This is a genomic window from Paractinoplanes durhamensis (assembly GCF_016862175.1).
In the GTDB taxonomy this organism is placed as follows: Bacteria; Actinomycetota; Actinomycetes; order Mycobacteriales; family Micromonosporaceae; genus Actinoplanes; species Actinoplanes durhamensis.
In genome coordinates this window covers 1-57,671 of the sequence record NZ_BOML01000084.1, presented here as the reverse complement: position 1 = coordinate 57,671, position 57,671 = coordinate 1, and the positions used below count along the sequence as shown (strand labels likewise).

At 69.9% G+C, this 57,671-nt stretch carries 44 protein-coding genes; 31 read left to right on the top strand and 13 right to left on the bottom strand.

All coding sequences use genetic code 11. The features are described from left to right. The first annotated feature begins 87 nt into the window (after positions 1-87). A complete protein-coding gene (locus tag Adu01nite_RS44280; protein WP_307836677.1) occupies positions 88-1,509 on the top strand; it encodes a ferredoxin reductase family protein in 1,422 nt (473 codons plus the stop codon). 18 nt (positions 1,510-1,527) lie between these two features. On the opposite strand, the gene Adu01nite_RS44275 is transcribed toward Adu01nite_RS44280, so the two are convergent. Further along, positions 1,528-3,036, bottom strand: a complete 1,509-nt coding sequence (locus tag Adu01nite_RS44275; RefSeq protein WP_203735399.1) for a serine/threonine-protein kinase — start codon at positions 3,034-3,036, stop codon at positions 1,528-1,530. Between the two features lie 196 nt (positions 3,037-3,232). On the opposite strand from Adu01nite_RS44275, the gene Adu01nite_RS44270 reads away from it, so the two are divergent. From Adu01nite_RS44270 to Adu01nite_RS44260, 3 genes are all read left to right on the top strand, one after another. Further along, positions 3,233-5,533, top strand: coding sequence for a GAF domain-containing protein (locus tag Adu01nite_RS44270; protein WP_203735398.1), 2,301 nt, complete (start codon positions 3,233-3,235; stop codon positions 5,531-5,533). Further along, positions 5,506-6,405 carry a PAS domain-containing sensor histidine kinase gene (locus tag Adu01nite_RS44265; protein WP_203735397.1) on the top strand — a complete coding sequence of 300 codons (900 nt, stop codon included), beginning with the start codon at positions 5,506-5,508 and terminating at the stop codon, positions 6,403-6,405. Before Adu01nite_RS44270 ends, Adu01nite_RS44265 begins: the two co-directional genes overlap by 28 nt. 80 nt (positions 6,406-6,485) lie before the next feature. Further along, positions 6,486-7,718 (top strand): FAD-dependent oxidoreductase, encoded by a 1,233-nt coding sequence (locus Adu01nite_RS44260; RefSeq protein WP_239133179.1) that lies wholly within the window; start codon positions 6,486-6,488, stop codon positions 7,716-7,718. Positions 7,719-7,754: 36 nt separating this feature from the next. On the opposite strand, the gene folE is transcribed toward Adu01nite_RS44260, so the two are convergent. From folE to Adu01nite_RS44230, 6 genes are all read right to left on the bottom strand, one after another. After that, on the bottom strand, positions 7,755-8,345 hold the full coding sequence (gene folE, locus Adu01nite_RS44255; protein ID WP_203735395.1) for a GTP cyclohydrolase I FolE: 591 nt from the start codon (positions 8,343-8,345) through the stop codon (positions 7,755-7,757). Further along, complete coding sequence (gene pabB, locus Adu01nite_RS44250; protein WP_203735394.1) at positions 8,311-9,447, bottom strand: aminodeoxychorismate synthase component I; 1,137 nt, start codon at positions 9,445-9,447, stop codon at positions 8,311-8,313. The genes folE and pabB overlap by 35 nt, the downstream gene beginning before the upstream one ends. Further along, complete coding sequence (locus Adu01nite_RS44245; protein ID WP_203735393.1) at positions 9,444-10,271, bottom strand: bifunctional 5,10-methylenetetrahydrofolate dehydrogenase/5,10-methenyltetrahydrofolate cyclohydrolase; 828 nt, start codon at positions 10,269-10,271, stop codon at positions 9,444-9,446. The genes pabB and Adu01nite_RS44245 overlap by 4 nt, the downstream gene beginning before the upstream one ends. Further along, positions 10,271-11,176, bottom strand: coding sequence for a formyltetrahydrofolate deformylase (gene purU / locus Adu01nite_RS44240; protein WP_203735392.1), 906 nt, complete (start codon positions 11,174-11,176; stop codon positions 10,271-10,273). Before purU ends, Adu01nite_RS44245 begins: the two co-directional genes overlap by 1 nt. Position 11,177: 1 nt before the next feature. After that, positions 11,178-12,035, bottom strand: a complete 858-nt coding sequence (locus Adu01nite_RS44235) for a methylenetetrahydrofolate reductase (protein ID WP_203735391.1) — start codon at positions 12,033-12,035, stop codon at positions 11,178-11,180. A 66-nt stretch (positions 12,036-12,101) separates the two neighbouring features. Beyond that, positions 12,102-13,433, bottom strand: a complete 1,332-nt coding sequence (locus tag Adu01nite_RS44230) for an aminomethyl transferase family protein (RefSeq protein ID WP_239133178.1) — start codon at positions 13,431-13,433, stop codon at positions 12,102-12,104. Positions 13,434-13,604: 171 nt separating this feature from the next. On the opposite strand from Adu01nite_RS44230, the gene Adu01nite_RS44225 reads away from it, so the two are divergent. Together Adu01nite_RS44225 and Adu01nite_RS44220 are read left to right on the top strand one after the other, a co-directional pair. Next, entirely contained in the window at positions 13,605-14,501 is an 897-nt protein-coding gene (locus Adu01nite_RS44225; protein WP_203735390.1) for a LacI family DNA-binding transcriptional regulator, read from the top strand. Positions 14,502-14,526: 25 nt separating this feature from the next. Next, positions 14,527-15,126: a TetR/AcrR family transcriptional regulator gene (locus Adu01nite_RS44220; protein WP_203735389.1), complete on the top strand. Its 600-nt coding sequence runs from the start codon at positions 14,527-14,529 to the stop codon at positions 15,124-15,126. A 3-nt stretch (positions 15,127-15,129) separates the two neighbouring features. Here the strand turns inward: Adu01nite_RS44220 and Adu01nite_RS44215 are convergent, their stop codons facing one another. Further along, positions 15,130-16,473: an aminomethyl transferase family protein gene (locus Adu01nite_RS44215; protein WP_203735388.1), complete on the bottom strand. Its 1,344-nt coding sequence runs from the start codon at positions 16,471-16,473 to the stop codon at positions 15,130-15,132. A gap of 175 nt (positions 16,474-16,648) precedes the next feature. Between Adu01nite_RS44215 and Adu01nite_RS44210 the strand changes: the two genes are divergently transcribed. The 3 genes from Adu01nite_RS44210 (at position 16,649) to Adu01nite_RS44200 (ending at position 20,874) form a co-directional block, all read left to right on the top strand. Further along, positions 16,649-17,422, top strand: a complete 774-nt coding sequence (locus tag Adu01nite_RS44210) for a hypothetical protein (RefSeq protein WP_203735387.1) — start codon at positions 16,649-16,651, stop codon at positions 17,420-17,422. A gap of 171 nt (positions 17,423-17,593) precedes the next feature. Beyond that, the gene (locus Adu01nite_RS48695; RefSeq protein WP_203735386.1) at positions 17,594-18,661 is read left to right on the top strand and encodes a methyl-accepting chemotaxis protein; all 1,068 of its coding nucleotides are present in this window, start codon (positions 17,594-17,596) and stop codon (positions 18,659-18,661) included. Positions 18,662-18,885: 224 nt separating this feature from the next. Then, entirely contained in the window at positions 18,886-20,874 is a 1,989-nt protein-coding gene (locus tag Adu01nite_RS44200) for a hybrid sensor histidine kinase/response regulator (RefSeq protein WP_203735385.1), read from the top strand. A gap of 32 nt (positions 20,875-20,906) precedes the next feature. Here Adu01nite_RS44200 and Adu01nite_RS44195 read toward each other — a convergent pair whose 3' ends face one another. Together Adu01nite_RS44195 and Adu01nite_RS44190 are read right to left on the bottom strand one after the other, a co-directional pair. Further along, on the bottom strand, positions 20,907-21,641 hold the full coding sequence (locus tag Adu01nite_RS44195; RefSeq protein ID WP_203735384.1) for a VIT1/CCC1 transporter family protein: 735 nt from the start codon (positions 21,639-21,641) through the stop codon (positions 20,907-20,909). 153 nt (positions 21,642-21,794) lie between these two features. Beyond that, positions 21,795-22,166, bottom strand: coding sequence for an STAS domain-containing protein (locus Adu01nite_RS44190; protein WP_203735383.1), 372 nt, complete (start codon positions 22,164-22,166; stop codon positions 21,795-21,797). A gap of 475 nt (positions 22,167-22,641) precedes the next feature. Here Adu01nite_RS44190 and Adu01nite_RS44185 point away from each other — a divergent pair, with 475 nt between their 5' ends. The 7 genes from Adu01nite_RS44185 to Adu01nite_RS44155 all read left to right on the top strand — a co-directional run bounded on the left by Adu01nite_RS44185 (position 22,642) and on the right by Adu01nite_RS44155 (position 32,220). Then, a complete protein-coding gene (locus tag Adu01nite_RS44185; protein ID WP_203735382.1) occupies positions 22,642-24,594 on the top strand; it encodes a putative bifunctional diguanylate cyclase/phosphodiesterase in 1,953 nt (650 codons plus the stop codon). Positions 24,595-24,661: 67 nt separating this feature from the next. Further along, on the top strand, positions 24,662-25,111 hold the full coding sequence (locus tag Adu01nite_RS44180; protein ID WP_203735381.1) for an ATP-binding protein: 450 nt from the start codon (positions 24,662-24,664) through the stop codon (positions 25,109-25,111). A 31-nt stretch (positions 25,112-25,142) separates the two neighbouring features. Further along, positions 25,143-25,475 (top strand): STAS domain-containing protein, encoded by a 333-nt coding sequence (locus Adu01nite_RS44175; protein ID WP_203735380.1) that lies wholly within the window; start codon positions 25,143-25,145, stop codon positions 25,473-25,475. A gap of 155 nt (positions 25,476-25,630) precedes the next feature. Then, positions 25,631-26,941 carry a Rieske 2Fe-2S domain-containing protein gene (locus tag Adu01nite_RS44170; protein WP_203735379.1) on the top strand — a complete coding sequence of 437 codons (1,311 nt, stop codon included), beginning with the start codon at positions 25,631-25,633 and terminating at the stop codon, positions 26,939-26,941. 1 nt (position 26,942) lies between these two features. After that, positions 26,943-28,448, top strand: coding sequence for a glutamine synthetase family protein (locus Adu01nite_RS44165; protein WP_203735378.1), 1,506 nt, complete (start codon positions 26,943-26,945; stop codon positions 28,446-28,448). Between the two features lie 11 nt (positions 28,449-28,459). Next, positions 28,460-29,875: an aldehyde dehydrogenase family protein gene (locus Adu01nite_RS44160; protein ID WP_203735377.1), complete on the top strand. Its 1,416-nt coding sequence runs from the start codon at positions 28,460-28,462 to the stop codon at positions 29,873-29,875. Next, the gene (locus Adu01nite_RS44155) at positions 29,872-32,220 is read left to right on the top strand and encodes an FAD-dependent oxidoreductase (RefSeq protein WP_203735376.1); all 2,349 of its coding nucleotides are present in this window, start codon (positions 29,872-29,874) and stop codon (positions 32,218-32,220) included. Before Adu01nite_RS44160 ends, Adu01nite_RS44155 begins: the two co-directional genes overlap by 4 nt. Before the next feature lies 1 nt (position 32,221). Here the strand turns inward: Adu01nite_RS44155 and Adu01nite_RS44150 are convergent, their stop codons facing one another. Further along, positions 32,222-32,908 carry a GntR family transcriptional regulator gene (locus Adu01nite_RS44150; protein WP_203735375.1) on the bottom strand — a complete coding sequence of 229 codons (687 nt, stop codon included), beginning with the start codon at positions 32,906-32,908 and terminating at the stop codon, positions 32,222-32,224. A 162-nt stretch (positions 32,909-33,070) separates the two neighbouring features. Between Adu01nite_RS44150 and Adu01nite_RS44145 the strand changes: the two genes are divergently transcribed. From Adu01nite_RS44145 to Adu01nite_RS44085, 13 genes are all read left to right on the top strand, one after another. Continuing rightward, positions 33,071-34,954, top strand: coding sequence for a primary-amine oxidase (locus Adu01nite_RS44145; protein ID WP_203735374.1), 1,884 nt, complete (start codon positions 33,071-33,073; stop codon positions 34,952-34,954). A gap of 128 nt (positions 34,955-35,082) precedes the next feature. Continuing rightward, on the top strand, positions 35,083-36,714 hold the full coding sequence (locus Adu01nite_RS44140) for an ABC transporter substrate-binding protein (protein ID WP_203735373.1): 1,632 nt from the start codon (positions 35,083-35,085) through the stop codon (positions 36,712-36,714). Then, positions 36,707-37,570: an ABC transporter permease gene (locus Adu01nite_RS44135; protein WP_203735372.1), complete on the top strand. Its 864-nt coding sequence runs from the start codon at positions 36,707-36,709 to the stop codon at positions 37,568-37,570. The genes Adu01nite_RS44140 and Adu01nite_RS44135 overlap by 8 nt, the downstream gene beginning before the upstream one ends. After that, positions 37,567-38,592, top strand: coding sequence for an ABC transporter permease (locus Adu01nite_RS44130; RefSeq protein ID WP_203735371.1), 1,026 nt, complete (start codon positions 37,567-37,569; stop codon positions 38,590-38,592). Before Adu01nite_RS44135 ends, Adu01nite_RS44130 begins: the two co-directional genes overlap by 4 nt. Before the next feature lies 1 nt (position 38,593). Then, positions 38,594-39,265, top strand: a complete 672-nt coding sequence (locus Adu01nite_RS44125) for an alpha/beta fold hydrolase (protein WP_203735370.1) — start codon at positions 38,594-38,596, stop codon at positions 39,263-39,265. After that, positions 39,262-40,266: an ABC transporter ATP-binding protein gene (locus Adu01nite_RS44120; protein ID WP_203735369.1), complete on the top strand. Its 1,005-nt coding sequence runs from the start codon at positions 39,262-39,264 to the stop codon at positions 40,264-40,266. Before Adu01nite_RS44125 ends, Adu01nite_RS44120 begins: the two co-directional genes overlap by 4 nt. Further along, on the top strand, positions 40,263-41,237 hold the full coding sequence (locus Adu01nite_RS44115; protein ID WP_239133177.1) for an ABC transporter ATP-binding protein: 975 nt from the start codon (positions 40,263-40,265) through the stop codon (positions 41,235-41,237). The genes Adu01nite_RS44120 and Adu01nite_RS44115 overlap by 4 nt, the downstream gene beginning before the upstream one ends. Next, the gene (locus Adu01nite_RS44110) at positions 41,234-41,998 is read left to right on the top strand and encodes an amidohydrolase family protein (RefSeq protein WP_203735368.1); all 765 of its coding nucleotides are present in this window, start codon (positions 41,234-41,236) and stop codon (positions 41,996-41,998) included. The genes Adu01nite_RS44115 and Adu01nite_RS44110 overlap by 4 nt, the downstream gene beginning before the upstream one ends. Beyond that, on the top strand, positions 41,995-42,438 hold the full coding sequence (locus Adu01nite_RS44105) for a cytidine/deoxycytidylate deaminase family protein (RefSeq protein WP_203735367.1): 444 nt from the start codon (positions 41,995-41,997) through the stop codon (positions 42,436-42,438). Before Adu01nite_RS44110 ends, Adu01nite_RS44105 begins: the two co-directional genes overlap by 4 nt. A gap of 20 nt (positions 42,439-42,458) precedes the next feature. After that, positions 42,459-43,232, top strand: coding sequence for a creatininase family protein (locus tag Adu01nite_RS44100; protein WP_203735366.1), 774 nt, complete (start codon positions 42,459-42,461; stop codon positions 43,230-43,232). Positions 43,233-43,243: 11 nt separating this feature from the next. Then, a complete protein-coding gene (locus tag Adu01nite_RS44095) occupies positions 43,244-43,879 on the top strand; it encodes a cyclase family protein (protein ID WP_203735365.1) in 636 nt (211 codons plus the stop codon). Beyond that, entirely contained in the window at positions 43,879-45,405 is a 1,527-nt protein-coding gene (locus Adu01nite_RS44090) for a gamma-glutamyltransferase (protein WP_203735364.1), read from the top strand. Before Adu01nite_RS44095 ends, Adu01nite_RS44090 begins: the two co-directional genes overlap by 1 nt. Before the next feature lie 70 nt (positions 45,406-45,475). Next, a complete protein-coding gene (locus tag Adu01nite_RS44085) occupies positions 45,476-46,243 on the top strand; it encodes a sulfite exporter TauE/SafE family protein (RefSeq protein ID WP_203735363.1) in 768 nt (255 codons plus the stop codon). Positions 46,244-46,271: 28 nt separating this feature from the next. Here the strand turns inward: Adu01nite_RS44085 and Adu01nite_RS44080 are convergent, their stop codons facing one another. Further along, positions 46,272-47,078, bottom strand: coding sequence for an N-acyl homoserine lactonase family protein (locus Adu01nite_RS44080; protein WP_203735362.1), 807 nt, complete (start codon positions 47,076-47,078; stop codon positions 46,272-46,274). Between the two features lie 208 nt (positions 47,079-47,286). On the opposite strand from Adu01nite_RS44080, the gene Adu01nite_RS44075 reads away from it, so the two are divergent. Both Adu01nite_RS44075 and Adu01nite_RS44070 read left to right on the top strand, forming a co-directional pair. After that, positions 47,287-48,471: a macrolide family glycosyltransferase gene (locus Adu01nite_RS44075; RefSeq protein ID WP_203735361.1), complete on the top strand. Its 1,185-nt coding sequence runs from the start codon at positions 47,287-47,289 to the stop codon at positions 48,469-48,471. A 319-nt stretch (positions 48,472-48,790) separates the two neighbouring features. Then, positions 48,791-51,478, top strand: a complete 2,688-nt coding sequence (locus Adu01nite_RS44070) for an AAA family ATPase (protein WP_203735360.1) — start codon at positions 48,791-48,793, stop codon at positions 51,476-51,478. Positions 51,479-51,570: 92 nt separating this feature from the next. Here the strand turns inward: Adu01nite_RS44070 and Adu01nite_RS44065 are convergent, their stop codons facing one another. After that, positions 51,571-57,654, bottom strand: a complete 6,084-nt coding sequence (locus tag Adu01nite_RS44065) for a non-ribosomal peptide synthetase (RefSeq protein ID WP_275414780.1) — start codon at positions 57,652-57,654, stop codon at positions 51,571-51,573. Positions 57,655-57,671: the final 17 nt, after the last annotated feature.

Genomic DNA, 57,671 nt, shown 5'->3' with positions numbered 1-57,671 from the left:
CCACTTCGGGCGCAAACCGTTTACCACCCGAAAGCGTAGGGACTCGATTCTTCGAGTTCTCCCATTTCCACGAGCCACGCTGGCGCAGTGAGCATCACGAGCAAAGGTGTGTCGGGCCGGGTCCGGTTGGCCGGGTCGCACCATCGCATCCCGCCACCGCACGCGCCGCGCCGCTGGTGGCGTGATGCCGCCGGCTCGGCCGCCATCCTGAGTGTGGTAGCCGTGGTGGCGCTGTGGCTGGCGAACGGCGGGATCGGCAACGTGCAAGGTCTCGGTGAGCCGGCGACCACGATCGGCCGGCTGACCGGCCTGGTCGCCTCCGATCTGCTGCTGTTGCAGGTGCTGCTGATGGCCCGGATCCCGTGGGTCGAACGCGCATACGGCCAGGACCTGCTGGCCCGGCGGCACCGGGTGATCGGCTTCGCGTCGTTCTGGCTGATGATGGCCCACGTCCTGCTCACCACGATCGGCTACGCGCAGTCCGGGCGGGCCGGGGTGCTCGCGGAGGGCTGGCACCTCACGGTCACGTTCCCGGGCATGCTGTTGGCGGCCGCGGGCACGCTGCTGCTGATCCTGGTGGTGCTCCTCTCGGTCCGTGCCGCGCGCCGCCGGCAGCGCTACGAGACCTGGCACCTGCTGCACCTGTACGCCTACCTCGGGGTCGGGCTGGCCCTGCCGCACCAGCTCTGGACCGGGGCCGATTTCACCGCCGGGCCCGTCGCCCGCGTGTACTGGTGGGGGCTGTACGGTTCGGCCCTGGCGGCGGTGCTTGTCTTCCGGGTCGCGCTGCCGATCTGGCGTTCGGCGTACCACCGCCTGCGGGTCGACACAGTGGTCGCCGAGGCTCCCGGCGTGGTCTCGGTCTACCTGCGCGGACATCGGCTCGACCGGCTACCGGCCCGCGCCGGCCAGTTTTTCCTGTGGCGCTTCCTCGACGGCCCGGGGTGGTCGCGGGCGCATCCCTACACGCTGTCGGCGGGGCCGAGCCAAGATCTACTACGCATCACCGTCAAGGACCTCGGGGACGGCAGCGGCCGGGTCGGCGGCTTGCGCCCGGGAACCCGGGTCCTTGTCGAAGGGCCCTACGGGGCGCTGACCGCGGAACGGTCGCGCGGCCGCCGGGCATTGCTGATCGCCGCCGGAGTCGGCATCACCACGATGCGCGCTCTGCTCGATGACCTCGGCCCGGCCGGAACCGGCACCACGCTGCTCTACCGGGTCCGCACGCACACCGAGGCGGTCTTCCGCGCCGAACTGGGCGACCTCAGCCGCAGCTACGGCGTCCGCGTCCTCTACCTCGAGGGCGGCCGCGGGCGTCACCGGTCCTGGCTGCCGGCGGGCTACAGCCAGGGCGACGACACGGCGGCGCTGAGGTGGCTGGTTCCCGACGTCGCCGAGCGCGAGGCCTATGTGTGCGGGCCACCGGCCTGGATGGCCGCCGTACGCACCAGCCTGCGCGACGCCGGCCTGCCCGATCATCGGATCCACGCCGAGGAGTTCGCATGGTGAGGAAAGCATGGGTCAGCATCACGATGCACTGTTGACCATCGAAGGCTCGCTCCCGGCACAGCTCACCATCATCGTGACGTAGGTGTTTCCGTGCCGGAACGTGACCGACGGCCCGTCCGATGGTCCAACATCGGTGTCGTCGACCTTGTAGGGCTTGGTCGTGGCCCAGGAGAGGATCTCGGCGGTCGACGGTTCCGGGCAGATCGCGCGGATCGATCCGGCCTCCGAAGTGAAGGTGCGCTCCTCAGGGGCAGCGGAGATGGTCGGTTCGGCGCTCGCGGTCGTGGGGGGCGCCGCCGGCCCGTCCAGGCCCCCGCCAGGAGGAGACGTTGTCGCCCGGGCCGCCGCAGTAGTGGCTGTCGCGCCGCGGGTCGCGGCTCCCGCGGCCGCCTTGGAGGCCCGGAGGGTGGGTGCCGTGGCGGCCGGCGTGGACCGCACCGCCGAGGGCGACGCCTCCGGGACGGTGGCCGGCTCGTCCCGCTGCAACAGCCACGCCGCGCCGGCGGCGAGGAGAAGCGCGACGGCGCTCCCGGCGATCAGACGCCGCCGGCGCCCGACCGGCGTGGCGGTCTTCGCCGCCCGGGCAGCGGTGGCCCGGGCGGAGTCGGATGGGACCAGTCGCGAGAGTTCGGCAGCGACCAACGCGGACGCCGGTGCGGGTTCGCGGTCCTCGGTCGCGGTGTTCCGGCCTGCGCCCTGGGCCAGCAGTGCGGCCGCCTCCCGCGCGCTCGGCCGCGCCGACGGTTCCGCCTGCAAGCACCGGTTGCCCAGCTTGATGACGTAGCCGGGGACGCCGGGCACGGACGGCAGCGGCGGCGGCTCGAAGTAGGTGTGCTTCGACAGCATCGTGGTGGTGTCCTCGATGGTCCACGGCGAGCGGCCGACCAGCATCAGGTGGAGCAGCAGCCCGAGCGCGTACACGTCGGAGGCGGGCTCGACGGCGTCGTCGCGGAGACGTTCCGGGGCCAGATAGGCCGTGGTCCCGAAGATCATCTCGCCGTCGGTGCCGAACCCGGAGGGTGCGATCGCGGCCGCGATGCCGAAGTCGACCACCTTGGCCCCGGTCGCCGACAGCATCACGTTCGCGGGCTTGACGTCGCGGTGCACGAGACCCCCGGCGTGGGCGGCGGCGAGCGCGGCCGCGACCTCCGCAGCGACCCGCATGGCGAACCGGGGTTGCGGCAGGCCCTGGCCGAGACGCCGCAGCAGGGTTCCGCCGGGCACGAACTCCATCACGACGTACGGCACCTCGTTGGCCTCGCCGTAGTCGTGCACCTGAGCGATGTTCGGGTGGGTGATCGCGGCCGCCGCCTGCGCCTCGAACCGGACCCGTTCCCGGAATTCCGGATCGCCGGCCCACTCGGGCGCCAGCACCTTCACCGCGACGGTACGGGCAAGCACCTCGTCGTGGGCCTCCCAGACGACGGCCATGCCGCCCTCACCGGCCACCCGGACCAGGCGGTAGCGCCGGCCGAGAAGGTCGCCTTCGGCGGGTGTCCAGGTCGGATGGCCGGGTTCTGCGTTCACCCCGGCAGTTTGCCGCCATCGGCGAAGGTGCGCATCCCCGGTAACGGACAAATGAGAACATTCCCAGCTTCACTTCACCCGAATCATCAAGTGTGACCGCTCCCCTTTTGCTCCTCAGCCGCAATGAAGACTGTTCGGATTAGGCCCGTGTACTGCCGATGAGAGGTGCACCTACGGTCGAGGAGAGCAGGGGCACATGGATGCTGTCGAGTCCGCCCGGCTGGCGGCACTGCGGGATTACGGACTGCCCGACCCCACGCTCGACGAGCAGGTGCACGCGGTGGTACGGATGGCCTCCGCAGCGATACAGGTGCCGTACGCGGCGGTCAACGTCATCGACGAACACCTGCAATGCCAGCTGACCACGGTGGGGTTCGAAGGAAGCGACACCTCGCGTACGGATTCGATGTGCGCGCTGCACTTCCGGGACGGCGACATCGTCTGGACCGCGGATGCCAGTACGCACTCCGAGTACGCGCTCAACCCGTGGGTGGACGGAACCCTGGGAAAGGTCCGCTTCTACGCCTCCGCGCCTCTGGTCACGCCTGACGGTCATGCTCTCGGTTCCTTCTGCGTCTTCGACACGTCCGCCAGGGACATCGGCGCCGCCGAACTGGCGCTGCTCAAGGACAGCGCCGACGTGCTGATGGCGCTGTTCGACCGCCGCCGCCAGGCGCGGGTCTTCAGCTCACTCGCCCTGCGGGCAGAACAACAAAGCATCCAGCTCGCTGAGGCGCTGCGCGAGGCAGAACTGCGCGAGGCGTTCACCGACGCCGTCCTGGAGTCCGCCGACGTCGGCATCGTCGCTTGCGACGCCGCCGGCCATCTCACGCTGTTCAACCGGACGGCGCGCAACGCGCACGGCATCGACGCCGACCCCGACCTGACACCGGCGGAGCACGCCGCTCGCTACAGCCTCTTCCGGCCGGACGGGGTGACCCCACTGGCAGCACACGAGGTTCCACTGGCGCGGGCCCTGAACGACGGCGGCGTGACCGAGGCCGAGTTCGTCATCGCCCCGGTCGGCTGTCGCCCGATCCGCCTGGTGGCGTCCGGGCGGGCTCTGGTCAACGGCGACGGCGAGCGACTCGGTGCCGTCGTCGTCCAGCGTGACGTGACCGACGAGCGGGACCGCGTGGCCGCATCGGCACAACGAGCAGCCCGGGAAGCTGATCGCTTACGGACCACGATCGCGGTGCAGCGCGAGCTGACAACCGCCGCCACCGATCAGGACCGATTGCTGTCGCTGGTGGCGGAGCAGATGCACGAGGTATTCCGCAACTGCGGGGACGTCATCGTCGGCCTGCTTGAGCAGAACGTGCTCACGGCCAGGGCGGTAACCCCGGGCCTGCGCCATCTGCTCGGCACCGAACTGGGCACCGATGGAACCTCCCTGTCCGGTGAGGCAGTCCGGACCGGAACCACACTGCGCACCGGTGACGCCGGCACGGACCCCCGCGCCGACCGCACGATCTGTGCCGCCGCCGGAATCGTGTCGATGATGGCAGCGCCGTTGTTCGCCGGTGACGAGGTCATCGGAGCTGTCACCGTCGTCGCCGCGGTCGCCGATGCGTTCGACGAGCACGACGAGCAGCAGCTGACGTTGCTGGCCGGCGCCCTCAGCGGCGCGCTGCGCCAGGCCGAGGACGCCGCCCGCAAGACGAAGGCTCTGGCTGCTCTGGAGCAGAGCGAGACGCGGTTCCGGCTCGGGTTCGACCGCTCGCCGCTCGGTATGGTCCTGACCGGTCTGCAGGGAGCCGAGCAGGGCGTCTTCCTGCAGGCCAACCCGGCTTTGGCCGCGATCACCGGGCACACCATCGAACGTCTGGTCGGGATGAACGTACGGGAGCTGCAACACCCGGACGACGTGCCCGGCACCGTTGCGGCTCTGCAGTCGCTCGCTGCCGGCCGGCAGGAACAGGTCACCTACGACAAGCGGTATCGGCATGCCGACGGTCACTACATCTGGGTGCGAGTGCACGCGGCCGTGGTCCGCGACGACACCGGCACCCCGGCCTACCTTGTCACCCAGATCGAGGACATCGACGCCCAGCGCAACGCCGCCGCACAGTTGGCCGAGCGGGCCCAGCTGCTGGATCTGACCCAGGACGCGGTGATCGTCCACTCCCTCGACGGCGGGATCCGCTACTGGAACCCGGCCGCCGAGCACATCTACGGATGGCAGGCACAGGTTGCCACCGGACACGACCTCCATCGGCTGCTGGCCACGACCTGGCCGGACGAGACCAACGCCGCTTTCGTCGAGCAGACCCTGCGCGAACACGGCCGGTGGACCGGCGAGCTCGAACATCGGCGGGCCGACGGCAAGCGAGTCGTCCTGCTCAGCCGGATGGCCCTGCAACGCGACACCGACGGGAATCCGATAGCCGTCCTCGCCATCAACACCGACATCACCGCACGGCGTACGGTCGAACGCGCGCTGACGACCGCCAGCGGGCGCTGGCAGCGATGTTCGCCGGCGAGATCGACTCGGTGAGCGCGGAAGGGCATCTGGTCCGGGCCGACGGCTCGCCGCTCGACGTACACCTCAATATCGCCGCGGTCCGCGACGACAACGGCGAGCCCCAACGATTCGTCGGCATCTTTCAGGACATCACCGACCGCAAGACCGCCGAGCGGGAACGCGACACCGCCATGACCACGCTCGCCGCCAAGAACACCCAGCTCGAAGACGCCAACCAGCTCAAACTCGACCTCATCGGCATGCTCGGCCACGAGATCAACAACCCGCTGACCGCCATCCTCGGCTTCGCCGACCAGTCCCTGACGAACGGGGACACCATCTCTCCCGCCAAATATCGTGACGTCCTGACCGTGATCGACCGCAACGCCCATCGTCTCGCCGGAGTCGTGCGCGAGGTTCTCGCCATGGTCAGTCTCGAGGCCGGTCGGCTCACCGCGAACCCGGAACTGGCGGACGCCCGCGCCCGGGTGCTCGCCGCGGTAGCAGCCACCCGCGAGACGTGCGACATCATCTGCCCCGGCGACGCCATCGCACTCGTCCAGCCGGGGCACCTCGACCAAATCCTCACCAACCTGCTGTCCAACGCCGCGAAGTACGGCGGTGGCGCCACCGCCGTCCGGATAGCGAGCCAGGACAACCACCTACGGGTCAGCGTTGAGGATCAGGGACCGGGAGTACCCGAACCCTTCCGCGAGCACCTGTTCGAACGGTTCTCGCGCAGCGACACCACCGCCGGACGGATCAGCGGAACCGGACTCGGGCTCTATATCGTCCGGGAGCTCGCCCGCGCCAACCGCGGTGATGTCACCTATCAGCCCAACCCGATGGGTGGATCCATCTTCACCCTCCACCTGCCGCTGCCGGATTCCACGCGCCTGCATTGAGCGCTCTCGACGAGCCGCCGGAAGGCCGACGGCCTGCGCAACCTCCTTGTCCGACGACAGGGCCCCGGTGTGTTCCGAGAATGCGACTACGCACTGGGAGCACTGTGTCCAAGACACGCATCGCCATCGCTGGGGCCGGTTTGTCCGGCTTGACCCTGGCCCACTATCTGCATCGCCACGGCCATACCGTGTCCGTCTACGAGCGCGACACCGGCCTGTCCGCCCGCGAAGCCGGCTATCGGGTACACATCAACTCGACCGGGACCTCGGCTCTGCACGCCGCGCTGGAACCACGGTTGTGGGAGTTGTTCCTCGCGACCTGCGGCATGCCCGACGAGGACATGCTGCTCTTCGACGAGCACCTCACCCCGCGCCCGGCCCGGGACAAGGCCGCCATGACCGGGATCGGGGTGCCCACCGAAATTCCGGAACACCTCGCCGTGTGCCGTTCCACCCTGCGCCGGATCCTCTACCTCGGCCTGCAGGACCTCGTGCACTTCGGCGCACAGGTCACCGGTTACCGCACCAACCCCGACTCGACGATCACGGTGCTGCTGGCCGATGGCAGCACGACCGACGCCGACGTTCTCATCGCCGCTGACGGCATCAACTCCGCCGTCCGCGCGCAGCGCCTGCCCCAGGTCCGAGTCGCCGACCTCGGGGCCCGGTCGATCGCCGCGAAGATCCCCCTGACTCCGCAGAACAAGGCGAAGCTCCCGGCGCAGCTGTTCAACGCGTTCTCCATGGCGTACGACAGTGATTACACCGGCCTGACCCTCGCCCCGCTGGAACGCACCGACCCCCGGTCGGCCCTGGTCCTGGAGCAGGACGCGGAGTTTCAGCTGGAGGCCCAGGAGAACTACGCGCTGAGCATCTTCAACTCGACGGCGGATCGCATGATCCCGGATGACGAACTGTTCAGCGCCGGACCGGGCGAACTGAAGGATTATGCGCTGCACCGACTGGCCGGCTGGCATCCGGATCTGCTGGAGATCGTCCGGCTCTGGGACACCGCCACCGTGCAGGCGCTCGCGATCCGCAGCTGCATCCCGGTGCCGGCCTGGGAACCGTCGACGGTGACCGTCATGGGTGACGCCGTCCACGCGATGAGTCCGGCCCTGGGCATCGGTGCCAATACCGCCCTGCGCGACGCGCACGTCCTGGGCGATCAGCTCTTGGCCGCGGCCAGGGGTGAGAAAACGCTGATCAGCGGCATCGGCACCTACGAGGAGACCATGCGGGACTACGCCTACGAGGCCATCCACAAGTCGGGGTTCGTCGGCCAGAAGGTGATCGGCCACCGCACCGTTTAGGTCTGAACGGCCCAGGGCGCGGCATCTGGGCAGAAGTCATCCGCGGGCCACGGCGAGAAATTCCTGCCGGGTACGGACGTCGGTGCGCAGCCGGCCGAGCATGGCGGAGGTGACCGTCGTGGCCCCGATGGCTTGGACTCCCCGCAGAGTCATGCAGGTGTGTTCCGCCTCGATGAGCACACCGACGCCCTTGGGCTGCAGGCGATCGGCAATCCAGTCGGCCACCTGTTTGGTGAGTCTTTCCTGGACCTGGGGGCGCAGCGCGAAGTGCTCGACGATGCGGGCAAGTTTGGAGAGGCCGAGGATTCGCGTGTCGGGTAGATAGCCGACCGCGGCGGTACCGAAGAACGGCAGCAGGTGATGCTCGCACACCGACCGGAAGGGTATGGCGCGGGCGAGTACCAGCTCGTCGTAGCTGCCGTCGTTCGGGAAGGTGGTCAGCTCGAACGGGCGTGGGGTGAAGAACTCCGCGTACGCCTTGGCCATCCGCCGTGGGGTTTCGCGCATCGTTTCGCCGTCGGTGGCGATGTTCAAGGCGTTCAGGAAGTTCCGGGCGGCCAGTTCGGCGGCGTCCAGGTCGATGGCCTGACGGTCAGCGACGACACGCGTCGTGGTGGGTGTTGACATGGCGGTCTTCTCCGATGGTCAGGACGGCGGCTTTGGCGAGGAGTTCAGCGTGTTCGGCGACGGGGTCGGAGCCCCAGGTGATGCCACCGCCGGCGCCGTAGACGGCGCGGCCGGTCTGCCGATCGACGACGGCGGTCCGGATGGCGACGCTGAAACGCGCCCGGAACTGCGCAGTCGATGGGGCGACCACGCCGATGGCGCCGCAGTAGACGCCGCGAGGGCCGCTTTCGATGTCGCGGATGATCGCCATGCTGCTCGCCTTCGGTGCGCCGGTGATGGATCCGCAGGGGAACAGCGCCGCGAAGATGTCGGCGAGTCCGGTGCCCGGCCGCAGCCGGGCAGTGATCTCGGAGGTCATCTGCCAGACGGTCGGGTACGGCTCGAGCGCGAACAGGTCGGTGACCTCGACCGTGCCGAGTTCGGCTATCCGGGCCAGGTCGTTGCGGAGCAGGTCGACGATCATCACGTTCTCGGCCTGCTCCTTCGCACTGATGCGCAGCCGCCGAGCCTGCTCCCGGTCGTGCACGGCGTCGTGTCCGCGCTCGGCCGTGCCTTTCATCGGCCGGGTCCGGATCTTGTTGCCGGTCTGTTCGAAGAACAGTTCGGGGCTGGCGCTGGCGATGACGTACCGGCCGAGGTCGAGGTAGGCGTTGTAGGCGCCTCGCTGGGCGGTGGCGAGCTGGGCGTACAGCGCGAATGGGTCGCCGGTGAAGTCGGTCTCCAGGCGGTCGGTGAGGTTGCACTGATACGTGTCGCCGGCCGCTATCCGCTCCCGTACCGCATCGACCGCCCGCGCGTGCTCGGCGGCGCTCCATCCCGGCACCCACCGGGTCGGCCCGGCGGCGCCGGGTCGCGGCGGTGTCACCGGCGCTACGTCAACCGGTGGCGCGGTGATCCCGAACCAGGCCGGCGGCGGTGAGCCGGGCGCTACGTCGTACGCGACATAGCCGTAGGCCCAGTCGCCGCCGGCCGTTGCCCGCTCGACCTCGGCCAGCACCTGGGGGACCTCGTCGGCGCGGTCCGTGCTCACCACCCGCCGTGGGGGCGGAAAGGCGAGGGCATGACCGGCCGTCAGGTCGTCGAACCGGGCGAGGCTGTTCATCCGCAGGCGGCACGGAGCGTGTTCGCCATCAACATGGCGATGGTCATCGGGCCGACGCCGCCCGGGACCGGTGTGACCTGCGCGGCGATGCCCCGCAGCTCGGCGGTGCGGACGTCACCGGTCAGGCCGTGCGGGGTGCGGTGGATCCCGACGTCGATGACGGCCGCACCCGGCTTGACGTGTTCGGCGCCGATGAGGCCGGGCACGCCCGCCGCGACCACCAGGATGTCTGCCTCGCGGGTGAGCGCGGCCAGGTCGGCGGTGTGTTTGTGGGCGATGCTGACGGTGGCATCGTGGTGCAGCAGCATCTCGGCCATCGGGTGGCCGACCAGCGAGGAGCGGCCTACCACGACGGCGTGGGCGCCGCGCATCTTGACTCCTTCGGAAGCGAGCAACTCGATGACGCCGCTCGGGGTGCATGGTCGCAGGCCGTTCTCGCCGCGGGCCAGCAGGCCGGCGCTGCGGGTGGTGAGGCCGTCGACGTCCTTGCCGGCCGGGATCCGATCGATCAGCGCGCCGGGGTCGAGGTGCGCCGGAAGCGGCAGCTGCAGCAGGATGCCGTCGCAGCCGGGATCGGCGGCGAGTTCGTCGATCATCGCGGCGACCTGGCCCTGGGGCACCGTGGCGGGCAGCGAACGGTGCAGGTCACGCATGCCTGCCTCGCGGACCGCCTTGCGCTTGCCGGCCACGTAGACGGCGCTGGCCGGATCGTCGCCGACCAGGATCGTGGCCAGTCCCGGCTTGCGGCCGAGGGTTGCCACCTCGGCGGTTACCTGGGCCCCGACCCGCAGCGCGACGGCCTTGCCGTCGATGAAGGTGGTCATCAGGCGAAGACGATCGTGTGGTTGTCGTGGCGGATGACCCGGTCCTCGCTGTGCCACTGCACGGCCCGCGACAGCACCGCGCGTTCCACGTCGGCGCCGCGGCGTTGCAGGTCGACGACCGAGTCGGCGTGGCTGACCCGGACCACGTCCTGCTCGATGATCGGGCCTTCGTCGAGGTCTTCGGTCACGTAGTGCGCGGTGGCGCCGACCAGCTTGACGCCGCGTTCCTTGGCTTTCGTGTATGGGCCGGCGCCGATGAAGGCGGGCAGGAAGCTGTGGTGGATGTTGATGATCGGTACGCCGAGCCGGGCGATGAATTCGCCGGAGAGAATCTGCATGTAGCGGGCGAGCACGACGAAGTCGACGTTGCCGCGCAGCAGGCGCAGGTGCTCGGCCTCGGCGGCGGACTTGTCCGGTCCGGCCGACGGCACGTGGAAGAACGGGATGCCGAAGGCGCGTACCTCGTCGGCGGTGTCGGGGTGGTTGGAGATCACCATGGCGATGCTGACCGGCAGGTCGCCGCGCCGGTGCCGCCAGAGCAGGTCGAGCAGGCAATGGTCGGCCTTGGACGCGAAGATGGCCACTCGTTGCGGGATGGACAGGTCGCGCAGCCGGTATTCGAGGTCGAATCCCTTGGCCAGCGCGGTCTTGAGGTCCCGGTCGATCTGCGGGAGCGCGGCCTTGAGGTTGTTCAGGCTGAAGACCGTACGCTGGAAGAACGCTCCGCCGAGCGGGTCGTCGGAGTACTGGTCGAGCGACACGATGTTGGCCTGGTGTTTGCCGAGCACCGCGCCGACCGCTGCGACGATGCCGGTGCGGTCGCTGCCATGCACGATCAGTGAGGCTTGGTGGTGGGTTGGTGTGCGCGACGGCGCATGCAGGGGCGCCTGCTGGACGATGGTCATGTCAGCCCTCCTTCTGGAAATTGGTGATCCACTCGGCGGTGGCTCGTAGCCCGCCGAACGTGTAGAAGTGCAGCTTCACCTCGCCGTGCCGGGCGGGGTGGTAGTCGCCGGCGAGGGTGCGCAGGAAGCGGTCGGGTCCGGCGGTTCCCATCAGGTTGGTCAGCGACAGGCCGTATTTCTTGGCGATCGACGCGCCGGTGCCGACGCCGAACCGGGTGGCGAAGCGCAGCAGCCGTCGCACGCCCGCCGGGCCGGGCACGCCGATGCGGATCGGGCTGGTGATGTCGTGCTCACGCACCTGCTCGATCCAGTCCAATACCGGGTCGGCGTCGAACCCGAACTGGGTGATCACGTCACCGGTCAGGTTCTTCTCGCGCAGGGCCGCGTGTTTGTCGATCAGCGCCGGCCAGAGCACCTGATCGGGGATGCCGGGGTGCCCTTCCGGGTAGCCGGTGATGCTGACCCGCCGGACGCCGTGCTTCTCGAGCAGACCCGACCGGATCACCGAGAGGGCATCGGCGTACGGGCCGTGCGGTTGGCTCGGGTCCCCGCCGACCACGAAGATCTCGTCCACGGCGGCCTCGGCCCGCAGGGCCGAGAGGAATTCGGCGAGCATCGGCTCGGAGGTCAGGCGGCGGGCTGAAACATGCGGTACGGGTATCCAGCCCCGCCGCTTGACGGCGCGGGCCGCGGCCACCCGCATCGCGAGGTCCTCGTTGCCGAGGAAGGTGACGTTGATCCGGGTGCCGGCCGGAATGTCGGCGGACTCGAGCTCGTCGATGTCCTTGCCGGTCATCTCGACGGAGAAGCCGCGCAACAGCTCGGTGAGCCGCTGCGACCTCAGGGGTGTGGACGTCATGGGTCTCCTCATGGGCAGGAGTCATCGCCGCCGCGCTCGCGCGGCGGGGCAGGCAGTGCGGGAGGGTCAGTTCCGGCGGTACGCGGTGCGGGCGTGCTCGTTGTACGGCGTGGGCTGCACGGAGGCGCGGATGCGCGGCAGGTCGACGCTCTCCCCGGTGCCGGGGTCGTCGCCCCAGACGACCTCGACCGTCGTGCCCGCGGTGGTGTGCCCGGGGTCGATCAGCGAGAGGGCCAAGATCGCGTCGTAGGGGTGCAGAGATGCGGTGTGGTAGGTGCTACCGATCAGGTCGCCGCCGGTCGTCTCGATGCGGTGCCGGCCGTAGCTGAGGACGAAACCCGGATCCGTCCCGTCGCCGATCACCCGTCGCACGTCATCGTTGTCGAAGACCAGGGTCACCTTGGTGAAGCGGGCGTTGTCCTTGGCCTTGACCAGCGCGTCACGGCCGATGAAGTCATGGTCGAGATGGACGAGCCGGCCGTAGCCCAACTCGTACGGGGTGACGTAGTAGTCCTCGATGTTCGCCGAGAAGTGGCTGCCGTGCAGTGGACGCTGGCCTTCGATGCCGAACAGCGGCAGCCAGCGGCGGTAGCTGTCCAGTTCCGGGTCCGTGTAGATCGCCGGGGTGGGGGACGGGATCCAGCCGCTCTCGACCGAGGCGGTGGTGTAGGCGAGCGCGCCGACGTGCACGATGCCGAGCGGTTCACCGGCTTTGCGAAGGGCCTCCTTGACGTACGCGCCGTCGGCCCAGTCGCCGATGAACTCGTACCCGGCCTGCCCGGCCATGCCGTGCCGCAGGGCGCGGAAGCGCCGCCCGGCCAGGGTCACCTCGGCGGTGTGGAAGAACTTGGTCGGCGGCAGTGGCCCGCCGAACACGCTCTCCACCACCTGCTGGGCGAGCGGCCCCTGAACCTGGAAGCGGAACAGCGCGGGGCCGCCCCCTCCGGGCCGGTACGCCGAGGACGGGTCGGTGGTGAACGAGACGTCGTAGCCGCCCTGCTCGCCGTGCCACTGCACCCAGTGCTGCGAGGCGGGGATGCCGCTGAGGGTGTATTTCTGCTCGCCGAGCCGGGCGAGGATGCCGTCGGTGACGATGTAGCCGTCGCGGGTGACCGGGACGATCTGCTTGGCCTGGCCGATCGCGAACTTCTCGTAGTTGTTGGCGCTGACCGCCGCCAGCAGTTTGGTGGCGTCGGGGCCGTCGATGAACAGGTCGTACATGTGGTGGGAGAGGTCGGAGAGCGCGACGCCCTCGTGCCAGGCCGTCTGCTCCGGCCGCCAGCCGGCGTACTCCTTCTCGACGACCTCGGGCGTCCACGGCGCGGCGCCGGGCTTCCACAGCATCTTCACCGGCGAGCCGGCCTTGGTGATGCCGTCCTGAAGACTAAGCGGTCCCATTCAGGGGTTCCTTCCAGGTTTTCCCTGATCACAGGGTTGGATGTTGCATCACTAAATCGAGCTAGTTACGGAAGCTACCTCGCTGTTTCGCGCTGTGGCAAGGACCACTTCGCTCGACGGCCTCGGTACGGTCGTGGGATGGCAGATGCGCGGCGGGCGACGCTCAAGGACGTGGCGGCGGCGAGCGGGGTGTCGCGGGCGACGGTCAGCTTCGTCCTCAACGCCACCCCGAACCAGACGATCTCGCCGGCCACCCGGGCGCGTGTCCTGCAGGCGGTGCGCGACCTCGACTACAAGCCGCACACCATCGCCAGGGCGCTGCGCGAGGGCGCTTCCCGGGTGGTGCTCATGCACATCGACATCGGCCTGGAGGGCAACTACTCGCGCAGCTATATCCGCGGTCTCGACCAGGAGCTCGCGCTGCACGACCACGTTCTGCTGGTACGACATGGTCCGGCCACCGCCGAAGCCACTCGCCAGGCGCTCGACACCATCAATCCGCGCGCGATCCTCGAGTTCGGTGAGCCGTACCTGACCGGACACGAACTTGACGACTACGGTGGCGGCCGGCTCGACGGCCTGGCCGCGCACGCCGCCATCCAGATCGGCCATCTCGCCGACCAAGGGCATCGCCACGTCGCGCTGGCTATCGGCGAGCAGGCGCCGCTGGTCAAGACGCGGCTCCGCTTCACGCGGGACGCCCTGCTGGCACACGGGCTCGCCCCGCTCATCGAACTCGTCGTGCCCCGTCCGCGGGAAGCGGGAGCCGCCGCGGTCGCTACCTTCCGCGAAGCGCATCCGGAGGTCACCGCGATTGCCGGCTACGACGACGACGTCGCCTTGCGGACTCTGACCGCCCTGGCCGACCTGGCGGTCGCGGTGCCGGGCGAGGTAGCGGTCATCGGCTTCGACGACACCGAATACGGCGCCCTGTTCAACCCGGCGCTGACCACCGTCCACATCGATGCCGAAGCGCACGGCCGGCGCACCGCCCGCTCCATTCTCGGCCTCGACATGACGGATCTGACGTCGAATCCGGCCAGCGTGATCGTCCGCGCATCGGCATAAAAGCGGCACACTATACTCACCGTTCGTGAACAGCGAAGAGCGGCGGGAACGAATCCTGCGCGAGGCCGCCGCCCTGTTCACGGTGCACGGATACGCCGGCGTCAGCATGAACGACGTACTCGTCGCCGTCGGTGGTTCGAAAGGCACGCTGTACCGGTATTTCACCGACAAGACCGACCTGTTCCGGTCGACGGTGGAGATGCTGATCGATGAGCGCAACAAACCACTGAGGTCCTTCCATCCGAGCGACTCCGACCCGGCGGAGGCGCTGCGCGAATTCGGCCGGCATTCCGCCGCTGTCGTTCTCGAACCCGGGGCGATCGCCCTGCACCGACTGATCACGGCCGAGGCGGTCCGAGTCGAGGGCCTCGGCCAGACGTTCTTCCAGCACGGCCCGGCCGTCGGATACACCGCCCTGGCCCACTACCTCGACACACTCGCCGCATCGGGCCTGGTCGGGATCGACGACACGATGCTTGCCGCCGCGCAGCTCTATCACGCGATGGTCGGGGCGTTGCAGATGCGACTGCTGATCAACGCCGACGACCGGCCCACCGCGGCCGAGATCGAGGCGAGCATCTCCGCTGCGGTGGACACGTTCCTCAACGGCGTCGGCCGCCGATAGTCGTCAGCTCCGGCCGATCGGAAATGGTCGTTCGACGACGGTCGCGCCGATGGTCGTCTGGACGTGCCGTTCCACGGCCGGGTTGGCGGAGCCGCCGTTCGGCTCGCCCCACACGAGCTCCACCCGGTCGCCGTAGCCGACCTGTCCATCGAGCATGCAGACCGAGATCCAGCCTCGGACGTTCGCCGTGTAGCTGCACAGCGTCGAGACGCCGATCAGCTCGCCGTCGCGCTCCACCCGATCGAACTGCGAGGCCGCGTAGAAGGCAGCCGGCGTGTCGATGTACTTGAACCGTCTCTCCCCCGGCTCGTACATGCCGGCGAAGATCCGGGCGACGTCGTCACGGTCCCACGCGAGCCACGCCTTGCGGCGATGCGGCCGGTCGCGCATCCCCTCCAGAGCGTCTCGGCCGATGAAGTCGTGGTCGAACTTCAGGATGTGCCCGTATCCGAGGTCCCAGGGGGTGACGTAGTAGTCGCGGACGTCGTCGGAGACGAAGCTGCCGCCCAGCGACAGGTTCGCCTCGAAGCTGCGCGCGTTCAGCCATTCCCGGTAGGTCTTGAGGCTGTCGCCGGTGTACACGGCGGGAACCGTGCTGGCGATCCAGCCGGACTCGGTCGCCACCGAGGCGTAGGCGCGGGCGCCGACCTGCCGGATGCCGAATTCCGCGCCCGCCTCCAGCACCGCGTCGCGCACCGCGTCGAGATCGGCGTAGGGGCCGAAGAACTCCAGTCCGGGGAAGCCGGACATGCGGTGGTTGAGCCCGGTGACCTGCCGTCCTCCGATGGCGAAGCGACCCATGGTGAAGAACGGGATGGCCGGCATCGGGCCGCCGTTGACCTTTTCGAAGATCTGCGCTGCGTACGGCCCCTGCAGTTGCAGCCGGTAGTACTCGCGGCCGTGCGGGTTCTGCGCGGTCCGCTCGTCGCGGCGCCAGGTGACGTCGTAGCCGCCGGTCTCGGCGTGGAACTGTACCCAGTTCAAGGCCGGTGGCCGCCCGACGATGCGCACCGAGTTGTCGTCGAGGCAGAACAGGATGCAGTCACCGATCATGTAACCGTCGTGGTTGACCGCTACCAGCTGTTTGGCCTTCAGCGGCCCGAACCCGGTGAAGCTGTTGGCCCCGACGTCGGAGAGCAGCCGGTAGCAGTCCGGCCCCTCCAGGGTCAGATCGGTCATGTGATGCGACAGATCCATCAGAGCCGCGCTGGTGCGCCAGCTCTCCTGCTCGTCGCGCCAGTTGGTGAACTCCGCCCGGATCGGGAACGGGTACGGGCCGGACCGGCCGCCACGCATCAGGGCCAGCGGATCCCCGGCTTCCCGGATCGCATCCTCGAGACTTGCCATCAGCCTTCCTTCCGTCAGGAGCTGCGCTAACGGACGGACCGTACCGTCCGGTACGGCGACTTAGGTCACAACCTAAGCTTGCAAGATTTCAAGAATGACAAACCCTTAACACCCCGCGTACCGGACGGTACGGTCCGGACCATGACCTCAGGACAGCAGCGCCGCCTCCGAAGGCGTGCTCTGCCGGCTCAGCGAGGACGAGTTCCTGTACACCGCCGGCAGCGGCAACTGGCTCGCCTGGCAATTCAGCAAGGGCACCTGGAACGCCGAGATCAGCGACATCAGCCCCGACCAGTTCATCTTCGGCGTCCAAGGCCCGCAATCGCTGCACGTCCTCGAGAAGGCCACCGGCCAGAGCCTGCGCGACATCGCCTTCAACCACAGCCGCCACGCCGAACTCGCCGGCATTCCGCTCCGCGTCCTGCGCACCGGGATCTCCGGCGAGCTCGGATACGAGCTGCATGGCGCCGCCGAGCACGCCAGCACCATCTGGTCGGCGGTCGCCGAGGCCGGCGCCGGCTTCGGTCTCCGACTGCTGGGCTTCGGATCGCAGTCCGTGCAGCACATCGAGGCCGGCATCGCCACCAACGGGTTGGACTACATGCCCGCCGCGGGCATCACGCCCGGGGCACCCACGCAGTTCCGGCACCGCCCGATCGGCGGCAGCTTCGTCCCAGCGGCCTTCACCGACTACTTCCGCAAACCCGGCGAACTCGGCTGGGGCCCGCGCAAAGCCGTCCCCGCGCATGACTTCATCGGCCGCGCCATGAGCATCAACGTTCACGCAACGATCTCGCTCGGCGTGATCGCCCCTGGCCACGCCACTCCCGGGACCGAGGTAACCGTCTTGTGGGGCCGGCCCGGCACCCCCCAGCGCGAAATCCGGGCCACGGTCACCGCGCTGCCGTTCAAGCCGGACCACCGCCGCACCGACGTCACCCGCCTTTGACCGGACGACGCCCTGCCCAACCTGCATGAACGGGGTGCACGTCGTTTGATCCGGTTGACCAGGGACTATCGCAAATTGGGCGTTTGTTCAATTCGGAACCACGGCGGCCATATCCTGAGGCCGTGCGCTCCGCTTGCGCCGACCCGTCCGGACTCCGACGAGAGGTCTGCAATGGTGCATCTGAAGACCGTAGGGAGATCGGCACGTAGTCGTCCGGCCGCATTGCACCCCGCACATGACATCGGTTCGGGCATTACGTCTGACCAAGTTCTGGACAGCGTCCAAGCGAACGTCTTTGTTGCCGACGCGGCGCTCGACATCGTCTACATGAACCCTAAGGCCGCTCAGACTCTGCAGGTCGTGGGGCCGGAGATTCAGCGAGTATTCGGCGTCAGCCTCGCGAACATACTCGGCGGCAGTATCCATCGATTCCACAAGGACCCGGCCCGGATCGAAAGCATTCTGCATTCTCCCGGCTTCGTTCCCCATAGCGCCCAGTTCACCTTCGGTTCGATCACCCTTGAAGCCCATATCAATCGCATACAAACAACAGACGGATCGGTCACCGGCTATGTGGTGGCTTGGGATGAGGTCTCCGAAAAGGTCGCCGCTCAGGAACGCGCACGCGCGGTGATCGGACGGCTGGGCGAGACGGTCGGTCTGACCAAAGACGTCAGTACCTCGCTGCAATCCGTCGCCACCGCGATGGAAGAAATGTCGACAACGGTCACCGAGATCGCACGCAACGGCAGCGAGTCCGCCGGAGTCATCGCGAACGCGGTCTCCGTCGTCGAGACCGCGACCGCCACGATGGGTCAACTCGGTGAGGCTTCGGCCCGCATCAGCGAAGTAGTGAACACCATCTCCCAGATCGCCCGCCAGACCAACCTCCTGGCTCTCAACGCCACCATCGAGGCGGCCCGGGCCGGAGAGGCGGGTAAGGGTTTCGCCGTGGTCGCCGGAGAAGTCAAGGATCTGTCCAGCGCCACGCAGAACGCCACCAAGTCGATCGGCGACCTTATCGACGACGTCCAAGCACTCAGCCGCGCCGCAGCCGAGGAAATGACCAAGATCGCCGACATCGTCGACACCGTCAAGGACAGTCAGAACGCCGTCGCGGCCGCCGTCGAGGAACAGACCGTCACCAACCACGAGATCGCCCGCAACCTGGCGAAGGCCGCACAGGAAGCAGAGACCGTCACCGTCCAGGTGGCCGGGTTCCTGGCTGCCAACGCCTGACCGCGCCCGGCGGGCCGGAGCCCGCTTCTGCACTGGCTCCGCGGTGGAGTCCCTCGCCCGTGCGCGTGCATTTGTCGATACCAGAAACCGCACACTGCTTTCGGAGGAGGATGGCCTTAAGCCGCCATCGCGACCCAGAAACAGTTGTTCCCGAGCGAACGGCCCAGCCCTCTCGACGCGTCAACCAAGTTTCGCCGTGGGTCAGGGAAGTGACTGGAGTTTCGATGAGTGAACTTTCCGATGCGGTACTGATCGGCCTGTTGGAGGCAGCGCCCGACTCCATCATCGGAGTGGGAACCGATGGCCGAATCGCCCTGGTCAACGCCCAAACGGTCGTACTGTTCGGATACACCCAGGCCGAGCTGCTCGGCCAGCACATCGAGACTCTGATTCCCGAGAGTTCGCGCCCGATGCATCCGATGCATCGCCGGGACTATCTGGCCGATCCCCGGCCTCGGCCGATGGGCGCCGGCGAACCCCTGGCGGGACGCCGCAAGGACGGGAGCGAATTCCCGGCCGAGATCTCGCTCTCCACCGTCGACGCCGGCCCGAGAACACTCGTCATCGCCGCGGTACGCGACGTCAGCGAGCGGGTACGAGTGGAGGCGAAGTTCCGCGGGCTGCTGGAGGCGGCGCCTGATGCGATCGTCGGGGTCTCCGCGGACGGCTGCATCACCCTGGTAAATGCTCAGACCGAGCGGTTGTTCGGCTACCGACGTGACGAGTTGATGGGTCAACAGATCGAGATGCTCGTTCCGGAGGATGTCCGTGCCGGGCATCCACAACTGCGAAACCGATACTTCGCCGATCTGCAACCGCGCCCGATGGGAGCGGGCAGCCCGTTGCGTGCCCGGCGCAAGGACGGCTCGGAGTTTCCGGCCGAGGTCAGTCTCTCGGCGCTGGAAACCGAAGACGGGTTGATCGTTTCGGCCGCCATCCGGGATGTGACCGAACGGGTGGAGGCACAAGCTCAACGCCTTCGCCTCGAAGCCGAGGCTCAACGGCTCGCTGCCGTCGCCGAACGGGAAAGGCTGGAGGCTCAGTTGCACCAGTCCCGAAGACTGGAGAGCCTGGGCCAACTGGCGGGTGGAGTAGCCCATGACTTCAACAACCTGCTCGCGGTGATGCTGAACTACACCAGTTTCGTAGCCGAGCAGGTGCAGGACGCGGCCGGAGCCGACACGCGCGGGCCGTGGGCCCAGGCCGCCGCCGACCTGCAACAGGTGTTACGGGCCGGCAACCGTGCGACCGAGCTGACCCACCAGCTCCTGGCATTCGGTCGCCGAGAAGTCATCCGGCCCCGTGTTCTGGATCTCAACGGCGTCATCCGGGAAGTCGAGCAGCTCCTGCGACGTGCCCTCGGCGAGCACATCCAGCTTCACGTCGAGCTCGATGAAGGAATGCGTCCCGTGCTGGCCGACCCGGGACAGGTCGAGCAGGTTCTGATGAACTTGGCGGTGAACGCGCGTGACGCCATGCCGGACGGGGGAACCCTGTCCATACACACGACCGACCACGAAGTGACCACGGCTGCTGATCCACTGTCACGTCCGGCTCCACCGCCGGGCCGGTACGTTCGCGTTCGCGTTGCCGACACCGGGACGGGCATTCCGGCTGATGTCCTCGATCGCGTCTTCGAGCCCTTCTTCACCACCAAAGCAGCGGGTGAGGGGACCGGGCTTGGCCTGGCCACCGTCTACGGCATCGTCACCCAGGCCAGCGGTTTCGTCACCATCAACTCCGCACCCGGCGCGGGCACCGCCTTCGTGATGCTGTTCCCAGCCACCAACGAAACCCCGGCCGTGCTCGACAAGCCGGCATCGCCCTCCGTGCAGCAACATGGCCCGGCAACCATCCTTCTGGTGGAGGACGAGGAAGCGCTGCGCGACGTGACGCAACGAATCCTCACTCGGAACGGCTACCAGGTGCTGACGGCCGGAAACGGCCCGGAGGCGATCAAGGTAGCCGAAGACTTCAACGATCACATCGACCTGCTGCTCACCGACGTGATCATGCCGTTTCTGCACGGACGAGAGCTTGCCGAACGCATAACTGCGAGTCGGCCGAGCGTACGCGTGGCATACATGTCCGGCTACGCCCAGCCGTTCATCAACGGCGAAGGCACCCTCGACCCGGACACCATTCTGATCACCAAGCCGTTCACGCGAGCCGAGTTGCTGTCCCACATCGTCGATGCTCTGAAGCATCGTTGAAGAGCCCGCCGAGATGATCGCCGGCACCGCGATCAGCCCGTGGCGACGCCGACCGCCTGGCCGATCCCGAAGGTGACCGCCATGGCCAGCGCGCCGCCACCGACGAGCCGGACCATCGCCCGCCCGACGCCGGCCGATCCCAGCCGCGCGCTCACCGCACCGGTCAACGCAAGCGCCAGAAGAACAACAACAAACGTCACCCCCACGCGTACGCCCGGCGGCGGCAACAGAATCGCAACCAGCGGAAGGAGTGACCCGAGCGTGAAAGCAACCGCTGACGCCACCGCCGCATGCCACGGATTCGCCAACGCGTGCGGATCGATGTGCAGTTCGATGTCCGCGTGTGCTGCGAAGGCGTCCGCCGCGGTCAGCTCCTCAGCCACCAGCCGCGCGGTCGGTGCGGAGAGGCCCTTGGCCCGATAGAGCGCCGTCAGCTCATCGAGCTCCTCATCGGGCAACTCAGCGAGTTCGATACGCTCCTTGGCCAGCAACGCACGCTCGGTGTCCCGCTGACTGCTGACCGAGACATACTCCCCCAACGCCATCGACACCGCACCGGAAACCAACCCGGCAACGCCCGCGGCGAAGATCGCGCCGGAGCCTGCACTTGCCCCAGCCACGCCAACCACCAGACCCGCTGTCGACACGATGCCGTCATTGGCGCCCAGCACCCCCGCTCGCAAGCGGTTGAGCCGGCCGGGCAGGGCTCCCGAATGAGGCTCGTCCGCATGCTGCGCGGCCGGTCCCGTGTGTTCGTCCTGGCTCATTGAAGTTCCCTCGTTGCGGTTAGGTCCATGATCCCGCTGGTGTCACGTACCTGGGCAGAGGAGCACGAAACCCCGCCAGGTGCCGTAGGCCCCTACCGATGATCGCCGGCATAGCTGACCTGCTGCTACTGCAGGTTGTTCCACAACCGCCGGTCAGCCGCCAGGGCGCCGATCGATGAGTGCTCCCGCATCTGCGACGTCGAGCAGCCATGCGATATGTGGGCGCGGATTGACGATTTGGCATTCGATGCCGCGAGCGCCCGCCAAAACATACACGGAAAAGAGAGCACGAACACCCTCCAGGTCACAGAAATCGACATCCGAAACGTCAATATCGACCTGAGCGACATGGGTCACACCGACAACTCGGAAGAACCAGCGGCTCAAAAATGCGGCATTCGCTATGTCGATCTCACCGCTCACCGCTATGACCAGAATGCGATCGCCTGGATTCGGCATCATTCTGATCTTCACCACGAGATTGCCGAATTTCCATTCCTCGCAGCCCTGCGGGCCCATCACCATCGTCGAGATTTCGCGCGACCACCCGCTATCGAAGAATTGTTATCACACGACGCCGACCGCCCATGAATTGCCGCAACAGCGAAAGACCCACCACCCTTTTGCCGAGCAAGAGTCGGCCGCATACTCGATATGCGCTGCATTCTTGAGCACGACCCGGACTTCATCGCGACTCCTCAAATATCGCTATAGACTAAATTTCCAACAAAGTAAAGTCGCGGTAATAGTCATTCCGTCGAGCGGCCCAAAGCCGGACACCATGTGCGGCACCGCGGGCACTCCTCTCGTGGCAGCACTTTCGAGTCCCGGTAGAGGCACGGCGATCCGCACTGCAGCGAGACTGACGCGACCGATGCCCGCGGACCAGAAATAGAAATTTTGGCGCTGCGCAACCGGCGCATCGTAATGTCCGTTCCAGAGGCGGCAGATCTCCACGGGCATCGGTCCCACCAGGCGCCGGCGAGCCGAGGAGTAAGGGATGGAGCGTTCTCAGCGGGGCCGACGCGTTGCGGTGACCGCGCTGGCCGCAGTGCTGCTCGCCCTAACCGCGTTGAGCGTGGTGGGCGCCGCGGTAACACGAAGTGCAGCGGCAACGTCAGACGATTCCATCGCACTGTCCGAGGCCTACCACTCCGCCGAAAGCGCAGTAGCCGCCGAGGAATCACTGGAGCGTCTCTATCGCTTGGAGCCGGAACCGGCTACCCGCAACGAGCACGCACAGGCCGGCAACGAGCTCGAGGATGCACTCGCCGCAGTCGCTGTTCTCGGCACCACCACTGACGATCGCCTCGCCACCCAACTGTTGGCCGACCACGCCGCGTACCTGGCCTCGGTGACGCGAATGTTCGACGCCGTCGATGCCGGCGATCAAGCGGCGGTCCGCCTCATCGACGACACCCAGACCGATCCTGCGTTCAGCCGAATCAGCGACGTGATCACGACAGCCAGCGCCCGGCACACGAAGGCAGCCGACGACGCGCTGAACCGACTGCAGCAGATCGAGAACGGCGTTTTCGTGACGACGGTCGCCGGATTCGCTGTCGGGCTCGCCCTGGTCGCCGGTTTCCTCATCGTGGCGAGTGGCTATCAGCGAACCCTCCTGCGGCAGGCAGCGGAAAGCCGGCATCGGGCCACCCACGATTCACTGACCGGCCTGCCGAACCGGACGCTTCTCGTCGAACGCCTGCAGGAGGCAATGCACCAAGCGCCGGAAAACACCAGCACCGCGGTGATCATCCTTGACCTCGACCGGTTCCGGGAGGTGAATGACACCCTCGGGCACGCCAGCGGTGACAAGTTACTGCGACAGCTCGCCGAGCGGGCCCGGGCCATCGTCCGGAGCGTCGACCTGGTTGCTCATCTCAGCGGCGACGAGTTCGCCGTGCTGCTGCCCGGCACCTCCGAGAGCGAGGGAGTTGCCTTGGCCAACCGGCTGATCATTGATATGAACCGCAGTTTCGTGATCGAAGAGGTAGCCGTCGACGTCGAGGCCAGCGTCGGTATCGCTCTCTCGCCTCAGCACGGGACCACCGCGGACGCCCTGTTGCGCAACGCCGAGACTGCGATGTACGCCGCGAAGAAAGTCAAGACCGGCGCGATGCTTTACCAAGAGGCGATGAACACCGACGGCGCGGCTCATCTGCTGCTGCTCGGTGATCTGCGCCGCGCCATGGACGCCGAGGATCAACTCAGCCTTCACTACCAACCAAAGATCGATCTGGCGACCGGCCACGTCCGCGGGGTCGAGGCACTGATCCGCTGGAAACACCCGGACCGCGGGATGGTCTCACCGGCCGACTTCATCCCGGTCGCCGAGAACACCGGTCTGATCAATCCGTTCACCCTGCGGGCTCTGCAAATGGCCGTCCGACAGGCCCACGAATGGAAGATCGCCGGCACTCCCCTGCCGGTCGCGGTGAACCTGTCCCCCCGATGCCTGCTCGACCCCGGCCTGATCAATCAGGTCGCCGACCAGCTTCGACAGCTCGACCTCCCCGCCGACCTGCTCCACCTCGAGGTCACCGAGACAGCCGTCATGGCCGATCCGGAGATGGCCCTCGCCACGCTGCACCAGCTGAAGGCGCTCGGAATACAGCTCTCCATCGACGACTTCGGCACCGGCTACTCATCGATGGCCTACCTCAAACAGCTGCCGGTCAGCGAACTCAAGATCGACCGTACCTTCGTCGGCACCATGGACACCGACCACAACGACGCCACCCTCGTGCGGGCCGCGGTCGACCTCGGCCACAACCTCGGGCTCACGGTCACCGCCGAGGGCGTCGAGACCGAAGCCCAGGTGGCCGCGCTGTCGGTGCTCGGCTGTGACAACGCCCAGGGCTACTACTTCGCGCGACCGATGCCGGCCGGCGACCTGACCGCCTGGCGACTCGCCCATTCCGCCTCGGCCTACCTCAGCCGGCAGCCCTGACCGAAGCGACGACTCGGCTGGCCGGCACGCAGGTTTCCGATCAGCCGACGAGGGCAAAAACGTGCCCATGAACCCTCTGCGGCTGCTGGCGCCCCCCGCGCACACGTGGCAGCTGCTCGGCTGGAACGTGGCCGGGAGCGACGACCTCCGGACGATACGGACCGCTATCCAGCACCACTTCGCGGCGACGCATCCCGGCCAGGACCAACTCGCCCAGCAGATAGCCCTGGTCGCCACCGAGCTGGCCGGCAACGCGCTACGGCACGGGCTGCCACCCGTCACCGTCAAGCTGCTACGCGATCAGGACTGCTATGTCCTGCAGGTGAACGATCGCGATCCGGACCGCGCCCCGCACCGAGCAAGCCGGCAACACCACCGAGGCGGCGGCCGCGGCCTGCGCATCGTCGACACGCTGGCGGAGCAGCTGTGCTGGCACCCCACCGTAGACGGCAAGAGCGTCTGGGCATCTTTCCCGGTACCGAAGGACGGCACCGGTCCAGTCACGGAGTCCGTGTGAACCGGGCCGTTGTCATACCACCGTGCTAGACATGCCAACTGTGACTACGCCGCACTTCACCATCTCCGCGCTGGAAACACCGAACGGTGTCCTGCGGGTGAAACTGTCGGGCGATGTCGACATGAGTGTCGGCGACGCTCTGTCCGACGCCCTCCGAACCGCGGCGCGCACGCCCGACGTGTCCCAGGTGGTCGTGGACTTGGCGGACACCCGCTTCCTCGACTCACACGGCGTGGCCGGCCTGGTTGACGGCTACGAGTCCGCCACCTCCGCCGGCCGGAGATTCACCGTCATCAACGGCCACGGACTCGTCCAACAGGTCCTCGACATCACCGGCCTGTCCGAGGTGTTCTGCGCCCCGTAACGACCCGGCCACGAGCACTCGCCCGGTCGACCTTCTTGATACGCGCGGGTCCCGACACCGGCCGGAAACACGACAGCTCTTTCCCCGTGATCCAACCCGTGCCAGTATTGGATCCAATCTTAGATAGATCGGATGCCATCGAGAGGGAGGGTCGCGTGCTCAAGCGCGAGGAGAACGAACGGGTCACCCGCAGCGGGCCCGGCACCCCGCTCGGCCGGCTGATGCGCGCCTACTGGCAGCCCGCCGCGCTCGTCTCCGAACTGGCCCCGGTCCGGCAGGTCAAGCCGGTCCGCCTGCTCGGCGAGGACCTGGTGCTGTTCCGCCGGGCGGACGGTGGCTGGGCCCTGGTCGGGCGGTTCTGCGCGCACCGCGGGGTCGACCTGGCCTTCGCCCGGCACGAGGACGGCGGGCTGCGCTGCCTCTACCACGGCTGGCTCTACGGGGCGGACGGCCGCTGCACCGAGCAACCGGCCGAGCCGGCGCACAGCCGCTTCGCCGAGAAGGTGCGGATCCCCAGCTACCCCTGCGTGGAACGCAACGGCATCGTGTTCGCCTACCTCGGCGAGGGCGACCCACCCCCGCTGCCCGGCTACGACGCGCTCGAGGCCCCCGACGAATACACCTTCGCCTTCAAGGGCCTGTGGGAGTGCAACTGGCTGCAGGGCCTGGAGGGTGGCATCGACCCGAGCCACGTGTCGTTCCTGCACCGGTTCATCGACGAAGATCCCCGCGAGGTGTACGGCCAGCAGTTCAGCGAGATCGTCGAGGGCACCGGCCAGAAGCTGTCCAAGCTGGTCGGTGACGCGTACCGGCCGGACATCGAGGTCGAGGACACCGAGTACGGCCTCCGGGTGTACGCGCTGCGGCAGCTCACCGAGCAGATCCGCCATGTGCGGATCACCAACCTGGTGTTCCCCAACGCGTTCGTGGTGCCGTTCGGCAACGACAAGGTCTTCATCCAGTGGCACGTCCCGGTCGACGACGAGAACCACTACTGGTACATGATCCTTTACGACTTCGCCGAGCCGGCCGACAAGGAGACGCTGCTGGCGCAGCGCCGGTCCGAGGTCAGCCTGCCCGATTACCGGCCGCTGCGGAACCGGGCCAACAACTGGGGGTACGACCCGGCCGAGCAGCGCGATCTGACGTACACCGGGATGGGTCTGGACATCAACGTCCACGACCAGTGGGCGGTCGAGAGCATGGGCCGCATCCAGGACCGCACCACCGAACGGCTGGGCGTCTCGGACCGGGCGGTGACCGCCAACCGGCGCAAGCTGCTGCGCGCGATCGACGCCCACGCGACCGGTGGCCCGCTGCCGGCTCGCGGCGCGGGGCTGACCGGCCCGCTCGCGGTGGACACCATCGCGCCGACCGCCGACTGGGAGGCGACCTGGCGCCGCCGCGAGGCCGAGCGCCGCGCCGCGTCCCCGTGGGCCCCGGTTCGGGCCGACGTGGATGCGTAGCGTGGACGAGCGCCCGGTGGCCGAGGGCGGCGAGGGCTGGGACGCCCGGCCGATGCTCGCCGCCGAGCGCGGCGGTTTCATCGACCGGCACGGCCTGTGGTCCCAGCGCCAGTACGCCGCCGCGGCCCAGGCCCGCCGGGTCATCGACGAGCTCGGCCTGGAGCTGGTCCGGTTCTCCTTCGCCGACCAGCACGGCGTGCTGCACGGCAAGACCCTGACCCGCGCCGCCGTCCCGGCCGCGTTCCGCTCCGGGGTGACCGCGCCCAGCTCGCTGCTGCTCAAGGACTCCTCCGGACGGTCGGTGCTGCCGGTCTTCACCGCGGACGCGGCCCACGGGTTCGCCGGCGCCGGTGACGTGGTGCTGGTCCCCGACCCGACCACGTTCCGGGTGCTGCCGTGGGCCGGCAAGACCGGCTGGGTGCTGTGCGACCTGCGGTTCCCGGACGGGTCGGCGGTGCCGTACTGCACCCGGAGCCTGTTGCGCGGGCAGCTCGGCCGGCTCGCCGACGCCGGCTACGACCTGACCGTCGGCGTCGAGCTGGAGTTCCACGTCTTCCGGGCCGAGGAGGCCGCGATGGCCGCGGACCGGGTCGGTGCCCCCGGCGCGCCCGGCCGGCCGCCGCGGGTGAGCCCGGTCAGCAGCGGCGCGCAGCTGCTGCACGAGGAGGGCCTGGACCGGGTCGACGACCTGGTCCAGTTGCTCCAGCGTGGCCTGCAGCGGCTCGACCTGCCGCTGCGCTCGATCGAGCTGGAGTTCGGGCCGAGTCAGCTGGAGATCACCCTGCAGGCGACCGGCGCCGCGGCGGCGGGCGATCACGTGATGCTCACCCGGTCGGCGATCCGGCAGTTGTGCCACCGGGCCGGCTACCACGCCACGTTCATGTCCCGCCCGGCCGGGACGGCGACCGCCTCCACCGGCTGGCACCTGCATCAGTCGTTGCGGTCACGCTCCAACGGGCAGGCGGCGTTCGACCCGGGGCCGGACGAGGAGCTGATGTCCAGCACCGCCCGGCACTGGCTGGGCGGGCTGCTCGCGCACGCACCGGCGGCGGCCGCGTTCACCACTCCGACGGTCAACGGGTACAAGCGGTATCTGCCGTTCTCGCTCGCGCCGGACCGGGTGCTGTGGGGCGCCGACAACAAGGGCGCGATGGTCCGGGTGGTCGGCGGCGGCTCGGACACCGGCGCGCGGCTGGAGAACCGGTCCGGCGAGCCGGCGGCCAACCCGTACCTCTATATCGCCTCGCAGATCGTGAGCGGCCTGGACGGACTCGCACGCGGGACCGATCCGGGGCCGCCGACCGAGAACCCGTACGCGGCCGAGGCGACCCTCCTGCCCCGATCCCTGGGCGAGGCGGTCACCGCTTTGGCGCAGGATCCGGCATTCGCCGACGCGTTCGGCCGCGACGTCGTCGACTGGTACAGCCGGATCAAACGTGACGAGTTCGCCCGCTACCTGGCGCACGTCTCCGATTGGGAGCAGCGCGAATACTTCGACCTGTTCTGAAAGAGGACACGATGTTCATTGACGGCGAATGGCTCGAGCCGGGTGATCGCGAGACGATCCCCGTGCTCGACCCGGCCAGTGGCGAAACGATCACCGAGGTCGCCCAGGCGACCGACACGGACGTGCACGCCGCAGTCGAGGCTGCGGGCCGGGCCCACGCCGAGCGCCGCTGGTCCGGGTTGCCGCCGATCGAGCGCACCCGGGTGCTGAGCCGGATCGCCGACCTGATCGAGGAGAACCTCGAGGAGCTGGCGATCCTGGAGACCCGGGACAACGGCAAGCCGATCGAGCGGTCCCGGGCCGACACCGCGTTCTCGGCCAAGGACTTCCGGCACTTCGCCGGCGCCCCGGGCCGGCTCACCGGCACGGTCGTCCCGATCGACGGCGGCGCGCACCACGTCTACACCGTCCTCGAGCCGGTCGGGGTGGTGGCGCTGATCCTGCCGTGGAACTTCCCGATCATGACGGCCGCGCACAAGCTCGCCCCGGCCCTCGCGGCCGGGTGCACGGTGGTGGTCAAGCCGGCCGAGCAGACGCCGCTGACCATGCTGCGGCTCGCCGCGCTGTGCGCCGAAGCGGGACTGCCGGACGGGGTGCTCAACGTGCTCACCGGCGACGGGCGGGTCGGTGCGGCGCTGGTCGCGCACCCCGGTGTGGCCAAGGTGTCGTTCACCGGCTCGACCGAGGTGGGCCGCCGGGTGATGGCGTCCGCGGCGGCCACCACCAAGCGGGTCACCCTGGAGCTGGGCGGCAAGAGCCCGAACATCGTCTTCGCGGACGCCGACCTGGACGCGGCGACCGCGACCGCGATGCGGGCGTCGTTCGGGCACTCCGGGCAGATGTGCACGGCCGGCAGCCGGATCCTGGTGCAGCGGTCGATCCTGGACGAGATGACCGAGCGGCTGACCGCGGCGACCCGGAAGGTGCCGGTCGGCAACGGGCTGGATGGCGGCGTCTCGGTCGGGCCACTGGTCTCCGAGGAGCAGCGGCAGATCGTCCTGTCGTACATCAAGAAGGGTGTCGCCGAAGGCGCCGAATTGCGGACCGGTGGCACCGTGCCGGACCGGCCGGGTTATTTCGTCGAGCCGGCGCTGTTCACCGGGGTCACCAACGACATGGTGATCGCCCAGGAGGAGATCTTCGGGCCGGTGGCCGGGGTGATCGCCTTCACCGACGAGGCGGAGGCGATCGCGATCGCCAACGACACCGGGTACGGCTTGGCCGCCGGCGTCTGGACCCGCGACCTGTCCCGCGCGCACCGGATGGCCGCCGCGCTGCGGGCCGGAACGGTGTGGGTGAACACCTACAACATCTTCGACCCGGCGCTCGCGTTCGGCGGCGTCGGCGACTCCGGGCTCGGCCGCGACCTCGGCGACGAGGCGCTGCACTCGTTCTGCGAGTCCAAGGGCGTGGTGATCGCACTATGAGGGGCAACCCTTACCCAGATGGGATCCAATTTCGTAACTTTGCCATCCACGATGACACGGTAAAAGAACTGCGGGCCGCCACCCCCGGCACCCGGTATGCCCGGCACCTCAACGCGGCCGGCGCCGCGCTGGCCAGTGAGACCGTGCTCGGCACGGTGATCGAACACCTGCGCCTCGAAGCGCGGATCGGCGGCTACGAGGCGGCCGAGGCGGCCCGGGAGCGCTCCGAGCAGGTGTACGCCCTGGCCGCCCGGCTGATCGGCGCGGAACCCGAGGACATCGCGCTGACCGAGAGCGCCACCGTGGCCTGGCACCGGGCGCTGGACGCGATGCCGTTGCGGCCCGGCGACCGGATCCTCGCCGCCGCGTCCAGCTACGTCAGCTCGGCCCTGCATCTGTTCGAACTGCGCCGTTCCCGGGGCATCGAGGTGGAGGTGCTGCCCTGCGCCGCGGACGGCACCGTCGACCTGTCCGCCCTGGCGGATGCGCTGCGCCGGCCGGCCGCGCTGGTCACGGTTGCGCACGTGCCGACCTCCTCGGCGCTGATCGAGCCGGTGGCCGAGATCGCCGCGCTGACCACGGCGGCCGGGGTGCCGCTGCTGCTCGACGCCACCCAGTCCCTGGGCCACCTGCCGCTGGACGTCGCGGCCACCGGCATCGACCTGGTCGTCGGCACCGGCCGCAAGTTCCTTCGCGGTCCGCGCGGCACCGGCCTGCTCTACGTCTCGCCGCGCATGCGCGAACGGCTGCACCCGCCGCACCCGGACGTGCGCGGCGCGCTCTGGCAGAGCGGCGACCGGGTCGAACTGGCCCCCGGCGCCCGCCGCTTCGAGACCTGGGAGAACGCCCACGCCCTGCGGCTCGGCCTGGGCGCAGCCCTGCAGGAGACCCTCGCGCTGGGCGTCGACACCATCGGGCGGTACGCCTCCGGGCTCGCCGACCGGCTGCGGGCCGCGCTGGGCGAGATGCCGGGGGTGCGGCTGACCGATCCGCCGGCCGGCGGCGGGGCGATCGTCACCTTCGTCCGCGACGACGAGAAGCCGGCCGAGACGGTACGCCGCCTGCGCGCTGCCGGGGTGCACCTGGTCGCGGTCCCGGCCCAGCACGGCCGCTGGGACCTGGAACGGCGCGGCCTCGACGCGGTGGTCCGCGCCTCGGTGCACGTCTACAACGACGAATCCGACGTGGACGCGCTGGTGACCGCGCTCGGCCGCCCGGCCCCCAGGATGGTCCGGCCGAGCAGCCGGACCGACGTGATCGTGATCGGCGCCGGCGTGCACGGCTCGTCCACGGCCTGGCACCTGGCCCGGCGCGGGGCGCGGGTGATCCAGCTCGATCGCTTCCCCGATGGGCACACCGAGGGCTCGTCGCACGGGCACATCCGGATGATCCGCCGGGCCTACCCGAACCCGGTCTGGGACGATCTCGTCGACCGCGCCTACCTGGCCTGGGCCGAGCTGTCGGCGGCGGCCGGCGTCCGGTTGCTGACCACCACCGGCGGCCTGTATGCCCGGCCGGTCGGCGAGGCGACGCCGGGACTGCGCGGCCCCGGCTGCGTCCCGGTCGACGCGGTCCGCGCGGCCGAGATCTTCCCGGGCCTGCGGCTCGGCGACGAGTTCGGCGCGATCTACGACCCGGCCGCCGGGGTGCTCGACGCCGCCGCGGCGATGCGGTCGCTGCGCGAGCTGAGCCTGGCGCACGGGGTGGACCGGCGGACCGGCTGCCGGGTCGAGGGCTGGAACGCGGACGGCGAGGGCGTCACGGTCCGCACCGCCGACGGCCTCCTGCGCGCCGACCGCCTGGTGATCGCGGCCGGCCCGTGGACCGGCGCGCTGGTGCCGGAGCTGGCCGGACTGCTCCGGGTGGTCCGGATCGTCAACATCCACATCGGCGCCACCGATCCGGCCGCGGTGTCGGCGCCCGCGCTCGGCCCGTTCTCGGTCGAGGTTCCCGGGGCAGGCCTGCTCTACGGGCTGCCGGCCGTCGACGGCAGTGCCCTGAAGATCGGGCTGGACCATGGGCCGGCCGACGACCCGGACCGGCCGCAGACGCCGGTCACCGCGGCCGAGGCCGCCACCCTGCTGGGTCTCGCTCGCCGGTTCCTGCCCGCCGCGAACGGCGACGTGGTCGACTCGGTGGCGTGCCGGTACACGATGGCGCCGCGCAACCGGTTCGCGGTCGGAGCGCTGGCCGGGACGCCGCAGGTGCTGGTGGCGGCGGCCTGTTCCGGGCACGGGTTCAAGTTCGGGCCGGCGATCGGCGCCGGCCTGGCCGACCTCGCCCTCGGCAAACAGCGGCCCGATCTGGATTTCCTGTCCCCCGAAGAGCTGGGCACGCTCGGATGAGTCAGCCGCGGAAGACCGTTGCGGAGCGGCGCTCGTACCAGCGGGCCAACTGCTCGCCCGCGCTGATCACGTGCGCCTGCATCTCGCGGCGGGCCAGCTCGGTGTCCTGGGCCTCCAGCGCGGCGAGGATCCGCTCGTGCTCGGCGAAGTTGTCGTCCCGGTGCCGGGGTTGCTCCTGCAGCACCAACGCCGAGACGTTGCGCGGGAACGCCTCGTTGATCTCCTTGATCACCCGGGCCAGGCGGTCGTTCCCGGATATCTCGTGGATCAGCGTGTGGAAACGGTCGTTGGCCGCGTGCGACGCCGCGTTCGGCGGGCCGTCGCCCGGCCGCAGCAGCTCGTTGGTGGCCCGCAACTCCTCGAACCCGTCGCGGGTGATCCGGCGGACCGCCCGCACGCAGGACAGGCCTTCGAGTTCGGCGCGCACCTCGTACGCCTCCCGGACCTCCCACGGCGCCGGCACCCGGACCACCGCGCCGCGGTTGGGCACCACCTCGATCAGGCCGCCGGTCTGCAGCTGGCGCAGCGCCTCGCGGACCGGGGTGCGGCTGACGCCCAGGGTCTTGGCCAGCTCGGCCTGCCGCAGCTGGGCCCCGATCGGGATCTCCCCCGACATGATCCGCGCGCGGATGGCGGCGGCCGTCTCGTCGACGAGTGCGCTGCCCGACCCGGGCCAGGTGATGTCCATAGTGCCCTCGTTCGATCCAGGAGTGGGGATGGGGAGAAACGATAGCAAGCCTTCGGTCACATATGGGAGCCAGACTGATGGAAATTGGATCCACCAGGACTGTGAAGGTATCCCGATTCGCCGTAACATCGTCCCGAGTCCGCTGATGAACAGGAGCCGTCGATGAGCGCGTGCCACACCTCCCCCGCCCCGGCTGCCCGCTCGCATCCACTCGACCCGCCGACCGCCGGTGAGATCACCCTCGCCGTCGCCGCCGCGCGGGCCGACGGCCGGCTCGGCGAGCGCCCCCGCTTCTGGGGCGCCACCCTCGATGAGGCGCACGCCCGGCGAGCCGCGGACGGCGTACGCCTCGGGTTGGTTGCCATGTCCGCCGGTGGCGGCGCCGCCTGGGAGATCGACGTGCTGATCACCGGCGACACGGCCGAGTGCACCGGCTGGCGGCCGGTCGATCCGCGCCGGCCCGGCATCACCTCCGACGAGGCCCGCGCCGCCGCCCAGGCCTGCCGTGACAGCCCACTGTTCCGGGAGGCGCTGGCCCGCCGCGGCATCCACGACGTCTCGCTGGTCATGATCGACGCCGAGTCGATGGGCGGCTTCGAGGAGAAGTACCGCGACCGGCGGGTCACCTGGGGCACCGTCTGGCACCGCACCACCGAGGACGACAACGGATACGCCCGGCCGGTCCAGGGCGTCGTGCCGATCATCGACATGCACACCATGGAGGTGCTCGAGGTCGAGGACCACGGGGTCATTCCGGTCTCCGACGAGGCCGGACCGCTGGCCACCGGTGGTTTCGGGCCGGACCGGGCCGGGCTCAAGCCGCTCGAGGTGGTGCAGCCGGAGGGCCCGAGCTTCACCGTCGACGGCTGGCAGGTCGACTGGCAGGGCTGGACGTTCCGGGTCGGCTTCACCCACCGCGAGGGGCTGGTCCTCTACGACCTGGAGTTCCTCGGCCGCTCCGTGCTCAAGCGCGCGGCCTGCAACGAGATGTACGTGCCGTACCTGGACTCCAACTCCACCCAGTACCGAAAAAACTTCTTCGACTGGGGCGAGTACGGTGCCGGCCCACTGACCAACTCGCTGGCCCTGGGCTGCGACTGCCTCGGCACCATCCACTACTTCGACGGCGTGCACCTGGGCGGCTTCGGCGAGCCGGTCACCATCGGCAACGCGATCTGCATGCACGAGGAGGACGCCAGCATCCTCTGGAAGCACAACGACCTGCGCCGCGGGGTGAGCGAGGTGCGCCGCTCCCGGCGGCTGATCATCTCCAACTTCCAGACCGTGGCGAACTACGACTACGGCTTCTACTGGACGCTCTACCAGGACGGCCGGATCGAGCTGGAGGTGAAGCTGACCGGCATCCTGTCCGCCTCCGGCATCGAGGTGGGGGCGGACGCGCCGTACGGGCGGAAGGTCGCGGAACTCGTCCAGACCCCGATCCACCAGCACTACTTCGGCGTCCGGCTGGACACCGCGATCGACGGCACGCTCAACCGGCTGGTCGAGGAGCACGCCGAGGCGGAGCCCGACCCGGAGCTGAATCCTTACGGCAACGCGGTCCGCTACGTGCGCGAGCCACTCGCCGTGGAGACCGGCATGCGCAACGACCCGAGCATCGCCCGGCACTGGCGGATCGAGAGCGCCGAGCGGACCAACCGGTACGGCGACCCGACCGCGTACCGGCTGGTCATCCCGAACACCACGCGCAGCTTCGGCCGGCCTGAATCGGTGATGTCGCGCCGCGCGCCCTTCATCCACCAGCACGTCTGGGCCACCCCGTACGCCGAGGACGAGCAGTTCATCGGCGGCCAGTACCCGAACCACGCCGACCCGGGCGAGGACGGCGTGCACGTCTGGCAGCGCCAGGAGCGGTCGATCGACGGCGTGCCGCTGGTGGTCTGGCCGGTGCTGGGCGTGCACCACCTGCCCCGGCCGGAACAGTGGCCGGTCATGCCGGTGGAGGCGATCCACCTGGTGCTCGAGCCGGACGGCTTCTTCGACCGCAATCCGGCCCTGGACATCCCCGACCCGGCCCGTTCATAGCCCGCCGAAAACAGCCGTTCACATTCGGGACACGTGCCCGCGACGAACATCCGACAGGATTGGATCCAATCCAAGTCGAATGAAATCCCAAATAGGCAGACTTTAATACACCCCCTGGAGTGCTCCCCATGGACATCGGCAACCAGGCAGTCTCCCGCCGCACACTGCTGCGCGGCGCCTCGATCCTCGGCATGGGAGCCGGCCTCACCGGCCTGCTCGCCGCCTGCGGCGTCGCCGCCGAGAAGGACGACGCCTCCGGCGGAACCACCCGCAGCGGCGGCACCCTGACCCTCGCCATCGACGGCACCAGCGCGATCAACGACCCGGCCTTCTACACCACCCTCGGCGACTGGATGGTCGTCGACTGCATCTGCCGCGGCCTCACCTTCATCTCCTTCGAGACCAACGAGCCCGCCGCCGACCTGGCCGAGAGCTGGACCATCTCCGACGACCAGCTCACCTACACCTTCAAGCTGCGCCAGGGCGTCACCTTCCACGACGGCACCACCTTCACCTCGGCCGACGTGCTGGCCAGCCTCAACCGGCAGTTCGACGCGAACGACAAGACCCTGCCCAAGGGCGCCTCGCAGACGCTGAAGGCGATCGGCGACAACATGACCTCGTTCACCGCGCCGGACGCGAGCACGGTGGTCATGGTGCTCAAGAAGCCGGACCGCACGCTGCTCGGCCGGCTTTCCGACATCGGCGGCCGGATCATCTCCAAGGCCGCGCTGACCAAGTACGGCGCCGACATCGGCAAGAACCTGGTCGGCACCGGCCCGTTCAAGTTCGCCTCGGCCACCTCCGGCCAGAACGTGACCCTGGAGGCGTTCGACGGCTTCTACAAGGGCAAGCCGCCGATCGACCGCCTGGTGCTCCAGCAGGTCACCGACCCGTCGACGATCGTCAGCTCGCTGCTGTCCGGCGACATCTCGGCGACCCAGTTCACCCCGTACTCGTCGCTGGCGCAGCTCAAGGGCGACAAGTCGGTGACCGTCTACGACACCCCGAAGAGCTTCGACGCCTTCCTGATGATGGACGTCCGGCGCATCCCCGAGCTGAACGTCCGCAAGGCGATCAACCTGGCGATCGACCGGCAGGCACTGATCACCCAGGCGTTCTTCGGTGCCGCGGTGCTGCCCGACGGCTACACCATCCCGCCGAACCAGGACGCCTACGACGCCACCCTGGCCGACCTCTCCAAGACCGATATCGCCGAGGCCAAGCGGCTGATCACGGCGGCCGGCGCGACCGGGCGCACGGTCCGGCTGATGGCCGCGAGCGACAGCTGGCACCCGAAGGCCGCGCAGCTCATCGCGCAGAACCTCACCGACATCGGGCTCAAGGTGGAGACCGACTCGGTGGACCCGGCCACCTACTTCAACCGGCTGCTCACCCCGGACGACAAATTCCACGACCTGATGATCTGGGAGCGCAACGGCTACTACCCTGACGCCGACGACATGATCGGCTCCCTGGCCAAACCGTCCGGCGTCTACGGCGACTTCATCTCCGGCTTCACCACCCTGGACGGCTCCGCGGCGTACGCCGACATGCTGTTCGAGGCCAAGAACATCGCCGACGCCACCGCCCGCAAGACCCGGTACAGCGAGATCGCCCGCGACTGGGCCGACAAGTACATGACCCTCTCGATGCTGGTCTGCGCCTCCAACCCGGTGGTCAGCGGCGCGAAGGTGAAGAACATGAACTGGAAGGCCCTGGGCAACCACCGCTGCTTCATGGAAACCGCGAGTGTCTGATTCGACCACCACGTCCGGCCTCCGCACCGCGTTCGCGGCGCGGAGGCTCGGGCGCGGCCCACTCGCCGCCGGCTCGTGGCTGGTCGTCGCGCTCTTCGTGGTCGTCGCGGTCATCGGACCGCTGCTGGTCTCCGCGGATCCGACCCGCAACACCGCCGACGCGCTGCTGCCGTTCGGCGCCGCCGGGCACCTGCTCGGCACCGACGACCTCGGCCGCGACGAGCTGGCCCGGATGGTGCACGGCGCGCGGCCGCTGCTGCTGGTCTCGTTCCTGTCCACCGGGCTCGCCGCGCTGCTCGGGATCGGCATCGGGATGATCGCCGGGTACGCGGGCGGCAAGGTCGAGTGGGTGCTCATGCGCCTGATGGACCTGGCGCTGGCGTTCCCGTCGATGCTCCTGATCATCCTGATCGTCTCGGCCTGGAACCCCGGCGTCGGCAGCCTCGTCGTCGGGATCGGCACTGCCCTCGCGCCCGGCCTCGGCCGGCTCGCCCGCGCGCTGGCCGCCCGCGAGGCCGGCCGCGACTACGTGCTCGCCGCCCGGCTCGGCGGCACCCGCGCGCCCCGCATCCTGGTGCAGGAGGTGCTGCCGAACATGGCCGGGCCGATGCTCGCGCAGGTGGTGATGACGCTGTCGGTCGCCGCCGGGTTCGCCGCCGGGCTCTCCTATCTCGGGCTGGGCATCCAGCCTCCGACCCCGGACTGGGGATACATGGTGCAGGCCGGCCAGGAGTTCCTCTACAGCGCTCCGCGACTGGTGGTGCTGCCCGCGGCGGCCACCCTGATCTTCGTGGTGGCCTGCAACTTCATCGGCGACGACCTGCGCGACGCCCTCGACCCCCGGGGGGACCGATGAGGCTGGTCCTGAAGCGCCTGGCCGCCGTGCCGGTGGTGCTCCTGGTGCTGAGCACCATGGTCTTCGCCGCCATCCGGCTGCTCCCCGGCTCGCCGGCCACCGGTCTGGCCGCCGGCGGCGCCTCCGGGACGGCCACCGCCGCCGACATCACCGCCAACACCGAGAAGATCAACGCCGCCCTCGGCCTGGACAAGTCGCTGCTCTCGCAATATTGGAGCTTCCTGAGCGACATCGTCCACCTCGACCTGGGCAGCTCCTTCTACGGCGGCAACGACATCGCCGGCCTGCTCGGCGACACGCTGCCGGCCACCATCGAGCTGACCGTGGCGGCGATGCTGATCGCGGTGCTGATCGGCATGCTCACCGGCATCCTGGCCGCGCTGCGCCGGGGCACCTGGATCGACACCGCCACCCGCACGATCGGCACGGTCAGCTTCTCGCTGCCGTGGTTCGCGCTCGGCGTACTCGGCATCGTGGTCTTCGGGGTGTGGTTGCGCTGGCTGCCGGTGATCGGGCGGCTGCCGAACGCGCTCGACTATCACCCGCTGACCAACTTCGTGCTGATCGACGCGATCCTGCAGGACCGGCCCGAGCTGATCTGGCCCTGGCTGCAACACCTGATCCTGCCGGCCACCACCCTGGCGCTGTCGATGGCCGGTTTCATCACCCGGATCGTGCGGGCCTCGGTGCTCGAGGTGCTCGGCGACGACTTCGTGCGCACCGCCCGGATGAAGGGCCTGTCCCCCGGCGCGATCCTGCGCCGGCACGTGCTGCGCAACTCGTCGCTGCCCATCGTCACCGTGCTCGGTCTGCAGTTCGGCTCCCTGCTCGGCGGCTCGGTGATCACCGAGACCGTCTTCTCCTATCCCGGGGTCGGCAACCTGCTGGTCAACGGGATCCTGCAGCGCGACTACCCGATCGTGCAGGGCGCCGCGCTCGCCATCGCACTGCTGTTCACCCTGGTCAACGTCGCCGTGGATCTGCTCTACCTGGCGCTCGACCCGCGTTTGAGGAAGGCCTGAGATGCACATCGTCCTCGTCCACGGCGCCGGCGGCACCCCCACCACCTGGTCGGAGCTGGTCCCGCTGCTCGGCGGCCGGGAACACACCCTGATCACCAACCCGATGACCTCGCTGACCGACGACGTGGCACACACCCTCGGCGTGGTCTCGTCCCGGAACGAGCCGGTGCTGCTCGTCGGCCACTCGTACGGCGGCGCGGTGATCACCAACGTGGGCCGGTCCGAGCTGGTCAAGGGGCTGGTCTACGTCGCGGCGTTCGCCCCCGACGAGGGCGAGACGGTCAACGGCATCGTCGAGGCCTACCCGCCGGCCGAGGTGTCCAAGTACATGCGCCGCGGCCCGAACGGCGAATGGGCCTCCGAGCACACCGACGAGTACTGGGCCGAGATCGGCTGGGACGTGCCGGTCGGCCAGCGGGCCATCTGGGACGCCGAGTCCCGGCCGAGCGACAACCGGATCTTCAGCGAGCCGACCGGCGTGCCCGCCTGGCGCACCACACCGTCCTGGTACCTGGTCGCCGCCGAGGACAAGACGCTGCCCACCGTGATCCAGCGGGACATGGCGGCCCGGGCCGGCGCGATCACCAGCGAGGTCCCGGGCAGCCACTTCACCCCACGGGTTCGCCCGGCCGACGTGCTCACCGTGATCGAACAGGCCTTGGCGGCGCTATGAGCAGCGAAGTTCTGCTGGAGATCCGCGGCCTGACCGTCGAGTTCGACGTGCCGGCCGGGCGGCTGCCCGCGGTCGCCGGCGTCGACCTCAGCCTGCGCAGCGGCGAGATCCTGGCCCTGGTCGGCGAGTCCGGGTCCGGCAAGTCCGCGCTGTCGATGAGCCTGGTCGGGCTCAACCGCGGGCCGCGCGCGCACATCGGCGGCGAGGTGGTCTTCGGCGGCCGCGACCTGGTCGCCGCGGACGAGAACGAGCTGCGCTCGGTGCGCGGCAAGGACATCGCGGTGGTCTTCCAGGACGCGCTCGCCGCGCTCAACCCCACCCAGCGGGTCGGCGACCAGGTCGCCGAGATGATCCGTACGCATCGGAAGGTGCCGAAACGGCAGGCCCGGGACCGGGCCGTGGAGCTGCTCGGCGAGGTCGGCATCGCGAACCCGGCGCAGGCCGCGCGGGCCTACCCGCACCAGCTCTCCGGCGGCATGCGGCAGCGCGTGATGATCGCGATCGGGCTGGCCAACGACCCGGCCGTGCTGATCGCCGACGAGCCCACCACCGCGCTCGACGTGACCATCCAGTCGCAGGTACTGCGCCTGCTCAAGCGGTTGCAGGCCGACCACGGGACGGCGATCGTGCTGATCACCCACGATCTGGGCGTGGTCGCCGAGGTAGCGGACCGGGTCGCCGTCATGTACGCCGGCCGGATCGTCGAGAGCGGCACCCGGGACGAGGTGCTGTTCCACCCGCAACACCCGTACACCATGGGTCTGCTCAGCTCGGTCCCCCGGGTCGACGGACCGCCGGTCGCGCGGCTTCCGGCGATTGCCGGCAGCCCGCTCACCGGTGTGGCCCGCCCGCCCGGCTGCGCCTTCGCCCCACGCTGTGCGTTCGCTCACCCCACCTGCGGCGACGCGATCCCCCCACTGACACAACGGTACGGCGGACCCGCGCACCTCGACCGGTGCGTCCTCGACCGCTCGCGGGAAGCGCTGGAGGTGACGCCGTGAAGCCGACCCCGCTGATCGAGCTGGAGAGGTTGCGGGTCGAGTTCGGCGGCTCGGCCGGGCGCCGGGTGCGCGCCGTCCGGGACGTCGACCTGACCATCTACGAGGGCGAGACGCTCGGCCTGGTCGGCGAGTCCGGCTGCGGCAAGTCGACGCTCGGGCGGGCCACCGTCCGGGTCACCGAGCCGACCGGCGGCACCATCCGCTACCGCGGCGCGGACATCACCACCATGCGCGGGACGTTGTTCCGGAGCACCCGGGCCGACCTGCAGATGGTGTTCCAGGACCCGTTCGGCTCGCTCAACCCGCGCCGGAAGATCGCCGACATCGTCGCCGAGCCGCTGCTGCGGGCCCGCGGGTTTTCGGCAGCCGCCGCCCGCGAGGTGGTCGACGAGCTGCTCGACCAGGTCGGGCTCGGCCGGGAGGCCGGCGCCCGCCGTCCGCACGAGTTCTCCGGCGGCCAGCGGCAGCGCATCGGCATCGCCCGCGCGCTCGCCCCGTCGCCCAAGTTCGTGGTCGCCGACGAGCCGGTCTCCGCGCTCGACGTGTCGATCCAGGCCCAGGTGATCAACCTGCTCGCCGACCTGATCCGTGACCGCGGCCTGACCATGCTGTTCATCTCGCACGACCTGGGCGTGGTCCGGCACATCGCGGACCGGATCGCGGTCATGTACCTGGGCCAGATCATCGAGATCGCCTCGCGCGACGACTTCTTCGCCGGCCCGGCCCATCCGTACGGCGAGGCACTGCTCTCCAGCGTGCCGACACTGTCCGCGGCCCCCGCCCGCGAACGGATCGAGCTCACCGGCGAGCTGCCCGACCCGGCCGACCCGCCGGCCGGCTGCACGTTCCACACCCGCTGCCGGTACGCGGTCGAGAGGTGCCACACCGAGGCACCCTCGCTGCGCACCGTGGCCGAGGGCCGGCAGGTCCGATGCCATCTGCCACTGATTCCCCGGGAAGGCCCCGCATGATCATCGACGCGTACAACACCACCCAGGACGTCCGGGGGCGCTCGGACTACCTCACCGGGGCCCGGCCGGGGCAGGCGCCACCGCCGCACACCCCGTTCGACCCGAAGCGGATCCTGGACCGGATGGACGCCGCCGGGGTGGACCTGGCGATGGTCTGCTCGCTCGCCCAGCGCATCGAGAACGACTTCATCGCCGGCCTGGTCCGGGCCCACCCGGACCGGCTGTTCGGCTTCGGCCAGGTGATGCCGCAGGCCGACGACGCCCTCGACGAGATCACCCGGATCCGCGACCTCGGGCTGTCCGGGCTGAAGCTGCACCCTTCGCTGCACGGCTATCACGTCGCCGACCACGGCCTGCTCGACCCGGTCTTCGCCCGGTGCGCCGAGCTCGGCCTGCCGGTGCTGATCAACGCGCTGGACGACGCGTTCTGCGCGCCGCTGGCGATCGAGGAGATCGCCAAGGGCTTCCCCGAGGTGCCGACGATCATCGCGCACATGGGTGCGGTCTGGAACGTGCCCGAGGCGATCATCGTGGCCGAACGCAACCCGCACATCTATCTGGAGACCTCGGCGACGCTGATGAGCGACGTGAAACGGGCGTACGCCCGGCTCGGCCCGTCGCAGATCCTGCTCGGCAGCGAGTGGCCGGGATCCGACTTCGACCTGGAACGTATGAAGATCGCCAAGGCCGTCCCGGACGAGGCCGACCGCGCCCTGGTCGAGGGCGGCAACATGGCCCGGCTCCTGGGCCTGCCGGCATGAGCATCCGGCCGGTGAACACCCCGGCGACGATGCCGGCGGCCGACCTCGAGCTGCTGCGGCGGGCCGAGGAGCTCTTGGCCGAGGTGTGGGTGGCCGGGCGGCACGAGGTGGCCACCGCGCTGCGGGCCGCGGACGGGTCGGTGCACACCGGCGTACACGTCGAAGGTTCCTGCCGCCGCAGCTCGATCTGTGCCGAAGGGGTCGCCCTCGGCGCCGCTCGCGCCGCGGGCGTGCCCCTCAGCGAGGTGACCAGCGTGGTTTCCGTGCAGGTAAAACCGGCCGACCGGTTCCGGATCATCGCGCCCTGCGGGGTGTGCCGGGAGCTGATCAGTGACTACTGCCCGGCCGCGACGGTCTGGCTGACTTCGCCCGACACCGACGAGGTGGTCTTTTCGCCGGCGGCGGAACTGCTGCCGTGGAAATCCCGGCGGGTCTGGTGAGCAAACTCGAGGAGGTTGTGATGGAGGATCTCGGAGGCACCGGCCGGCCGGTGCGCTGGGACGAGCTGACCTGGCCGGAGGCCCGCGACACGGTCGCCGGCGCCGACACCGTGATCATCCCGGTGGGTGCGGTCGAACAGCACGGACCGCACCTGCCGCTCAACGTGGACACGGTGATCTGCCAGGCCGTGGCGGAGGACGTGTCGGCGCTGACCGGCATCCCGGTGATCCCGCCGATCACCTACGGCGTGTCCGGCTCGCACGGCGACTTCGCCGGCACCATCGCGCTGCGCCCGGAAACGCTGATCGCCGTGATGGAGGACGTGATCGACTCGCTGCATGCCTCCGGCGTGCGGCAGTTCGTCCTGCTCAACGGCCACATCTGGAACAACGGAGCGCTGGACGTCTCGGCCGAGAAGCTTCGGGTACGACACCAGGACTCGCGCATCCGGGCGATCGGTTACGTCACCATGTACCCCGGGCCGGAGGTCAACGGGCGCGTGCAGTTCGGCCGCGGCCTGATGCACGCCAACTTCTTCGAGACCTCGGTCATGCTGCACCTGCGCCCCGACCTGGTCCGGATGGACCGGGTCACCTCGCACGTCGACGTCGACTCGTTCTGGGACTACCGGATGGACCAGGTCAGCGAGACCGGTGTGTGGGGCCGCGACGTCGCCGAGGCGAACGCCGAACACGGCAAGTCCGAGTTCGAGCGGTGCGTGCTGACCACCGCCCGGGCCGTCGCCGCCGCCGCCCGCGAGCCCTGGCCCTCGTCCGCGCACCGCCCGCACTGAAAGGACCTCCCGTGGAGATCTTCGACATCACCCTCCCGATCCACCCGGAGATGCTGCACTGGGGCCGCAAGCCGGAGGTCGAGATCGTCGAGTCGCTGGCCAACGGCGACGCCTCCAACGTCACCCGCTGGCGGCTCGGCACACACACCGGCACCCATGTGGACGCACCGGCCCACTTCGTCGACGGCGCCACCCCGGTCGACCAGCTGGACCTGCACTCGCTGGTCGGTCCCGCGCTGGTCGCCGACCTGACCGCGGTGACCGGCGACATCACGGTCGCCGACCTGGAAACGGCCGGGGTGGCCGGGCAACGCCGGGTGCTGCTCAAGACCAGCAACTCGGCCGGCCCGCTGAAGGAGCCGGACCGGGCGCCGTCGTGGGTGGGGCTCTCCCCCGCGGCGGCGCAGTGGCTGATCGCGCAGGGCGTGGAACTGATCGGCATCGATTACCTCACCATCGAGAGCCACACCCGCACCGAGACGTGGGATGCTCACCACGTGCTGCTCGGTGCCGGCCTGATCATCCTGGAGAACGCCGACCTGGACGCGGTGCCGCCCGGTCCCTACGAGTTGGTCTGCCTGCCGGCGAAACTGGTCGATGCGGACGGCGCGTTCACCCGAGCCATCCTGATCAAGAGGGACGCCTGATGGCGGTCGCGGTCGCGGCGCCCCATCCGGTGGCCGTCGAGGCGGCTCGCACGGTCGTAGCGGCCGGCGGCAACGCTTTCGACGCGGCCCTGGCCGCGGCAGCGGCGCTGACCGTCGCCTACCCGCATCAGTGCTCGGTCGGCGGCGACCTGGTCGCCATCGTCCGCCCCGCCCCGGCCCCGCCCTCCGCGGCCGTTGCAGCCCCGGGCAGTTCCGCCGGCGAGGCCGTGGCGGTGCTCTCCATCGGAGCCGCCGCCGCGGACGTCGATGTGGCCGCTCTGCGGGCCGCCGGCCCCCGGATGCCGTTCGCCGGACCGCAGACCGTCACCGTGCCCGGCGTCGTCGCCGGGTGGGCGGCGATCGCGGAGCTGGGCGCATGCCTTCCACTCGCCACCCTGCTCGCTCCCGCTCGCGCGCTGGCCGCCGGCGGCGTGCCGGTCAGTCCCGGCCTGCACCGGGCCATCCTGGGCCGGACCGGTGACATCCGCGCCGACCCGGGCCTGCGCGCGCTGCTGCTGGACGCCGCCGGGCGGCCGCGCGACACGCTGGTGCAGCCACAACTCGCCGCCACCCTCGACGCGATCGCCACCAACTGGCGGTCGTTCTACCGCGGTCACCTCGGCCACCGGCTGGTCGCCGGCCTGAACGCGGTGGGCAGCCCGCTGTCGGTCGCCGACTTCGCCGCGCATCGGGCCGAGGTCAGCACACCGCTGCACACGGCCGTCACCGGCGCTGGACGCACCATGACGTGGCTGGCGGCGCCGCCGCCGGTGCAGGGCGCGACCTTCCTCGGCATCGCCGGTTCCGGTGACCTGCTCACCGACGCCCGGCATGCCCAGCTCGCCCGGGACGCTCTGCTCGGCGATCCGCGCACCGGGCCGGTCGACCTGGACGGGCTCATGTCAGGCACACCCGTCCCGCCCGGCGCCGGCACCGACGGGCCGAAACCAGCCGGGGACACCGTCGCGGTCACCGCCGTCGGCGACGACGGCACCGCGGTCACGCTGATCCAGAGCGTCTTCCAGAGTTTCGGGTCGGGGATCCTCGAGCCGGCGACCGGCATCGTGCTGCACAACCGGGGTTCGTCGTTCAGCCTCGACCCGGACCATCCGGGTCGCCTGGCCGGCGGGGTCCGGCCGCCGCACACGCTCTGCCCGACGCTGGCCCTCGGCGACGACACCGTGCTGGCGCTGGGCTGCCAGGGCGGCCGATCCCAGCCGTGGATCCTCGCCCAGGTCGCGGGGGACGCGCTGGGGGCGGACGATCCGGCCGCCCTGCTGGCCCGGCCTCGCTGGATCATCGGCGCGCGGGAGATCGACCGGGAGGTGCCGACCCTGCTGCTGGAACCGGGGACGCCCGGGGCAGCCGAGTTGGAACAGACCGCGAGAGGACTGGGGCTGGCGGTGGCGTACACCGCGGGGCCGCACGATGACGCGGGACACGTGCAGATGGCCCGGCTCAGCGGCGGGATCCTGGCTGCGGCCAGCGATCCACGGGCCGACGGCCTGGCCGCCATCCTGTCCTGACGCTGGCCGGATCCCCGCCGATCCATCCCCTGCTGTGCGGTGGGATTTTAGTCTCGAGAAGAGGACGGACGTGGACGTTGCCCAGGCGGCGCTGTTGCTGGTGGCGGGCGTAGCCGCCGGAATGGTGAACGCGATCGCCGGAGGCGGATCGTTGATCACCTTCCCGGGGATGCTGGCGATCGGGTTGCCGTCGGTGGTCGCGAACGTGAGCAACGCCCTGTCGGTGGCACCCGGCTACGCCTCCAGCGTGCTCGGCAGCCGGGCCGATCTGGCCGGGCAGGGGCGGCGGATCCGCCGGGTGCTGCCGACCGCGGTGATCGGCGCGCTGTGCGGGTGCGGGCTGTTGCTGCACACGCCGCGGCGGGTGTTCGACCTGGTGGTGCCGTTCCTGGTGATGGGGGCGGCGCTGACGCTGGCGTTCCAGGCCCGGTTGCGCGGGCTCGTCGGCCATCCGCAGGAGGTGTCACCCCGGCGCGCGGCGGTCATGCTGCACGTCGCGGTGTTCCTCTGTGCCCTCTACGGGGGCTATTTCAACGCCGCGCTCGGCGTGCTGCTGGTGGCCGGCCTCGCCCTGGTCCTGGACGAGACCCTGGCCCGGGTCAGCGCCCTGAAGAACCTGCTCTCCGCGGTGATCGGGCTGGTCACCCTGGCGGTGTACGGGATCTTCGGCCCGGTCAACTGGGCGGTCGTCGCAGTCGTCGCCCCCGCTACGGTGGCCGGCGGCTACCTCGGGGCCCGGGTGGCCCGGCGCCTGCCGGCCCGGGCCTTGCGGCTGGTGATCGTGACATTCGGTCTTACCGTCGGCGCTTACCTGCTGGTCCGCGCGCTCCGCACGTGACGATGCCCCCGATATCGCACCGGGCTGGTCACGGGCGGAAGCGGGCGGCCAGTTCGGCGGTCAGGGTGGGCCAGGCGATCGGGTCGTGGCCGGGGATCACCGGGTAGCCGCGGCGGGCGCCGACCTCCTTGAGCCGGCGGATCGGCGGCACGGTCTGCTCCGCGGTCACCCCGATGAAGGCGCCGATCGCCCGCTCGTGGGTGATGTTCTCGGTCAGGTCGGCGGCGTCGCAGGCGAAGACGTAGCCACCGCCGCCGACCGCCGGATCGAGGTCGACCACGAAACTCTGGTGCCCGGGGGTGTGCCCGGCGGTGAGCAGAGCCGTCACGCCGGGGGCGATCTCCACGTCGCCGTCGCCCAGGCGCCAGTCGATGCGCGGGTCGTCGTAGTCGATGCGGGCCATCGAATGGCGCTCCGGCTCCGGATGGTTGCTCAGCCCGTACGCAAGCTCGGTCTTCTGCAGGTGAACCGGCACCCGGCCGGCGAAATGCTTCAGACCGCCGGCGTGGTCGACGTGCAGGTGGCTCAGCGCGACCGCGGTCACGTCGGCGAGGTCGACGCCGACCGCGTCCAGTGCCTCCTCCAGGGGTTCGCCCTGGCCGGGCAGCTCCGGCTGATAGTTGGGGCTCGGGTAGAACCGGCGGCGCAGGGCCGGGTCGCGCAGCAGTGCGGTGTTGAAACCGGTGTCGAGCAGCAGCCAGCCGTCCGCGGTCTCCAGCAGCAGGCCCGGCACGGGTTCCCGGACCCGCTCCGCGCGGGAGGCGCCGTGCACCGACGCCGACTTGGGCAGGTCCTCCCAGCCCAGGGTGAGCGCGATGATCCGCCGAACTCCCATGTCTTCCGCCCTCTCCGAGCTCGTCACCCTACTTCCTATCGCCTGACAGGTATCAAAGCCGCAGCAGGTGACGCCCCATGATCCACCAGATTTCGGCCCGGTTTCGGTGCATGGGTCTACGCTGCCTTCCCAATGCCCTCGAGGCCGAGAGGCGACGGCGGGTGCCGACTTTAGCGAGACGCAAGGTACCGGCTCGACAGTGGACGCCATGTCGCACATCGCCGTCGTCAGCATTCCACTCCACGGTCATGTCAACCCGAGCCTGGAGATCGTCCGGACCCTGGTGCAGCGCGGCCACCGGGTCTCCTACGCCAACGGGGCGGCCTTCGCCGAGGTCATCGAGGGCACCGGCGCGGAGCTGAGACCGTACGATTCGATGCTGCCCAGCGACGGCGGCTCCGGAGACTACGAACCGGTCGAGATGCTCACGTTCTTCCTCGACGACGCGATCGCCATGCTGCCGCAGCTCCGGGCCATCTTCACCGATGATCGCCCGGACCTGTTCCTCTATGACATCGCCGGAAGGCCGGCCCGGTTGCTCGGTGAGCAGTGGGGGATTCCGACGATGCAGTTGTCCTCGACGTTCGTGGCCTGGGACGGCTACCAGGAGGAAATGGCGCCCATGATCGAGGCCATGCGCGCCGACCCCCGGGTCGTCGACTACTACCAGCGGTTCGAAGCCTGGCTCACCGAGGAGGGCTCGTCGGTCACCGATGGCCTGGCCTTTCAGGGACAAGCCGTACGCAGCCTGGTCCTGCTGCCGGAGGCCCTGCAGCCGAACGCCGACCGGGTGAACCGTTCCGCCTATTCCTTCGTCGGCCCGGTGCTCGGCGACCGTGCCCTCCAGGGAACCTGGACCCGTCCGGCCGGCGCCGAGAAGGTGCTGCTGGTATCGCTCGGCTCCGAGTTCACGAAGCAGCCCGAGTTCTACCGCCGGGCCGTCGCCGCCTTCGGGGAGCTGCCCGGCTGGCACACCGTCCTCCAGATCGGCCGTCATGTCGACCCGGCCGACCTCGGCGTGGTTCCGGACAGCGTCGAGGTTCATCAGTGGGTGCCGCAGCTCGCCGTGCTGGAACAGGCGGACGCCTTCGTCACCCACGCCGGCATGGGCGGCAGCAGTGAGGGCCTTTACTGCGGCACCCCGATGATCGCCGTCCCGCAGGCCGCCGACCAGTTCGCCAACGCCACGCAGTTGGCCGCGCTCGGTGTCGCCCGGGTCCTCGATTCGGCGACCGTCACCGCCGCCGAGCTCCGCGAGGCGCTGCTCGCCCTCACCAGTGACCCGGCGGTGCTGGCCCGCAGCGCCGAGCTGAAACACCAGGCCCGCGAGGCCGGCGGCGCCGATCGTGCCGCCGACCTGATCGAGGCCGAGCTGAAGGCCACGACCGCATAGAGCGGCGTGACTCACGCTACCGACCCCGCCTCCGGTGCGGTCCGGCCGGCAATAGCCGTTCGACGGCTGTGTGCCCTGTCACATCGAGTGGCCGGGCACCGTTGCCACCGGCCAAATCCGGACCGCGGCACGGTCGGGGCGGGCCCGTCCGGCGTTGACGAGCACCTCAGGAGGCAACTGAGCACCGTACACTTAGGACTGAAATGCCCATCGATCCGGCGCCGTCAAATCCGCATGTGAGCCGTGCGAATGCCACAGCCCGGGTCCGCACCACAACGCTGTACAGAGACACGCGCTTTCTACGGGGGAAGGCTGTTTCATGGTTCTGGTCGAACGGCAGGAAGCACTCGGTCTCCTTACCACCGCGCTGACCAGCTGCATTGGCGGAGCCGGCCTGGCCATAGCGGTCAACGGTCCGGTCGGCGGTGGCAAGACTGAACTCCTACGCCAGTTCGCCCAGCAGGCGCTCGAATCCGATGCGACCTTCCTCAACGCCACCGCGTCACGCACCGAGAGAGCTTCGCCCCTTGGGGTGACGAGTCAGCTCTTCACCGGCGCGATGTTATCGGTGGAGCAGACCGAGCGTGCCGGCCGGCTCATCGAGGACGGCATGCTGACCGCAGCCGTACTCGATGGCTCGGACAACGCCACGTACGTCTCCGGTTGCCTGAGCGGCGTGTTCAGCGCCCTGACCGAGATACTGCTCGAGTCGGCGCTTGATCGTCCGCTGCTGGTGGCCGTCGATGACGCCCACTTCGCGGACATCGCCTCGCTGCAGTTCCTGCTCTATCTCGTCCGGCGGATCGGCAACGCCCGCATACTCGTGGTGCTTTGCGAGGCGCTGCGCCCGGCGCCGGGTTATGCGGTGTTCCGTGCCGACCTCACCAGCCAGTTCAACTGCCGCCAGGTGGGGCTCAAGCTGCTGTCCGTCCGGGGAGCAGCGGCCGTCCTGAGCCAGCGAATCCCGCGCGGCGAGCGACTGGCGGCGGCTTTTCATCGGGTCAGCGGCGGGAATCCGATGCTCCTCAACGCTCTGATCCTCGATCACCAGCAGCTGGCCGCCGGCTCCGACCCTAACGGGGAGGCGGCCGCCCCGCTCGCCGGTGAGGCGTTCGGCCAGGCGGTGCTCAGCTGCCTGTACCGCAGCACAGGCCACCTGCTGCGATTGGTTCAGGTGATCGCGGTGCTCGACACCCCCGCGCCGGTGGCCCTGATCAGCGAGTTGCTGGGGTTCGACGCCGATTCGACCGTCCGGGCGATCTCCGCCGCAATCGAGATCGGCCTGCTGCGCGATCATCAGCAGCTGCGCCACGCGCGTGCGCGAGCGGCGGTGCTCGACGCCATGACCGTTGCCGAGCGAGCCGCACTGCACGAACGAGCGGCGTCGGTGCTGCGTGCCACCGGCGCCTCCCCGGCAGTCGTGGCACGCCACGTGATCGCGGCGAACGTGGCGGACCCCACGCGGTTCGTGCCGACCCTGATGGCGGCGGCCGTGAACGCATTGGAGTCCGATGATGCCGCGCTGGCGTTGGCCTGCTGTCGCATGGCCGAGGGCGCCCAGGGCGGAACGCAGAGCCGGTTGCACGTGCGGGCGCTACGGGTGCAGGTCCAGTGGCGCGTCGACCCGACCAGTGCGTGCCACACGATAGGTGAGCTCTCGAAGGCGGCCCGGGCGGGTCAGCTGACCGCCCAGGACGCGTTGCCGCTCATCGGCTATCTGCTGTGGTGCGGGCAACCGAGTGAGGCGATGGAGCTACTGGAGCGACTCGACGCCGCGGCGGCCGATGCCGGCGACGAGGACACGGCAGCGGGCCTGTATTTTTTCCGGCTGCAGGCCCGCCATCTGCACCCGAGCCTGGTCGCCCGGCTGGGGCCACAGCGGTCCAGGCCGCGCGTCGATGCCGTGCCGCCCCGGCGCAGCCTGCAGCTCCAGGTGGCCATGGTCATCGAGGCGCTGCTCGCCGGCAGTCCGACCGCCGATGTCCGCGCCGAGGCACAGCACATCCTCCAGACCAATCGGCTCGACGAGACCACGGCGACGTTGAGCCTGGTCTATCTGGAAAGCCTGATCATCGGGGAGCACCTGAAAACGGCCGCCACCTGGTGCGACATGCTGCTGGAGCAGGCGGAGCGCCGGCGGGTGCTGCGCTGGCAGGCGATGTACGGCGCGATCCGCGCCCTCATCCAGTTGCGGCAGGGTGATCTGACCGCGGCCGGCGAGTCCGCCCGCTCCGCGCTGGAACTGGTCCCCGCCCGCGGCTGGGGAGTGCTGCTGGGACTTCCCCTGTCGGTGTCGCTGCACACCGCGGACCGGTCCGCCGACGCCGCAACCGTGCCGGAGTCCAGCCTGCAGATGCCGAAGCCGCTGCTGGAGACTCGATACGGTTTGTACTATCTGCGCGCCCGCGGTCGTTTCAACCTCGAGCGTGGCAACACCCGCGCGGCCATGAAGGACTTCGACACCTGCCGCGAAATCGCGGCCGAGTGGAGCCTGGACCTGCCGGAACTGGCACCGTGGCGGGTGGACATGGCCGAGGCCATGCTGCATCTCGGGCAATCGGCTCGTGCTCGTGAGCTGGTCGACGAGCACCTGGTTCGGCTACGGCCGGCCGTCGAGACATCGCCGGCCGGATCGCACCCGTCGGCGACGCCCGCAGCCGGTGGCGCCGCGAGGGAACTCAACCGGGTGCTGAACAAGCTGGAGCTGATCGCCGGCTCTCGCAACGGCCAGGAGCAGCGGCTGCCGGCATCCGGCGCCGAGCCGGCCGTCCCCGCGGGGCAGCAGGCCGGTTCGGCCATCAACTCACCCGTCGCCCACCTCAGCGAAGCCGAGCGGCGGGTGGCGACGCTCGCCGCCCAGGGACACACCAACCGGCAGATCGCCGCGCTGCTTTTCGTCACGGTGAGTACGGTCGAACAGCACCTCACCAACGTCTACCGGAAGTTGAGGGGCCGGCGCCGCACTGACCTGCCCGCGGTGATGGGGCAGACACAGAATTCGCTGTGACGGCGCCAGACCCGGTCCACACCGAGCGGTAGCGCCGGAGGCGGATTGATCCGCTTCCGGCGCCCGCATCAAACCGTGGCGACGGCCCGGCATCACGCCACGTCGGGAGAGGGCCCGCTGCCGGTGCCGTCCAGACGGGCGAGACGATCGGCCAGGACACGGCCCACCCGCCCCATCCATTCCGGCCGGCCGATGAACTGGTGCTCGCAGTCCAGCTCGACCACCTCGACGCGCCCCCGCACGTAGGGCTCCCAGTGCTCCGCGCCGAGGGTCTCCCGGTCGTCCAAGGTCGCGGCGAAGAGCAGCATGTCGCCGTCGAAGGTTTCGGGCTGATACCCGAGCAGCACGGAGGTGTTGTTGGCCAGCACGGCGGCAAGCCGTCCGAAGGTCTTGCTGTCCAGGTTCGCGAAGGCGCTGCCCTCGTCCCGCAACGCGAGCACCACCTGCTCGAAGCTGATCATCCCGGTGTGGTCGGCGTGCACTTCCCGGCCGTAGATCGCCAGCAACGCCCGGAACACGTCCTGCTCGTCGGGCAGGCCTACGACACCGTCGGCGCCGGGATCCGGGTGCGCATCGAGCACCGCGAGAAGTTCCACCGATTCGCCCTGCCGGCGCAGCTCCACAGCCATGGCGTGCGCCACGTTGCCGCCGAACGACCAGCCCAGCAGGCGGTACGGGCCATGCGGTTGAACCTCGCGGACGCGTCGCAGGTAATCGACGACCATCTGCCGCAGGTCTTGCGCCGGCACTCCGCCGTCGGCGAGCCCGCTCGCCTGCAGAGCGTAGACCGGCTGCGCGGCGTCGAGATGTGCCAGCAGGCCCGCGTAGAACCACCCGAGACCGCCGGCCGAGTGCACACAGAACAGCGGCGACCGGCCGTCGACGGCCCGCATCGGCAGCAGTTCCGCGAGCGCGTCACCGGGCTCGTCGATGCCGAGACGCCCGGCGAGCCCGGCCACCGTGGGCGCGGCGAACAGGGTCGGCACGTCGACGTCGAATCCGAGGGTCGCCTTGATCCGGCTGATCAGCCGGACCGCGAGCAATGAGGAGCCGCCCAGATGGAAGAAGGTTTCGTCGACACCGACCGACGGCACGTCCAGAACCTCGGCGAAGAGCCGGCAGAGCACCTCTTCGTGCACGGTCCGCGGGGCGCGCCGACCGGCCCGCCCGGCCCGGGCGCGGGCCGACAACGCTCGCAGGTCGACCAGGCCGGCCGGGGTGAGCGGCAGATCGTCCACCACGAAGATCTCCGGGATCAGCGCCTCGGCCAGTTCCTCGTCCAGCAGCGCTCGGGCCTCGTCCTCCTCGATACCGGCGGCGGTAGCGGGCACCAGGTAGGCGACCGGCACCGGACCGGCGACGACGGCGGCACGCGCCACCGCGGGGTGGGCGGCGAGCAGATCCTCGACGTAGGCCGCGTCGAACCTCTCGCCGTCGATGCGGATCTGGCGGTCGGCACGGCCGAGCAGCGTCACGGTACCGTCCGGGGCGGTCCGGGCCGCCCAGCCGGTCGCCACCATCCGCTCACCGGACGCCGCGTACGGGCAGGGGACGAACGACGTAGCGGTGAGCGCAGGTGACCGGTGGTATCCGTCCGGAAGGTCGGATCCGCCGACCCAGAGCAGGCCGACCACCCCGGGTACGACCAGGTTGAGCCCTTCGTCGAGCACGAGCAGGCGCCGGTTCGCGGCGGGCCGTCCGACGGGGACCTCGTCGCGTATCTCCGTCGTCAGGTGCGCGGCGGCCAGGCCGCCCGACTCCGGCTGGCACAGGATGTGCCGCACCATCGTCCCCGGACTGGCGGCCAGCACCGCCCGTACCGCACCGGGCCGCGGCGGTGCGCCGCCGGTCCACACCTCGGCCGCGGTCGCCACCGCCTCCGGCGTACTCGCCGCCAGCCGGTCGAAGACACCGGCCGGGAGGTACACCGCGTCGGCGCCGGTGAGCAGGCCGGGAAGCGCGGCCACGAGACCGCCGGCGGTGAGGTCCCCCGGCGCGGCGCAGATGCGTCCGCCATGGCGAACGGCGCCCCACAATTGGTACACCAGCACGCTGGTCCCGGTCAGACCGTGCACCACCAGGCGAGCCGGCCAGTCCCCGGACGTTGCGGCCAGCACGCCACGGTGGCTCACTGCCACCGGGTCCGCGACCCCCAGCAGGTAGGCCACCTCGTCGGCAGGACGGGTCACCGGCGCCGACAACGGCGCGTGCTCGGCGCTGACCGGCACGATCCGGCAGCCGACCTGGTCGGCGGCGATCTCGTAGTCGGTCACCAGCGCGGTGGCCCCGGTCGCGGCGGCGAACGCCGCAACGGTCTCCACCCCAGCGCCGGCCTCCACGGGCGCGCAGACGGCGCCGGCCGCCAACACGGCGAGATGGGCGATGACGGCGTCGGCGGGCCGCCGGACCCAGACCACCACCGGCTCACCGGCCGTGAACGCACCGGCCAACCGCAGCACGGCCGCGTAGAGCTCCCGATAGGTCCATTCGACGCGTTCCGACACCAGCGCCACGGCATCCGGCGTGGCGATCACCTGAGCGGTGAACAGCTCGGGCAGGCACACCCCGGGTGTCGGGGCGTCGGTGTCATTGGTGTCCCGCAGCGCACGCCATTCGTCGGCGGACAGCAGATCGACCTCACTGATACGCCGCCCGGGGGCCACGACCATCGCCTCGACGATCCGATGCCAGCGCTGTATCACGGCACGCACGGTCGCCGGGTCGAACAGGTCAGATGCGTACTCCACCACACCGGCCAGCCCGGCCGGTTCCCCGGCGACGTCGTACCGCTCGACGACACTGACCATCAGGTCGAAACGGGACACGCTGGTCGGCGCGCCGAGCTGCCGCACCGTCAGGTCCGCGCCGACGCTGAATCGCTCCGTCGGCGCGTTCTGCACCGCGAGGCAGACCTGGAACAGCGGATGCCGGTTAGGGGTACGCACCGGGTTGAGCGCTTCCACCAGGTGCTCGAAGGGCACGTCCTGATGGGCGTACGCATCCAGATCCCACTCTCGAACCCGCCGGATGAGCTCGCTGAACGTCGGATCGCCGGCGGTGTCGGTGCGCAGCACCAGGGTGTTGACGAAGAAGCCGATCAAGTCGTCCAGCGCGCTGTCGGTCCGCCCGGCGATGGGCGAACCGAGCGGGATGTCGGTGCCGGCGCCGAGCCTGGTGAACAGCGCCGCCAGCCCGGCCTGCAACACCATGAACAGCGTCGCGCCACTGCTCGCCGCCATCGCCAGCACGCCCCGGTGCAGGTCGGCTGACCACTCGATCGGCTCGGTGCCACCGCGGAAGGACGACACCGGAGGGCGCCGCCGGTCAGCCGGCAGCGCCAGCAGGTCGGGCAGGCCCGCCAGGCTCGCCCGCCAGTACGCGAGCTGCCGGCTCAGTCGGCTGCCCGGCTCGTCGGACTCACCCAGCACCTCCCGTTGCCACAGCGTGTAGTCCGCATACTGGACCGGCAGCGGCAACCAGTCCGGTGCACCCCCGGCGGCCCGGGCGGTGTACGCCTCGCTGACGCCACGGGCCAGCGGTCCCATCGACCAGCCGTCCCCGGCGATGTGGTGGATCAGCAGCAGCAGAATGTGCTCGTCGGGGCCGACGACGAGCAGCTCCGCACGGATCGGCAATGCGGTGGCGAGATCGAAGCTGTGGCGCAGCGAGCGCTCGATGAATGCGGGCACGGCCTGCTCGGTGACCTCGCTGACGATCAGCGGCACACCGTCGTCGCCGAGATCGACGACCTGCTGATACGGCACTCCGTCGATGTCCGGGAAGACCGTACGCAGGGTCTCGTGCCGCTCGGCGACGTCGCTGACCGCGGCACGCAGCGCGGCGCGGTCGACGGGTCCGGACAACCGCAGCACCAGCGGCATGTTGTAGGTCGGGCTCGCGCCCTCCAACCGGTACAGGAACCACAGGCGGCGCTGAGCGAAGGACAACGGCACCCGCTCCGGCCGGGGCATCCGCCGGACCGGAGGCCGGGCCGTGTCACTGCCGTGCAGCCGGGCCGCGAGGGCGGCCGGGGAGGGCGCGTCGAAGACCTCCCGGACGGCGACCTCGACGCCCAGCACCGCGCCGATCCGGCTCACCAACCGGGTGGCCAGCAGAGAATGACCTCCGGCGTCGAAGAAGCTGGTGTCCGCACCGACCTCGGAAATGCCGAGTACCTCGGCGAAGAGTCCGCACAGGATCTCCTCCTGCGGCGTGCGCGGCGCCACGCCGGGCTGCGCCGCCGCGACGACCGGGGCAGGCAACGCGGACCGGTCCACCTTGCCGTTCGGCAGCAGCGGCAGCGCGGGCAGCACCGTCAGCGCCGACGGCAGCATGTACTCGGGCAGCCGGCCGGCCAGCTCGGTCCGCACCTCGCGAACGAGCTCCGTACTGTCCGTCGAGGCTTCGGCGGCCACCAGGTAACCGACCAGACGCTGGTCGCCAGGGGTGTCCTCGCGGACCATGACGGCTGCGCCGCCGACCCCGCGGCAGGTGGCCGCGACGGCCTCGATCTCGCCGAGCTCGATCCGGAAGCCACGAACCTTCACCTGGTCGTCGGCTCGGCCGGCGAACTCGAGCTGGCCGTCGGCACGCCACCTGGCAAGGTCACCGGTCAGATACATCCGCTCGCCGGCCGAGCCGAGGGGACAGGCGACGAACCGCTCGGCCGTACCGGCCGGCCGGCCGAGGTAACCGCGAGCCAGACCGGCCCCGGAGAGGTAGAGCTCGCCGACGGTTCCGGGCGGTACCGGGCGCAGCGCGGCGTCGAGCACCCAGGCGCCGGTGCTGGCGATGGGCCGGCCGATAGGCGCGGTCGGGCTGCCCTGGAGCGGATCGCTACAGGTGGCGATGAACGTCGCCTCGGTCGGGCCGTATCCGTTGACCATCAGGCGGCCGGCGGACCATTCCGCGCGTAGCGCCGGCGGACAGGCCTCGCCACCGGTGCCGAGACCCCGCAACTGGGGCAGAGATTCCGCAGGCAGCCCCGCGAGCATGGCGGGCGCCATGATCGCGTGGGTGACCGACCTCCTGGCGAGCAGGCCGGCCAGCTCGGAACCGCCGATCCGACCGGCCGGCACGACGACGATGGCGGCGCCGACGACGAAGGCGCCCCACATCTCACCGGCCGAGGGGTCGAAGCTCGGCGAGGTCAGATGCGCGACGCGGTCACCTGCGCCGATGCCGAGCCGCTCCGCGACGGCGACGGCCATCGGGGGCACGGCGCTGTGGCACACCACGACACCTTTGGGTACGCCGGTGGAGCCGGAGGTGTAGATGACGTAGGCGGGGTGGTCGGGGCGCAGCGGCCGGACCCGGTCGTCGTCGGAGAGCGCGCCGGCCGGGTACGTGGCGAGTTCGGCAACCACCTCCGAGCTGGTCAGGGTGAGGCGGGGCACCTCGACGTCGGGGAGCACGGCGGCGTCGGCGGTCACCAGGAACACGGGCCGGGCGTCGGCGAGCATGAAGGCCAGCCGGGCGGGCGGGTAGTCCAGATCGAGCGGAAGGTAGGCGGCGCCCGCCGCGAGCACGGCGAGGATCGCGGTCACCATCTCGGCCGAACGGGGCATCGCCAGCGCGACCACGTCCTCCGGGCCGATGCCGCGGCTGACGAACAACCGCGCCAGCCGGTTGGCAGCGGCGGCAAGCTCGCCGTACGACTGCTCCCCGTGCTCCGACACCAGCGCCACCGCATCGTGGGCGGCGGCGGCTCGCGCGTTGAACAACTCCGGCAGGGTGGTCGCCGGAACCGGCGGCCGGGTGTCGACGGCGGCCAGCGGCATGCGGCGTTCCGCTTCGGTCAGCACCTCGATCTGGCCGATGAGACGGTCCGGGCTGCTCGTCATCGCGTCCAGCATGCGCTGCCAGCGGTCGACAAGCGCACGCACGGTAGGCGGGTCGAACAAATCGGTGGAGTATTCGACGATGCCATCGAGGCCGCCCGGCCGGCCGCTCTCGGTGCGCCGTTCGGAGAGGCTCACCATCAGATCGATGCGGGACACGCCGACACTCCGGCCGGCCCCGGTGACCGTCAGGCCGGGCAACTGGAGCGCCTGCCCCTCCTGATTCTGCAGGACGAGCCCGACCTGGTAGAGCGGATGATAAGCGGTGCTGCGTTGCGGGTTGAGCGCCTCGACCAACTGCTCGAAAGCCAAATCCTGGTGGGTGTAGGCACCCAATGCGGCAGTCCGCGTCC

Bases quoted from the DNA above. Each gene is read 5' to 3' on its own strand.
- Adu01nite_RS44270 (WP_203735398.1), top strand. From the start codon at position 3,233: ATGGATGCTGTCGAGTCCGCCCGGCTGGCGGCACTGCGGGATTACGGA.
- Adu01nite_RS44265 (WP_203735397.1), top strand. From the start codon at position 5,506: ATGTTCGCCGGCGAGATCGACTCGGTGAGCGCGGAAGGGCATCTGGTC.
- Adu01nite_RS44260 (WP_239133179.1), top strand. From the start codon at position 6,486: ATGCGACTACGCACTGGGAGCACTGTGTCCAAGACACGCATCGCCATC.
- folE (WP_203735395.1), bottom strand. From the start codon at position 8,345: ATGTCAACACCCACCACGACGCGTGTCGTCGCTGACCGTCAGGCCATC.
- pabB (WP_203735394.1), bottom strand. From the start codon at position 9,447: ATGAACAGCCTCGCCCGGTTCGACGACCTGACGGCCGGTCATGCCCTC.
- Adu01nite_RS44245 (WP_203735393.1), bottom strand. From the start codon at position 10,271: ATGACCACCTTCATCGACGGCAAGGCCGTCGCGCTGCGGGTCGGGGCC.
- purU (WP_203735392.1), bottom strand. From the start codon at position 11,176: ATGACCATCGTCCAGCAGGCGCCCCTGCATGCGCCGTCGCGCACACCA.
- Adu01nite_RS44235 (WP_203735391.1), bottom strand. From the start codon at position 12,035: ATGACGTCCACACCCCTGAGGTCGCAGCGGCTCACCGAGCTGTTGCGC.
- Adu01nite_RS44230 (WP_239133178.1), bottom strand. From the start codon at position 13,433: ATGGGACCGCTTAGTCTTCAGGACGGCATCACCAAGGCCGGCTCGCCG.
- Adu01nite_RS44215 (WP_203735388.1), bottom strand. From the start codon at position 16,473: ATGGCAAGTCTCGAGGATGCGATCCGGGAAGCCGGGGATCCGCTGGCC.
- Adu01nite_RS48695 (WP_203735386.1), top strand. From the start codon at position 17,594: ATGGTGCATCTGAAGACCGTAGGGAGATCGGCACGTAGTCGTCCGGCC.
- Adu01nite_RS44200 (WP_203735385.1), top strand. From the start codon at position 18,886: ATGAGTGAACTTTCCGATGCGGTACTGATCGGCCTGTTGGAGGCAGCG.
- Adu01nite_RS44195 (WP_203735384.1), bottom strand. From the start codon at position 21,641: ATGAGCCAGGACGAACACACGGGACCGGCCGCGCAGCATGCGGACGAG.
- Adu01nite_RS44190 (WP_203735383.1), bottom strand. From the start codon at position 22,166: ATGGTGATGGGCCCGCAGGGCTGCGAGGAATGGAAATTCGGCAATCTC.
- Adu01nite_RS44185 (WP_203735382.1), top strand. From the start codon at position 22,642: ATGGAGCGTTCTCAGCGGGGCCGACGCGTTGCGGTGACCGCGCTGGCC.
- Adu01nite_RS44180 (WP_203735381.1), top strand. From the start codon at position 24,662: ATGAACCCTCTGCGGCTGCTGGCGCCCCCCGCGCACACGTGGCAGCTG.
- Adu01nite_RS44175 (WP_203735380.1), top strand. From the start codon at position 25,143: ATGCCAACTGTGACTACGCCGCACTTCACCATCTCCGCGCTGGAAACA.
- Adu01nite_RS44160 (WP_203735377.1), top strand. From the start codon at position 28,460: ATGTTCATTGACGGCGAATGGCTCGAGCCGGGTGATCGCGAGACGATC.
- Adu01nite_RS44155 (WP_203735376.1), top strand. From the start codon at position 29,872: ATGAGGGGCAACCCTTACCCAGATGGGATCCAATTTCGTAACTTTGCC.
- Adu01nite_RS44150 (WP_203735375.1), bottom strand. From the start codon at position 32,908: ATGGACATCACCTGGCCCGGGTCGGGCAGCGCACTCGTCGACGAGACG.
- Adu01nite_RS44145 (WP_203735374.1), top strand. From the start codon at position 33,071: ATGAGCGCGTGCCACACCTCCCCCGCCCCGGCTGCCCGCTCGCATCCA.
- Adu01nite_RS44140 (WP_203735373.1), top strand. From the start codon at position 35,083: ATGGACATCGGCAACCAGGCAGTCTCCCGCCGCACACTGCTGCGCGGC.
- Adu01nite_RS44130 (WP_203735371.1), top strand. From the start codon at position 37,567: ATGAGGCTGGTCCTGAAGCGCCTGGCCGCCGTGCCGGTGGTGCTCCTG.
- Adu01nite_RS44125 (WP_203735370.1), top strand. From the start codon at position 38,594: ATGCACATCGTCCTCGTCCACGGCGCCGGCGGCACCCCCACCACCTGG.
- Adu01nite_RS44120 (WP_203735369.1), top strand. From the start codon at position 39,262: ATGAGCAGCGAAGTTCTGCTGGAGATCCGCGGCCTGACCGTCGAGTTC.
- Adu01nite_RS44110 (WP_203735368.1), top strand. From the start codon at position 41,234: ATGATCATCGACGCGTACAACACCACCCAGGACGTCCGGGGGCGCTCG.
- Adu01nite_RS44105 (WP_203735367.1), top strand. From the start codon at position 41,995: ATGAGCATCCGGCCGGTGAACACCCCGGCGACGATGCCGGCGGCCGAC.
- Adu01nite_RS44100 (WP_203735366.1), top strand. From the start codon at position 42,459: ATGGAGGATCTCGGAGGCACCGGCCGGCCGGTGCGCTGGGACGAGCTG.
- Adu01nite_RS44090 (WP_203735364.1), top strand. From the start codon at position 43,879: ATGGCGGTCGCGGTCGCGGCGCCCCATCCGGTGGCCGTCGAGGCGGCT.
- Adu01nite_RS44080 (WP_203735362.1), bottom strand. From the start codon at position 47,078: ATGGGAGTTCGGCGGATCATCGCGCTCACCCTGGGCTGGGAGGACCTG.
- Adu01nite_RS44075 (WP_203735361.1), top strand. From the start codon at position 47,287: ATGTCGCACATCGCCGTCGTCAGCATTCCACTCCACGGTCATGTCAAC.
- Adu01nite_RS44070 (WP_203735360.1), top strand. From the start codon at position 48,791: ATGGTTCTGGTCGAACGGCAGGAAGCACTCGGTCTCCTTACCACCGCG.